Here is a 57,671-nt window from a genome sequence, read left to right on the forward strand (position 1 = left end):
CCTCTCTGTCAACCGCTTTCTGAAGAATTTTCAAACTCGATTTCTTCAGTACTTTCAAACGGTTATCTTTCGATTTCTGGCCCGCCTCAGTGGCGTTCCCCTCGAAAGAGATGCGCATTCTACAGACCTGCTCAGAGGTGTCAACGGTTCGTTTTAAGTTTTTTCAAAAGCCGTCATTTTCCCGATCAAAAGACCCCATCAGGCACGCCCTGAAACGAGCAGAAGATCTACAGTTCTACATTAACCGCAGCCGCTGCACGCCGAGCTTTTTCCCGGGCCTCCTCGATACTCTCCCCGCGTGCCAGCGCCACACCCATACGGCGACGGCCCTTCAGTTCCGGCTTCCCAAACAGTCGCAACTGGGTATCCGGTTCAGACAGGGCGCTTTCGATGCCACTGAAGGCGACGTCCGACGACTCTCCCTCCGGCAGAATGACTGCCGACGCCGAGGCGCCGTTCTGCCGAATCATTGGAATCGGCAAACCCAGGATCGCACGGGCGTGCAATGCGAATTCGGACAGGTCCTGGGAGATAAGGGTAACGAGCCCCGTATCGTGTGGGCGCGGAGACACCTCAGAGAACCAGACGTCATCTCCCTTAACAAACAGCTCCACCCCATAAAGACCAAAGCCGCCAAGATTCTCAACTACCGCCCTCGCAATCTCCATGGACCGATCGAGGGCGGCGGCCGACATCGGCTGCGGCTGCCAGGATTCCCGATAGTCCCCATCCTCTTGCCGGTGGCCAATAGGATCGCAAAAAGAAACACCATCACGGTGCTTAACAGTCAGCAAGGTGATTTCATAGTCGAAATCCACAAACCCTTCGACGATGACCCGGCCTTTGCCTGCCCGGCCACCGGACTGGGCATACTCCCAGGCAGCCTCGACATCCGAGCCGGACGTGACAGTGCTCTGCCCTTTACCGGAGGAACTCATCACTGGCTTGACGACAAGGGGCAACCCGACTTCGTCGACGGCGGCCAGATACTCCTCCCGCGTCCCGGCAAACCGGTACGGCGAGGCGGGCAATCCGAGCTCTTCAGCCGCAAGCCGGCGTATGCCCTCACGATTCATGGTCAGGTTCACGGCTCGGGCGGTCGGTATGACCCGATAGCCTTCGTTCTCCAGCTTCACCAGCTCGGGAGTGGCAATCGCCTCGATCTCGGGAACGATAAGATCCGGCCTCTCCTGCTCAATAATGCTGCGCAGGTTACCCGCATCCAGCATGTCGATCACATGGCTTCGATGGGCCACCTGCATGGCTGGAGCATTGGCATAGCGATCGACTGCAATCACTTCCACGCCGTAGCGCTGCAACTCGATAACCACTTCCTTGCCAAGCTCGCCGGAGCCACAAAACAATACCTTGAATGCGCCCTGCTTGAGGGGGGTGCCGATTCGAACCGTGCTGGTGCCTTCTGTCATGTCGATGTCTGCCTGAATGTCTATGGTTGGGCGTGTTTACTCATTTCTGCCGCTATAGCGCTACCTTTTCTTCGCGAATGGCAACCTTGCGCAGAACCTCCCTACGCTCCTCATTGGTCATCTGGGTCCAGCGAAGAATCTCATCGCCAGTGCGCTGACAACCGATGCACATATCGTTTTCATCAAGAGCGCAAACCTGAACGCAAGGCGAGCGAACTTTATCTGCAACGCTCATCGCTCGGGCTCACACACTTTCAGCTTGTCCTGGTACCGAGCACCGTTCTGCACGTAATGCTGCGCGCTCATTTCCAACATCTTCTTCTGGCTGTCGTTCAGTTCGCGCTTGATCTTGCCGGGGGAGCCCACAACCATCGACCCGTCCGGAATCTCCATCCCCTCCGGAATCAGTGTATTGGCGCCGATCAGGCAATGCTTTCCAATCTTCGCGCCATTAAGGACAACCGCGTTGATTCCGATCAGGCTGTAATCCCCAATCTCGCAACCATGAAGCATCACCTTGTGACCGACGGTCACACCTCGACCAAGGGTCAGCGGGATGCCGGGATCGGTATGAAGAACGGATCCATCCTGGACATTGCTTTCCGGGCCGATGGTGATCAGCTCATTGTCACCTCGAATGACCACGTTGAACCATACACTGGCCTTCTCCATCAGGCGCACACTGCCAATCACTGTCGCGTTTTCGGCAACAAACTGACCCTCTCCCTCCAGCACAGGCGTTCGGTTGTCCAGCTCGTAAAACATGTCAGCCTCCTCGGGGCGGTTCCAATAAATCGATACCGGCATCGTACACAGCGTTCATAAAATCGACCAGAACCACCGCCGATAACCCCCATATCTGATAACGCTCCCAACGATAACAGGGGACATAGAACGTGTGGTTCAGGAAGTTCAGCGCATCCGTACGCTCCCGACGGTCTTCGTGAAAGAACGACAGGGGTACACGAAATACGCTCTCAATTTCATCCGGATTGGGCTCCAGAGGGTGATCCACCGGAATCACTCCGACATAAGGAGTGACCAAAATGCCGTAGCGGGACATCACCTGACTGAGAGGCGCAATTACCTCGACGTGCTCTGGTGGCAAACCGATCTCTTCATGGGTCTCCCTCAGAGCGGTGGCCGCCAGAGATGGATCCCCGGGGTCTCGCTTCCCCCCGGGATAGGCAACCTGCCCCCGGTGAGTGCTCAGATTCGAGGATCTCAACGTAAACACCATTTCCGGGTTACGATGATCGTCCGTCACCGGAACAAGGATGCCGGCTTCGGGATAATCCAACGCCAGTTGTCGGGGTGCGTAGCCAGCCAAACGCTCGGCGAGTAAATCACGCAAATTGTAGCTCCGTGGAACTTCAGAATGTTGGATGAGACACAGGCAGCCACGATGGTTAAACTGACTACCAAACCAATTTCCAGTATACGGGGAATCACATGAAGTACTGCAGCACATGCGGCCATCCGGTTGAACAACGCATCCCCGAGGGGGACAACCGCCACCGCTATGTATGCATCAGCTGTGAAACCATACATTACCAGAACCCGCGTATTGTCGCCGGGACGGTTCCAGTATGGAACGGGAAAATCCTGTTGTGCCGCAGGGCCATCGAACCACGTTACGGATACTGGACTCTGCCTGCCGGGTTTATGGAGAACGCCGAGACCACCATCGAAGCGGCCGCCCGGGAAACTCTGGAGGAAGCCCTCGCTGAAGTGCATATAGAGGGCTTGTATTCGATCATTGATGTGCCACACATCAACCAGGTCCACATGTTTTACCGGGCAACCCTCAAGAATGGCCAATTCGGTGCCGGCGAAGAATCGCTCGAAACCCAATTATTTGAACTCGAAGACATTCCCTGGGATGAACTGTCGTTCCCGACGGTCCGGAAAACCCTCGAGCTGTTTATCGAGGACTTCCGCAAGGAGTCCTTCGGAGTACACGTTCAGGACATACGCCATCCAATGTCAGGTTCCACTGCCAGACGGTGATCACATCGCCTCCATCCGGTAGACCTCGTAGGCAGGCTCCTCATAGGGGTGGGCCTGCTTGAGGGCTTTGAGGGCCTCCCCCACCACACTGTCGTCGCAAACCAGCTCGACCTTGTACTCATCCACAACTTCCAGGGCGCCTTTTTTACCCAGAAACGGATCACTGCCTTCCAGCGGTCGAAATTGCCCCTGCCCGACGCACTGCCAGGCACAACAATCGTAATCGCCGATTTTTCCGGCGCCAGCCTGAAACAATGCGCGCTTGGTCTTTTCAAGGTGAGTTTCGGGTACGAAATAGCACAGTTTGTACATAACCAACCTCCACAAATGCGGATATTTTTTGTACAGATTAATGGCTTAGCAACTTACCCACAGAATCTGTGGATAACTCTGGGGAAAGTTTTGGGGAATACGCCTCTCACCCCCGTAATCACTGCACTTCCGTTAAATTGGCGACAAAATCGCCCAATTACTTTTGTATATATTTTTCAATAGCTTATATGCAAAGAACAAAAATTGAACCAATTTCTCATTCTTTGTACACAGAACACTCAGGGAAGCACCAGGAATGTGCATAAAAATACTGAGTCAAGTTCATTTTTGCCTATTTTACGAATTTTATCCCTTGAAAATCGCTCCAGAGCCGGGGGCCCAAAGACAAAAAAGCCGGCCGTGAAAAATGCCTTCAACAGACACCTTCCAGGACCGGCTTTTTAGCCAGGGGGCTTAACCGAACCAGCGCCTCGCATTCCTGAACATACGAATCCAGGGACCATCTTCCTGCCAGCCTTCTGGATGCCAGGAGTACTGAACCGCCCGGAAAACCCGCTCGGGATGAGGCATCATGATCGTGACCCGGCCATCGCGAGTGGTAACACCGGTAATGCCGCCCTCCGACCCGTTCGGGTTGAAGGGATAGCGCGACGTGGCCTGGCCTTTGTTGTCCACGTAGCGAATGGCAACCAACTCGCTCTCGGTCAGACCTGCGGCCGAACTTCCGCCCGCAAACTCTACCCGGCCCTCCCCATGGGCGACCGCGATCGGCATGCGCGATCCCGCCATACCATCAAGGAATGCCGATGGTGAAGACATCACTTCGGTCATCACCAGGCGCGCCTCGAACTGCTCGGACTGGTTGCGGACAAACCGTGGCCAGCCTTCACTGCCCGGAATCAGTTCGTGCAGGTTGGAAAGCATCTGGCAGCCATTGCACACCCCAAGCGTCAGGGTGTCCTGACGGTTGAAAAAGGCAGCAAACTGGTCGCGAACCCGGTCGCTGAACAGGATTGACTTGGCCCAGCCTTCGCCGGCTCCCAGTACATCACCGTAGGAGAAGCCGCCGCAGGCGACGAGACTGTTGAAGCGTTCCAGCGTCACGCGACCGGACAACAGGTCGCTCATGTGAACATCCACGGATTCGAAGCCGGCACGATCAAACGCCGCAGCCATTTCGACCTGACCGTTCACGCCCTGTTCACGCAGAACCGCTACCTTCGGGCGGGCTCCCTTGCTGATGTAGGGCGCGGCAACGTCGTCATTGATGTCGTAGGTCAGATCTGCACTGAGCCCGGGATCGGAGGCATCCAGCAGATTGTCGAATTCCTCCTGGGCGCAATGCGCGTTGTCCCGCAGCGACTGGACCCGGTAACTGGTCTCGGCCCACAGGCGCTGGAGGGAAACCCGTGATTCATCAACCACCGTTTCCCCTTCGAAACTCAGACGCAACTGATCGTCGTCGTTCAGGGTGCCGATTACGCTGGTGTGATCGCCCAGGCCAGCGGCGGAAAACTGCTGCAGAACAAACCTGGTGTCGTCACGACGGACCTGGATGACGGCACCCAGCTCCTCGTTGAACAACTCCCGAGCGAACTGGGACCCATCCTCGGCCAGCCCGTCCAGCTTGATATCAACCCCGGTATGGCCGGCAAAACACATTTCCGCCAGGGTCACGAACAGGCCACCGTCTGAGCGGTCATGGTAAGCCAGCAGCTTGGAGTCTGCGTTCAGGCCCTGGATGACCGCAAAGAAGGCCTTGATGTCCTCGGGATCGTCCAGATCCGGTGCAACGGCGCCCACCTGCCGATATACCTGAGCCAGCGCGGAGCCGCCGAGTCGGTTCTGGCCCGCCGCCAGGTCAATCATGATCAGATCGGTTTCACCGGCGTCGGTTACCAGTTGCGGCGTCAGCGTCCGGGCCACGTCAATGACAGGGGCAAAGCCGCTGATTACCAGGGACAACGGCGCGGTGACACTCTTCTGCTCGCCGCTGTCCTCTTCCCACATGGTTTTCATGGACATGGAGTCCTTGCCCACGGGGATCGTAATACCCAATGCCGGGCAGAGTTCCATGCCCACGGCACGCACGGTCTCGTAAAGGTTCTCGTCTTCGCCCGGGTGCCCTGCCGCAGCCATCCAGTTGGCCGACAGACGAATGTCCGAAAGCTGGCCGATGGCTGCGGCTGCAAGGTTGGTCACCACTTCACCCACGGCCATACGCCCCGAGGCCGGCGCATCAATCACCGCAACCGGCGTGCGCTCACCCATCGCCATGGCTTCACCCGCACGGACATCAAAGGAACTGGCGGTGACGGCAACGTCGCTGACCGGCACCTGCCACGGGCCAACCATCTGATCCCGGGCAACCAGGCCAGTGATGGTGCGATCCCCGATTGTAATAAGGAAGCTCTTGGAACCTACGGACGGCAAACGCAGGACCCGGCGAATGGCATCGTGTAGATCAATCTTGGTGGAATCGAAGATTGGCTTGGTGAAGGAAGCGCGGCTCACACTGCGGTGCATGCGCGGTGGCTTACCGAACAGCACTTCCATCGGCAGGTCTACCGGCTTGTCGTCGAAATAGGAATCGCCCAATTCGAGATGATGGGATTCGGTCGCTTCGCCAATAACGGCATACGGGCAACGCTCGCGACGGCACAGGGCGTCGAATTGCTCCAGATTCTCCGGAGCAACGGCCATGACATAACGCTCCTGGGACTCGTTGCACCAGATCTCCAGAGGCGACATGCCAGGTTCGTCGCTCGGGATGTCCCGAAGCTCGAACTTGCCCCCGCGCCCGCCGTCTTTAACCAGTTCCGGCATGGCATTGGACAAGCCGCCGGCACCGACGTCGTGTATGAAACAGATCGGGTTACGGTCGCCCATCTGCCAGCAACGGTCGATCACCTCCTGACAACGGCGCTCCATTTCCGGGTTATCGCGCTGGACCGAGGCAAAATCGAGGTTCTCATTGCTTGAACCCGAGTCCATGGAGGAAGCGGCACCGCCACCCAATCCGATAAGCATGGAGGGGCCACCCAGAACGATCAATTTGGCACCAACCGGGATGTTACCTTTTTCGACGTGCTCCTCACGGATGTTCCCCAAGCCACCCGCGATCATGATCGGCTTGTGGTACCCGCGCACTTCTTCTCCCGCCGGTCCTGGCACCTTCTCTTCGAAGGTCCGGAAGTAGCCGGCCAGATTGGGTCGCCCGAATTCGTTGTTGAAAGAAGCCCCCCCAATGGGACCCTCGATCATGATATCCAGTGCGGACGCTATCCGCTCAGGCTTGCCATATCCAATTTCCCAGGGCTGGGGATCGCCTGGCAGATTCAGGTTCGACACAGTGAAGCCGGTCAGGCCCGCCTTGGGCTTGGAGCCGCGACCGGTGGCGCCCTCATCCCGGATCTCACCACCGGAACCGGTGGCCGAGCCCGAAGCCGGCGCAATGGCCGTCGGGTGATTGTGGGTTTCCACCTTCATCAGGATGTGGATGTCTTCTTCGTTGTACCCGTAGACACCGGAATCCGGATCCGGGTAGAAGCGACCACCACGGCTGCCACGAATGACTGAAGCATTGTCCTTGTATGCCGAAAGCACACCTTCACTGTTCATTTCGAAGGTGTTGCGGATCATGGCAAACAGCGATTTTTCCTGGCCTTCGCCGTCGATATCCCAGGACGCATTGAAGATCTTGTGCCGGCAGTGCTCCGAATTGGCCTGCGCAAACATCATCAGTTCAACGTCAGTCGGGTCACGCTGAAGATCGGTAAACGATTTCACCAGGTAGTCGATTTCATCGTCCGCCAGGGCCAGGCCCAACCGGGCGTTAGCTTCCACCAACGCTGAGCGACCGCCGGCCAGCACCGGCACGCGGCCAAGTGGGCGGGGCTCCTCATGGCTGAACAACAACTCAGCACCACCCATTTCATGGAACACTTTCTGGGTCATGCGGTCATGCAGCAACGCGGCAATTTTTTCACGCTGCGCCAGCCCCAGTTTACGATTGGCACGGACGTAGAAGGCGGTACCGCGCTCAATGCGGTGAATCTGGCGCAGACCACAGTTCCGTGCGATATCGGTGGCCTTGCTCGACCACGGGGACAAAGTGCCCGGTCGGGGTACGACCAGGAACAGGACGCCATCGGGATCTTCCACCTGGACGCTCGGACCGTAGGTCAGAAGCCGGTCGAGAATCGCCTGATCGGATTCGGAAAGGCTGCCCTCCAGATCCACAAAGTGCATGAACTCGGCATACACATGCTCGACTTCAGGTACAACGTCCTGAATTCGGGTATGCAGTTTGCGGGAGCGGAAGGGCGAAAGCGCGGGAGCGCCGCGAAGTTCAAGCATGATATCAACCTGTATCGCGCGAAACGGGGAAGTCTGGGTGCAATTTGAAAGGCCGCCATGATACTCGAAAGCGAGGTCGGGATACAGCGCCACTCGCCTTAATTCCGTCCTGTACAATTGACATTGTTTTGCATATTAATTAACCAGCTTTATTGACCAACGTAGCAGCAGCAACGATCATATATATGTGGAAGCGGAAGCCACAGCTCGTGACACACCGGATGCGTCCATTCCCCACTTACTGACGTATCCCGACGATCCAGCGGTAACGGAGCCTAGGGACTTGTTCAGAATTCTGACTGCTTTTGCGGCTGCGCCAACTCAGGCGGCACTCATGATCAGTGCTGTCGTTGCAGTTGCCGGCTGCTCGCGCCCAAGCACACTGCAGGAGGTTCTCGCAGAGGACGTGCTGCATGTGATCACCCGCGAAGCGCCCTCCATTTACTATGAGGGACGGGACGGGCCGACTGGCTATGACTACGAGCTGGCAAAGCTGTTTGCCGATGAGCTCGGAGTTGAGCTTCGGGTGCGCGTGGCAGAAGACAACACTGAAGTCCTTTCCGTACTCTCCAGGAACTACGCCCACATTGGGCTGGCCGGATTGTCTGGCCAACCGGGTATGGCGGATCAGTACAAGGTCCTGCCTACCGGCATCGCCGCCCAGTCTGTGGTGGTGTACAACCGGGATGTACCGCGCCCCGATTCCCTCAGTGACCTTGAGGGCCAGACTCTTCATCTGGTCGCAGAAAGCAATCACGAACACTTGCTCGAGGGTGAAGAATCCGGATTCGACTGGCAGGTGCACCCCGGTCTGGATCCGGCAGGCATTCTGGCGCGCGTGGAAAGCGGTGAATTCTCCTATGCGGCGGTTTCCTCCAACGAGCTGGAACTCAACCACGTATTCTTTCCCCAGGTAAAAGATGCTTTCTACGTGGGAGAGCCAGAGGAACTGGCATGGCTGTTCCCAGCAGACCAGGATGACACCCTGGTCAATGCCGCCAACCAGTTCCTGACAAAACTGCAAAGTGACGGCACACTCGCACAGCTTGCGGAACGCTTTTATGGGCACCTTGACCAACTGAACTACGTCGGTGCCCGGACATTCATGCACCACGTCGAAAACCGCCTGCCAAAGTACGAATCACTGTTCCAGGATTATGCTGCCGAGTTCGGGATAGACTGGCGCCTGCTTGCGGCCATCGGTTACCAGGAGTCGCATTGGCGCCCGAATGCTGTTTCTCCAACGGGCGTTCGAGGCCTGATGATGCTGACACGGAACACCGCGAGCTACATTGGCATCAACAATAGGCTGGACCCTGAGGAAAGCATCCAGGGCGGCGCCAAATACTTTCGCATGGTGCACAAGAAAATCCCGGACCGGATTCCGGAACCGGACCGGACCTGGTTTGCGCTCGCTTCCTACAACGTTGGTTTCGGCCACCTGGAAGACGCGCGACGACTCGCGGAGAGCGCCGGCAAGAGCCCGGATCGCTGGATGGATGTAAAAGAATTCCTGCCGCTACTGGCTCAGAAGGAGTGGTACACCAAAACCCGCTTCGGATATGCTCGTGGTCATGAGCCGGTGTTGTACGTGCAGAATATTCGCCGCTATTACGACGTCCTCGCTCGGATAACCGAGCGTAACCAGACGGATGCGATAAAACCGGGCGAGCTGGTCAACCTCGATTCCATGCCCCGGGGTTCGGGTTCCGCACCAAAAGCAGAGGCCCACCCGGAACTGCGAGCCGGCCTGCCACGCGAGCTGGGCATGATTCCCCCGACCCTCTAGCACTGTGCCGCGGCAGACTCAGCTGTCTTGCGAGCGGGTTTCCAGGGCCCGCTCCACCTGACCCGCCGAAAATCCTCTCCGATTCAGAAACCGGGCCTGCCGCACTTTTTCATCCCAATCCTCGTCGAGGTCTGACAACCCGAAGCGCTTCGCCCTGAGCGCCACGGCGCGACGACACCAGTCTTCCTCAGTCATCTCTGTGAGGCACTCGGGGGCATGGTGCACACCGCGCTGCTGGAGCTCACCCAGTATGCGTAATGGGCCATAGCCCAGATCCATTCTTTGGCGAGCATAGACATCGGCGAACCGGTTGTCGTCCAACCAGCCCTCGCCTTCATAGTCGTCCAGCACCGCTTCGATAATGGCGGCTTCAATCTTTCGCTGGCGCAGTTTCAACGACAGCTCCAGACGACTGTGCTCCCTTCTGGCCAAAAGCCTGAGAGCGGCGGCACGAGCCTTGTATTCCTGATCGTCCTGATTTTCCGGTTTTGTCATACAGCCCCTTCCCGCGTGCGCGTACAAAACGCTAGACTAGCCCCCGAATTCATTCTTGCCGGCATGCCCGGCAACGGTACCCGGCTTGCCGACACGAGCAGCCGATGGCCGGTGGCGGATAACTTTGCCCGACACCGAGGACTGGTTTCAATCCCGAAGGATACCTTTATGGCCGCATTCATCCAGAAACTCTTCAAGTCCCGCAAGTCTCCAGAAGCGACCGGAAAGGTCCGCAAGGAAGTGCCCGCACCGGATGCCCCGCAGGAAGATACGCGTGCCAGCCTGAGGGAGGCTCAACTGGAAACGCTCAAAGGCTCGCCCGAGCAGGCCCGGCTCGCCGAATTGGCCGTCGAGGGTGTTACCGCCGATATTCGTCTTGAAGCCGCGGGCCGACTGACAGATGCCGAGAGCCTCCAACAGGTCCAGAAAAAAGCCAAGGGTCGGGACAAAAGCGTCTACCAGTCGGTCCGACAGGCACTCCAGAAACTCCGCGAAGAGCAGGCGCGGCTGGAGAGCCTTTCGCAAACCATCACCACACTGATCAACCATGCCAAAGATCAGGCCCGAAGCGATGACACCAAGCTTTATGAAGCGCGACTGGGTGCCCTCACCCGCCAGTGGGCCGAGGTAGAAGCCCACGCCAACGCGGAGCAGGCGCAAAGCTTTCTCGAGGCAGTTCACCGCTGCAAGGAACGTCTGGCGGCGGTCCAGTCAGCGCAGGCGGATGAGGAACGTCAAGAAGAGCAACGACTCCAGCGAGAGGAAACCCTGGCCCTTCTTGCAAACACCCTGGACGACCTGAAGACCCAGTCGCCAGAGACTCTGCCCTCGCTGGCCTCTCTGGATGCTCTCCAGAAAACCCAGGAGAACCGCTGGCTGGAAGCCACACGGGATACCTCCGTGGACAGGCAACAGCAAAAGGCCTACGAGACCAGCATGTTGTCCCTGCGCAATTACATCAGCGCCGTCCGCCGTACCACCCAGGAAAAAGACACCCTTGCAGAGCTGACAGCGGCTAACGCCTCCGGTGATGACGGCGCCGATGAGCGTCGCGAACAGGCCAGGCAACTGATCCGGGAGATCAACTGGCCCGAGAACTTTCCCATGCCGGCGTTGCTCGAGTCGGTCCGACAACTGGCCGGAAAGCCCAAGCAGTCAAAACCGGCCAGTACGGAAGACCTTGAAAAACAGAAGGCCATTGCCGCCGAACTGGAAGCATCTATGACCAGTCTGGAGGCGGCACTTGAAGCAAAGCAGCTGAGGGAATCCAGGCAGCTTCTGAAGACAGTCCAACAACAGTTCAAATCCCTTGATCGCCGCCATGGCAAACCGTTCCAGGCCCGTATGCAGCTGCTGAACGGCCAGCTCAGGGAACTCAGTGACTGGTTGGGATTTGCGACCGAGCCCAAGCAGATTGAGCTTTGCGAACAGATGGAGTACCTCGCGGAACAACCCATGGAACCGGAAGCCAAGGCCGAACGGATCAAGGAGCTCCAGAATGAATGGCGCAATCTGGGGGGCTCCTCGGACCGCGCACTCTGGACCCGCTTCAAGGCGGCGTCTGATAAGGCATACGAGCCCTGCAAAGACTATTTTTCGGCAAAATCAGGGCTCAAACGCGCGAACCTGGAAAAACGCAAGGCCATTTGCGAGGAGCTGGAAACGTTCCTGAATCACGCCGACTGGTCCACCATTGACTGGAAAGCCGCCGAAAAGATCCACCTGACCGCTCGCCAGGAATGGAAGGCAGCCTGGCCGGTCGAGTTTCGGGAGAACCGGCAGGTCCAGAAACATTTTGACGACCTGCTGAAAAAGCTCGAGGCGCCCCTGGATCAGGAACGGCAGAAGAACGAGGCCCTGAAGCAGGAGATCGTCGACAAGGCAAACGCGTTGATCGATCATGAGCCGCTGCAAGACGCGATGAATCAGGCGAAAAACCTGCAGGCTGACTGGCAGGCCATAGGCATCACCCGTCACCGGGAAGACCGCAAGCTCTGGCAGGCGTTCCGCAAAGCCTGTGACCAGATCTTCGCTCGCCGCGATGCCCATCGAAACGAACAGCAGCAGGCGACACGGGCAGCCGACGAAGCGGCAGCCCCGGTGATCGAGGAAAGCCGGAAACTGTCCAGCGAGGACGACGGTTCTACCCTGTCGGATGCCCTCAGCAAACTGCATGAGCTTCAGGTTTCGGCACTTTCCGCCACCTTGAAAGACAAGGTTCAAGGCGAGAAGCAAAGACTAAAGCAGGCCCTGACGGAACAGCAATTGCGAGCGGATGTCAGTTACTGGCAATCACTGGTGATGGCACGCCTGGAGGGGCCAGCCGACGCGGCGCAGGTTCCCGGCCACTGGCCGGAACTGGCCGCCGGACAAGACAGTCTCGACCACGGTGAACTGGTCATTCGCGCCGAAATTCTTGGAGGGATTACGTCACCGGATTTCGATCAACAACGCCGGATGGAGATTCAGGTCCAGCGACTGGCGGAGGGAATGGGTTCGACCGAGCCGGCCAGCAACGAGTTCCGGGAACTGGAGAAACTGGTTGCACGCTGGTGCCTCCAGCCCGCAGACGCATCACCGGACGAAGCCCTGGCCAAACGCCTCAGCAATGCACTGGCAGCCGTGGTTCCGGGCTGACTGGCACGGGATCTCAGTTCCTTTGATGCTCCCTCACAAAATCCCTGGCCGCCTGCACCTCGGCCAGGGATTTTTCTTTCATGCCCTTTAATTCCTCATCGGTCAAAAAGAACACCATATCGATCGCGTGCCGGTAGTACCGGGCCGGAAGGTGGTTCAGCGCGACACACATCACGTCAGTCAGGTAATCCGCGTTGTCCGCATCCTCCCGGGTGGCGTCGATGGCATCCAGAACCAGCCGCTCATAAAAATTGTCGATGGCATCTCTGAGGGACATATCACTCTGCCTCCCACACTTGCGCGCCTTACTTTAACCATAGAAGTCACGCCGCTTCTTGTCATGGCAACTGAGCAGTTTCGCCAATGCAAATGGCAGCCGTCGTCATTACACCGGGTCCCTTCTACCGGGTATGGTTACGCCATCGGAAGTATTTTCTGACTCAACCATCATCAGAGGACAAACAATGACCACCGAGGCGTATATCTTCGATGCAGTCCGCACCCCGAGAGGTCGCGGCAAAAAAGACGGTTCCCTTCACAGCGTCAAGCCCATCACGCTGATGACAACCGTACTCAAAGCGCTGCAGGAGAGGAATAGCCTGGATACGGCGCAGGTTGATGACATCGTCATGGGCTGTGTAACCGCTGTTGGCGACCAGGGCGCTGATATTGCCAAGACCGCAGCGCTGGCCGCCGATTGGGATGAAAAGGTGGCGGGCGTCACCCTCAACCGTTTCTGTGCCTCCGGACTGGAAGCCGTCAACCTGGCTGCCATGAAAGTCCGATCCGGGTGGGAGGACCTGGTGGTTGCCGGCGGCGTGGAGGCCATGTCCCGCGTCCCCATGGGCTCTGACGGCGGCGCCTGGGCCACGGACCCGGAAACCAATCTGCACACCGGGTTCATGCCCCAGGGCATTGGCGCCGACCTGATTGCCACCATCGAAGGCTTCAGCCGGGAAGACGTCGACGGATTCGCGGTCAAGTCCCAGCAAAAAGCCGCGAACGCCTGGCAGAACGGCCATTTTGCCAAATCCATCGTTCCGGTCACCGATCAGAATGGCGTGGTCATCCTGGATCGGGACGAGCACGTTCGGGGCAATGCCTCCATCGACTCCCTGGCCGGCCTCAAACCATCGTTCCAGATGATGGGAGAAATGGGCTTTGACGGAGTGGCCCGGGAGAAATACCACTACGTGGAGAAGATCAACCACGTTCACCACGCCGGCAACTCCTCAGGAATTGTAGACGGCGCTACCGCCCTGCTGATTGGCAGTGAAGCGAAGGGCAAGGCCATGGGCCTCAAGCCGAGAGCCCGGATCGTCGCCACCGCCGTCACCAGCACCGACCCGACCATCATGCTGACCGGTCCGGCTCCGGCGGCCCGCAAGGCCCTGGAAAAGGCCGGAATGACCGTCGACCAGATTGACCTGTTCGAAGTTAACGAGGCCTTCGCTTCCGTAGTGATGCGCTTCCAGCGCGAGTTGTCGGTTCCTGATGAGAAAGTGAATGTTAATGGCGGTGCAATCGCCATGGGCCATCCGCTGGGCGCAACGGGCGCCATGATTCTGGGCACGCTGATGGACGAGCTGGAACGCCGGGAACTGCGTTATGGCCTCGCCACCCTTTGTGTCGGCGGCGGCATGGGGATTGCCACCATCATTGAACGCGTCTGAACCCGACCCTTTTTCTGACAGGAGAACCGATTATGAGTGCTATCCGTTACGACCTGGGTTCAGACCAGATTCTGACCCTGACCATCGACATGCCCGGGCAATCCGCCAACACCATGAACGCGGCCTTCCGCGAAGCGCTGACTGATACAGTGACCAGGGTAAAAGCCGATCTGGCCAACATTCGTGGTGTCGTCATTACCTCCGCCAAGAAAACCTTCTTTGCCGGTGGTGACCTGACCGAACTGCACAGGGTCACTCGCGAGGATGCCCAAACCTTCGAAGACATGGTGAATGGCCTGAAAGGCGACATGCGCTTCCTCGAGACCAGCGGCAAGCCTGTGGTCGCTGCCATCAACGGCAGTGCGCTCGGCGGCGGGCTGGAGATCGCCCTGGCCTGCCATCACCGCGTTGTGCTGAATGAAGAAAGCATTCAGTTGGGCCTGCCCGAGGTCACCCTGGGATTGCTGCCCGGCGGTGGCGGAACCCAGCGCCTGCCGCGCATGATTGGCCTTGAGGCGGCCTTCCCCTATTTGATGGAAGGCAAGAAAGTGAATCCGAAAGCCGCCCTCAAGGCAGGCATCGTTGATGAGCTGGCCGAGTCGCCGGACGAAATGATGGCCAAGGCCCGGGCCTTTATCGATGCCAACCCCAAGTGCCAGCAACCCTGGGACCAGAAAGGCTTCAAATTTCCGGGGGGAGCGCCGCACCATCCGGCCATGGCCCAGAAACTGGCTATTGCCCCGGCCATGCTCAAGCAGAAAACCCGGGGTTGCTATCCAGCGCCTGAGCGCATTCTTTCGGCTGCAGTTGAAGGTGCGCAGGTGGACTTCGACAACGGCAGCCTGGTCGAGACCCGATATTTCGCGGAGCTGGTGATTGGTCAGGTGGCGAAGAACATGACCGGCACCTTCTGGTTCCAGTTAAATGCCATCAAGGCCGGCGGCAGCCGCCCTGACGGCGTAGACAAAGAAACGTTCCGGAAGGTTGGCGTGCTGGGCGCGGGAATGATGGGCGCTGGTATCGCCTACTCCACCGCCACCCGTGGGATTGAGGTCGTGCTGAAAGACGTTTCCGTCGAGAACGCCGAGAAAGGCAAAAGTTACTCGGAAAAACTGTTGGCAAAGAAAGTCAGCCGTGGCCGAATGACCGAGGAGAAAAAAGCCGAAATTCTCAGCCGCATCAAGGCGACCGACAGTGCCGAGGATCTCGACGGTTGCGACCTGGTCATCGAAGCGGTCTTCGAGGACAGCAGCCTGAAGGCGAAAGTGACCCAGGAAGCAGAAGCGAAACTTGCGTCAAATGGCATTTTCGCGTCCAACACCTCGACGATTCCCATCACTCAGCTGTCCGAAGCATCCGCCCGGCCCGATCACTTCATCGGCCTGCATTTCTTCTCCCCCGTGGACAAGATGCAACTGGTGGAAATTATCGTGGGTGAAAAGACCTCCGATGACACTCTTGCTCGCGCGTTCGACTATGTGCAGCAGATTGGCAAGATTCCCATCGTGGTCAACGACAGCCGGGGTTTCTTCACCTCCCGGGTATTCGGCACGTTTGTGAACGAGGGCATCTGCATGCTGGGCGAGGGCATTCACCCGGCCAGCATTGAAAATGCCGGCCTGCTTTCGGGCATGCCTGTCGGTCCGCTGGCCATTTCCGACGAAGTCAGCATGACCCTGATGCAACACATCCGCGACCAGAGCAGAAAAGATACCGAAGCTGCCGGCGGCACCTGGATTCCGCACCCTGCCGAGGCCGTGATCGACCAGATGGTCAATGAGCAGGGCCGCAAGGGCAAGGCTGCCGGCGCAGGCTTCTACGATTACCCGGAGCAAGGCAAGAAACACCTCTGGCCTGAACTGGAGCGTCTGTACGTGGATGCGAGCAAGGCGTCTTCGGTGGCACTGCATGACCTGAAAGACCGGATCCTCTTTATCCAGGCCATTGAAACCGTTCGCTGCCTGGAGGAGGGCGTGCTGCGCACCGTGGAAGACGCCAACATTGGCAGCATCTTCGGTATCGGTTTCGCTCCCTGGACCGGCGGGGCCATCCAATTCATCAACCAATACGGTGTGCGGGCATTTACCGAACGCGCCAAAGAACTGGCCGAACAGCATGGTGACCGCTTCGCGCCGCCCAGGCTGTTGCTGGAAAAAGCCGAAACCAACACCCTCTTTTGCTGACCCGACTTGCCGGAGAGGCTACGCCTCTCCGGCCCTCACAATGCCGCCCTTCCCCGTCATAATTCCACCGTCACATGACGATTTCATGGACAGATTGTCACGAACCGATACGCGCTGCCTATGGCAACGGTGGTAGCGCTTGCCTACAATAAATTTATTCGCCAACGGGAAAGCATGGTTCAACTCCACCGAACCTGCACCCAGCACCGTCAGGTATGCATTTATGACCATCGCGGAAAGAATTGTCGCCCCTTGCGCACCCTCAAAATATGCCCGGACAGGATTCTGCAAGGCTTTAACCATTGCCCTGCTGGTCTCGACGCCCCTGGCACTGAACGCGAAGGTGGACGATTCTCTGGTGTACGAACCGGTTGCGCCTACCATTGATCAGGCCAGGGCCAATATCCTGATTGCCCGCCAGCTCCAGTTCACTCACTTCCGCGATCTCGGCATCAGTGACGAGCTGTCAGGGGATGTATTCGATGCGTATCTGGAATACCTGGACGGGCAACGCATCTACCTGACCCAGGAAGACCTCAACAAATTCAACCGGGTACGAACACAACTGGGGGCGGCGCTGAAGACCGGCCAGCTCCAGCCCGGTTTCGATATCTACAATCTGGTTCAGCAACGCATCATTGAACGGCTCCAGTTTGCCCTCAACCTGATTAATGGCGGCATCGACAAACTCGACTTCGGGACGGATGAAACCATTCTCCTGGATCGGTCAGAAGCCTCCTGGGAGACCAATAGAGAGGCACTTGATGCCCTCTGGGTGAAGCGAATCAAGAATGCGGTGCTGGCGCAGCGCCTCAACGGCACTGACGACGAAACCATCGAAGACAACCTTCTCCGTCGGTATGAGGGCCAGTTAAAGCGGGCTTATCAAGCTCGTAGCGAGGACGCATTCCAGGCGTATATGAATGCATTCACCGGCATGTGGGATCCGCATACCTCCTATTTTTCCCCGCGGACGTCGGAAAATTTCAATATCAACATGAGCCTTTCGCTGGAAGGTATCGGTGCCGTTCTTCAATCCGATAATGAGTTCACCAAGGTGGTTCGCCTGGTACCTGGTGGACCGGCGTCCAAGCAGGGCCAGCTCCAGCCAGCGGACCGGATTGTCTCGGTTGCCCAGGGTGACGAGAAGCCGGTCAATGTCATTGGCTGGCGTCTGGACGAGGTGGTCGACCTCATTCGGGGCCCGCGCAATTCGGTCGTCACCCTCGAGGTTATCCCGGCCAACGCCAGTGACGAAACCATCACCAAGGCTATCGCCATCAAGCGTGACGAGGTGAAGCTTGAAGAACAGAGCGCCAGCAAGGACGTCATTGAGCTGGAGCGCAGCGGCACTGACTACACCGTCGGTGTGATCACCATCCCCACCTTCTACGCCGATTTCCAGGCCATGCAGGCGGGTGATCCCAACTACAAGAGCACAACCCGGGATGTCCGGAATCTGATTACCGAGCTCGAGGAAGACGGTGTCGACGGCCTGGTGATTGATCTTCGCAACAACGGCGGCGGCGCCCTGCATGAGGCCAACGACCTGGTCGGCCTGTTTATCGACAAAGGCCCAACCGTCCAGATCCGCAACGCCAATAACGACGTTCAGGTCCTCAACGACGAGGATCCTTCCGTCGCCTATGATGGCCCCCTCGTTGTCCTGACCAACCGCATGAGCGCCTCGGCCTCGGAGATTTTTGCCGGCGCTATCCAGGATTACGGCCGCGGTCTCGTGGTGGGTTCCCAAACCTTTGGCAAGGGCACGGTCCAGGCGGTTCGCCCGCTCAATCATGGCCAGCTGAAAATTACCCAGTCCAAGTTCTACCGGGTTTCCGGTGGTTCCACCCAGCATAAAGGGGTGATTCCGGACATCGAGATTCCGTCCCGCATCGACAAGAGCCGTATCGGTGAGGATGCCCTCGACCACGCCCTGCCCTGGGATCAGATCGAAGCCGTCCCCCACGAGCGCTATTTTGACTTCAGCGGCATCATCGATGAATTGAGAAAGCGCCACGAAGAACGGTTCTCGGCCAGCCCGGAGTTCAGTTTGCTGCAGCAGGAAATTGACTTCCTGAACGAGCAGCGGGAAATGGATTCCGTCAGTCTGAACTTCGACAACCGCAAGACCCAGCACGAGCAGATCGAGCGGACCCGGCTGACTATCGCCAATGCGCGCCGTGAGCTGCGCGGCGAAGAGCCGTTTGCATCCCTGGAAGACCTCGAGGACTGGCAGGATCAGCAGGCCGCCGATCTGGACACCACCGATGACGAGCTCGATTTTGTCATCCGCGAGGGCGGCCACATCATGGCAGATATGCTGGAACTGGATCGGCAAATGGTGTCCATCGTGTCGCCCCGGCAGTTCGCTGCTCAGGCGCCCACCCAGTAAGGGAACCGAACCCGAGCATGACGGAGCGTACCAAGGACCCGGACCCCCGACAGAAAGCGCGCATGCTGCAGGACATGCTTCTGGATGCCCTGCATGCCATGCGGTCTATGGAAGAGGTTGAAGAACTGGGGAGAGCCGACAACACGGCACCCCGGAATCCGGATAGCCTGTTCGACCGGCTGGCCAATCTGACCGGCTCCGCCCTCCGGTTCGGGGCAAAGGCCACAGACACCTCCATGCGGGTCGGGCGCGCCCTGATCAATTCCCAGGACCAGCTCCGCGCCATGCTGACGGCTGGTCAATCCCTCCAGGACATCCGTGAGGTGGCCGGCCTCACTCTGTCGGAAATGAGCGAGGCTCTGAATCTCCGAGACAAGTCGGTCCTCGAGGCCATTGAAAACGGCACCGCCACCCTCTCCTTCGAACTCATTCTGCGCCTTGCGGCCCTTATAGCCCGCAACGATCCGATCCCTTTCATCATGCGCACCACGCGCAACTACAACCCCGAAGTCTGGCAACTCCTGAACGACTGGGGCGTCGGGCGTCTGCCACTGCAGTTTGAACGGGAACGGGAATTCATCAACATCTTCCGCCGGCACGACGATGCCCGGCACCTCTCGGATGAAGGCTTCCGGCAGGTGCTGGATTTTACCCGCCAGAGTTTCGAGATGTCGCTGCACTTTGTGGAAGAACAGGAAAAGCAGGTCGCGGACATGAAGGCCCGCTACGAAGACACGGCCGGCGCGGACGATAAGCCCGCAACCGGCAGTCGGAAACCCTCAACCAAATAACTCGCGCATCCCGGTAATGTTCGGGTTATGGACCACGCCCTTTTCAGTCACGATGGCGTCGATCAGGCTTGCCGGAGTGACGTCGAAAACCGGATTGAAGACCTTGACCCCTGCTGGCGCCAGCGGTACACCGCGAATTTCGCGAATTTCTGTACCTTCACGTTCTTCGATCGGGATGTCCTGGCCGGATGCCAGTGACATATCAACAGTGCTGGAAGGTGCCACCACCATGAAACCAACCTTGTGGTGGCGAGCCAGAACGGCAAGACTGTAGGTGCCGATCTTGTTGGCGACATCGCCATTGGCAGTGATTCGGTCAGCACCCACTACCACCCAGCGTACGTGGCCATCCGCCAGAATGGCTGCAGCGGCACCATCGGCGTTGAGCGTTACCGGGATGCCCTCCTGCGCCAGCTCCCAGGCGGTCAGGCGACTGCCCTGAAGCCAGGGACGAGTTTCGTCGGCATAGACGGTTTGCAGCATATTTTCTTCGTGAAGACGGCGGATAACGCCCAAGGCGGTGCCATACCCTCCGGTTGCCAGAGCGCCGGTATTGCAGTGGGTGAGAACCGATATGGGTTTGTCGGGCCGTATGACCCCCAGGGCGTGGTCCGCCATGGCGAGGTTCGCCGCCAGATCCTCTTCGTGAATGCGAACGGCTTCTGAGGCCAGTCGCCCCACCGCCTCGTCCAGCGAGTGACACTCGTGAAAGACCTGTTCCATACGCTGCAGTGCCCAGAACAGGTTGACGGCGGTGGGCCGCGATGCCGCCAGTTCTCGAATCGCCTGTTTGATCTCGGCTTTCCAGTCTCCCCCTCCGGCATGGCGGGCGGCCAGGGCAACGCCATAAGCGGCACTGATACCAATGGCCGGTGCGCCGCGAACCACCATGTCACGGATGCACTGGGCCACACTCGAAGCGCCCTCCAGGGTTATCCAGTGCTCGTCCACCGGCAGCAGACGCTGGTCCAGCAATTCCAGGGCATGGCCATGCCAACGAATAGCTACCGTGCCAACTGCCCGGGAAGATGGATTTGTGGGGGATGTCGCCATAGATCAGCTCCGCCTCTGAAACGCTGAAAACGCCCAGTATAACGTTTATACTTCCGCCCTACATTTTCAATGCGCGAGTTTTACGCGCCCGGCCCTGAAGGCAGGTACATGACGGCAGACACCATCACCGCAGCCGATATCCGCATCAACGCCCGTTGGCTCATTCCCATCGAACCGGAAGCAGTCGTCCTGGACAACCAGGCGGTCATTATCCAGGGGAACCGCATAGCCGCGGTGGTCTCGCAGCAGGAAGCCGACCGGCGTTTCCGTACCCGGGAAACCGTGGATCTGCCCAGTCACGCGTTGATGCCCGGCCTGATCAATCTTCATGGCCACGCCGCCATGTCGCTGTTTCGTGGCATGGCCGATGACCTGCCGTTGATGTCCTGGCTGAATGACCATATCTGGCCTGCCGAAGGCGCCTTTATCAGCGAAGCCTTCATCGCCGACGGCACCCAGCTCGCCATGGCCGAAATGCTGCGCACTGGCACCACTACCTTCTCGGACATGTATTTCTTCCCCGAGATTGCGGCCCAGTGCGCCCACGACGCCGGCATGCGTGCCCAGATTGCTTTTCCGCTACTGGATTTCCCGACGCCTTGGGGAACAGGGCCAGAAGACTACCTCGGAAAGGGTGAGGCATTCATCCGAGACTGGCAGGACGACCCGTACATTACCCCCGCCATAGGCCCGCATGCCCCCTACACGGTGTCGGATGCACCTCTGAAGCGTGCGATCCAGCTGTCCGCCGACACTGGCGCCCCGATCCAGATCCACCTGCACGAAACCGAATTCGAAGTTAACGAAGCCACCGAAAAGCTCGGTCAACGCCCGGTCGCACGCATGGCTGAACTGGGGCTTTTGGGCCCGAACACCCAGTGTGTCCACATGACCCAGGTAAACGACGCCGATCTGGAGACCGTCACCACGTCGGGCGCCCACGTCATTCACTGCCCGGAATCCAACCTCAAACTGGCGAGCGGCCTTTGCCCGGTGCAGGAACTGATGGATGCCGGCGTGAACGTCGCCATCGGCACCGATGGGGCCGCCAGCAACAACGATCTGGACCTCTTCGGGGAGCTACGCACGGCCGCCATGATCGCCAAGGTGGTATCGGGCGATGCCGCCGCCCTCTCGGCACATGCGGCACTGACCATGGCAACCCTGAGTGGCGCCAGGGCGTTGGGCCGCGACCACGAACTCGGTTCACTGGTGGCAGGCAAACTGGCCGACATCATCGCCGTGGACCTGAGCGATCCTTTCCTGCAACCGGTCTACGACCCGATCTCGCACTTGGTGTACAGCAACCATGGCCGGGCAGTAAGCCATAGCTGGATTAACGGCGTACCCCAGTTACAGGACGGCCGACTCACCCGCATCGATGTCGCGGACCTGATGTTGCGCGTCGATGGCTGGAAGGAACGTATTCGCAACCAGCAGGCCCAATAACCGAATTCCGACAGATTGATCAGGTAGCACAGACCATGACAAACCAGAACGTAGACCGGAATGAAATTGCAAAGTTTGAGGCACTGGCCAGTCGCTGGTGGGACCCCACCAGTGAATTCCGCCCCCTTCATGACATCAACCCGCTTCGGTTGAACTACATTGACGAGCGGGTCCCTCTCGCAGGCAAACGGGTCCTGGACGTGGGCTGTGGCGGCGGCCTGCTGTCGGAGGGCATGGCCCAGCGCGGCGCCCATGTGACCGGCATTGATATGGGCGAAGCGCCCCTGTCCGTCGCGAAACTGCATGGTCTGGAAAGCGGTATCAAAGTGGACTATCGCCAAACCACCGTTGAGGATCTCGCCCAGGATGCTGACCACGCCGGCCAGTACGACGTTGTCACCTGCCTGGAGATGCTGGAACACGTGCCCGATCCGGCGTCGGTGATCCGAGCCTGCTCCACCATACTCAAACCCGGTGGTCACCTCTTCGTCTCCACCATCAACCGGAATCCGAAGTCGTTCCTGTTCGCCATCGTGGGCGCCGAGTATGTCCTGAACATGTTGCCCAAAGGCACGCACGAGTGGAAAAAGTTCATCCGTCCCTCGGAAATGTCCGACCACCTGCGCCACGCCGGGCTCGAGGTGCTGGAGTTGACGGGAATGACCTACAACCCCATCACCAAGATCTACAAGCTCGGTCGCGATGTCGATGTGAACTACCTGATGCATGCGCGAGATACCCGCGATGCCTGAGACCGTACCCTCGGCCGTCCTGTTCGATCTTGACGGCACGCTGATCGACACGGCACCGGATTTTATCCGCTGCCTGAACCAGCTTCGCCAGCAGCATGGCCTCGCGCCACTGCCGGCCGAACACATCCGGCGCTCGGTCTCCAATGGCGCACGTGCCATGATTCGGGTCGGGTTCGGACTGGAGCCGGACCATCCGGACTACCTATCCAAGCACACCGAGTTTCTCGATCTCTACGAGGCCGGTGTCGCCATTGAGACCGCCCTGTTTGAAGGTATGGATCCGATTCTCAGGGCGCTGGAAGCACGGAGCATTCCCTGGGGCATCGTCACCAACAAACCGGTGCGTTTTGCCGCCCCACTGGTGGAAGCGCTCGGCCTGGCACCGCGCTGTGCGGCCGTTATCTGCCCGGACCACGTCGCCCAGCGCAAACCTCACCCCGAAGCCCTGTTCCTGGCCTGCCAGGAGATCGGAGCCGATCCTGCCAGCGCTGTCTACGTGGGCGATCACGAGCGCGATATCGAAGCCGGACGTAATGCCGGCATGCGGACCATCGCCGTTCGCTACGGCTATATCGAGGAGCCGGGATCGGTTGACCTGTGGCAAGCAGACCTCGTAGCCGACACCGTCGCCGACCTGGCAAAGCTGTTACAATAAAACCAGATTTGAATCCCTACCCGGTAACCGCCTGACACGGAGAACAGGTTATGCAAGATTACCAAGCCCCCGCCGATTTGCTGCGAGACCGCATTATTATGGTGACCGGTGCCGGCAGTGGAATTGGCCGGGCCGCAGCTATTGCCTACGCTGCCCATGGCGCAACCGTGATCCTGGTGGGCCGCACCGTTTCCAAACTGGAATCGGTGTACGACGAAATCGAAGCCGCCGGACACCCCAAGCCCGCCATCGTGCCGATGAACTTTGAAGGCGCAGCGGTCAAGGAGTATGAGGAGCTGGCCATGACACTCGAGGAAAACTTCGAGCGCCTGGACGGCATCCTACACAATGCCGCCATTCTCGGTGACCGCAGTCCCATTGAGCTGTACGATCCCGAGGTCTGGAACAAGGTGTTGCACGTCAACGCGACGGCGCCCTTCCTTCTCAGCCGGGCCATGATCCCGTTGCTGCGCAAATCCACCGACGCCTCGGTGATCTTCACGTCCTCGGGCGTGGGCCGCAAGGCCAAAGCCTATTGGGGCGCCTACGCGGTGTCCAAGTTTGCGGTTGAGGGTCTGAGCCAGCTGATGGCCGACGAGCTGGATGACGAACGCCATAATGTGCGTGTGAACAGTCTGAATCCGGGTGCGACCCGTACCAACATGAGAGCCCGGGCGTATCCGGCCGAGAACCCGCAGCAGAATCCCGCGCCGGAAGACCTGATGCCGATCTACCTGTATCTCATGGGCAAGGACAGTCACGGTGTGACTGGCCAGCAACTGGACGCGCAGCCCAAGTAATGGAACTGCTGTTTTATACAACGACCCAATGCCACCTGTGCGAGTTGGCCGAAGCCCTGCTGGTGAACACGCCCATGCCGGCGCCAATACCAGTCGACGTGGTGGATATTGCCCAGTCCGAAGAGCTGGTCGAGCGTTACGGCACACGCATCCCGGTGCTGCGCCGCAACGACACCGGTGCGGAGCTGGACTGGCCATTTACCAGGGATCAGTTACTCACGTTTCTTCAATGAGGATTGCCTGACATGCTAATGGTCATTTCCCCCGCCAAGACCCTCGACTATGAGAGTCCCCTGGCCACGGAAACCTTCACCCAACCGGATTTTCTCGATGACGCCTGCGAGCTGATCGATCAGCTCAAAGAGCTGGAACCCCATCAGGTCAGCAACCTGATGGGCATCAGCGACAAGCTCGGCCAACTCAACGCCGAGCGGTTCCGGACCTGGCACACACCGTTCACGCCAGACAACGCCCGCCAGGCTATCCTGGCTTTCAAGGGAGAAGTCTACACAGGCCTCGATGCCGAGAGTTTCAGTGAGGACGAGTTCGCGTTCGCCCATAAGCATCTGCGGATGCTGTCGGGGCTGTATGGCATCCTGAAACCGCTGGATCTGATGCAACCCTACCGGCTGGAAATGGGTACCAAGTTTGAGAATCGCCGGGGCAAGGATCTCTATGCGTTCTGGGGCAACCGGATTACCGATGAGATCAACCGCCTGCTGGCCGCAGACGACGGCGTACTGGTCAACCTGGCATCGAATGAGTACTTCAGGAGCGTCCGGAAGAAGGACCTGGACGCGAGACTGGTCACGCCCCAGTTCAAGGATTGGAAAAACGGCCAGTACAAGATGATCAGTTTCTACGCCAAGAAAGCCCGTGGCCTGATGTGCCGTTTTGCAATCCAGAACCGGATCACCCAGGCCGATGACCTCAAGGGCTTTAACCTTGAGGGCTACTACTTCAGCGAAGACCAATCCGACAAGAACAACTGGGTTTTCCTGCGGGACGAACAACCGTAAATCCCCTTAAAAACCAGGATCCTGTTTAAAATGAACGAAGCAGTCTTTTCCCAGATCGCCATGCTGGTGCTTCTGACCGGACTTATTGTCTGGATGGGCATCATCGTGTGGGATCTTGCCAAGAAATCCAGGGCGGGCAAGTTTGGCACCCTCGCCCTGTTTATCGTGCTCGGTGCCGGCGTGGTGGGCTTTATCGTCAAGACGGTCATGGTAGAAATCATGAACCTCTGACGCCTGTGTAGCCACTTTACGGCCACCAACCGGTGGCCGTATCATCCCCGCCTCTCTACGTTTCCTGAACCGTCTATAACAGCAAGGATCAAACCTGATGTGGTTTCGTAATGCCCGTGTCTTCCGTTTCACCAAACCGTTTGATATCTCAGCCGAAGAGCTCGAAGAAAAACTGCAGGCCGACGCCTTCAAGCCCTGCGGCCCCCAGGAAACCAGTCGCCAGGGCTGGGTCCCGCCACTGGGCAAGCACGGAGAGCAACTGGTTCACAGCGCCGGCGGCTACCACCTGATTGCCCTGCGCAAGGAAGAAAAGATTCTGCCCGGCGCCGTGGTGAAGGAGGCAGTGGAAGAAAAGGCGGAGGCCATCGAAATTGATCAGGGTCGCAAGGTCCGCCGCAAGGAAAAAGACGAGATCAAGGAACAGGTCATGCTGGAAATGCTGCCCCAGGCCTTTTCCAAAAATCGGCGCGGTTTTGCTTACCTTGCCCCGAAGGATGGCGTTATCGTGGTGGACGCAGGCTCCGCCAAGCAGGCTGAGGATCTTGCCTCCACCCTGCGCAAAAGCCTGGGGTCTCTGCCCGTACGCCCACCGGCTGTAGAGCAGGCTCCGGCTTTTACCTTCACCGGCTGGTTGAACGAGACCATTGACCTGCCCAGCCAGGTGGTTCTTGGCAACGAGTGCGAACTGAAGGATCCGTCCGAGGACGGCGGTGTGGTGCGCTGCAAGGGATTGGACCTGAAGGCGGGCGAGATCCGGAACCATCTGGACGCCGGCATGCAGGTCACCAAACTGTCCCTGACCTGGGACGATAACGTGTCCTTCGTGCTCGACGAGGAACTGGGGATTCGCCGCCTGAAATTCGGGGAAACCCTGCAGGACCAGTTGGATGACGTGGACGTGGACGACGCCGTGGCCAAGTTCGACGCCGCATTCACCCTGATGACCCTTGAGCTTTCGCGGCTGATTCCGGGCCTGTTGGAGGCCATGGGCGGCGAGGACCGCTCAGCCATCGTCGAGGAATAACCTTCGGGATCGGGAGCGTCCCTAGTGGACGCTCTTGCCCAGTCGTTCCCGCTGCCAGTCTTTCTCCGGCTCGTTGAGCACCAGGCGCAGGTCCATCACCTCTTCTTCCGGGTTGTACTTGATCTCGAATCCGAGATGCTCGGCCAACTGCAGCATGGGCCGATTGTCAGGCAGCACATCACCAACCATCTCGACAGTTCCGCGGCTGCGGCAGTAGTCGATCATCTTCTGCATCAGTGCCACTCCCAGGCCCTCGCCTTTCATCCGGTCATGCACCATCACTGCAAACTCGCATTGCAGATTGTCGGCGTCGGTCCAGGTCCGCACCGTGCCCAGGGTTTCTTCCCCTTCGCCGTCTTCTCTCGGCGCATTCGCAATGAATACCATCTCCCGGTCGTAATCGATTTGCACCATCTGGGCGACGTCTTCGCGGGAAAAATGCTTGCGATACTGGAAGAAACGGTAGCGAATGGACTCCGGGGACTGAAGTTCGTGGAACGCCCGGTGGGCAGGTTCGTCTTCGGCCAGCACAGGGCGAATGATGACCCGGCGCCCCGACTTCGGCAGTACGATCCACTCCTCCAGTTCCCTCGGGTATGGCTGAATGATCGGTTTACCCGGTTTTTCGGCCAGGTTGATGGCGATATTGACGGCCACAGCCCCCTGCTCGTTGAACAACAGAGGCGAGATTTCCAGCCCCTGAATCTCGGGAATATCGATCACAATCTGGGACAGGGTCACCAGGGTTTCGGACACCGCACGAATATCCTCTTCCGGCTTCAGGCTGTGCTCTTTCAGCAGCTTGTACATGTAGGTCCGGCGCAGCAGTTCCCTCGCCAGCACCATGTTCAGGGGCGGTAACGCAATCTGGCGGTCCGTCATCACATTGATCTGCGCGCCGGCCGCACCGCACACCACCAGCGGGCCAAACACCGGATCCCGGGTGATGCCGACGCTGAACTCAATGCCGCCGACGTGCTGGTAGGAACGCTGCACAGCGAAGCCCAGAAATCCGCTTTCCGGGAAATGCGACTGGTACTCTTCCATCAGATAGCGACAGCCATCCATGATGGCGGCCTCGCTGTTCAGTTTTTGGATTGTGCCCTTGTATCGGCGCTGGGTCGGACTGAGGTCAAGGAAGGGGTGACAACCCTGCTCGTGGATGATGGTGATATCAACCGGTCGCCGTTCCACCGCAAAGACCTCCAGTACCTCTTCCATGTCGTCGCAGTACATGGTTTCGATGGTGCTGATGCCGTAATCCTCGATCAGGTCCCGGGCCTCCCGATTGGACAGATGCTTGCGACCGTTGCGCAAGGCCTTCATCACCACGCGGCGGGTGTGGCTGCGATCGGCGAAATGATCGGTGAAGGACTCGGGAGTCTCCGTCAGCAGGCGCTGGACTCGTTGATGCTTCACGTGCTGCATGAACGCCATGACCGCCTTCTCCGGATTGAAGAAGGACGGTAACCCGGCCCGGTAAAACTCTTCCCGGGAGTCCATGACCGTGCTTTGGCCAAGCCAACAGGTAAACACATTCAGTCGCGTGCCCTTGGAGGCCTGCACCACGGCATCGGCAATCTGCAGGCTGTCTTCCGTCAGACTGGGCGCGTACATCACCAGAACGTTGGCCACTTCCGGATCCTTGGCAAGAATCCTGATCGCCTTACCGTAGAGTTCCGGTGAGGCGTCATAGTTGAGATCGATGGGGTTGCGCCGGGTCCAGTAGGGCGGCAACAACTCCGCCAGTGCGTCGATGCTTTGCTCCGACAACTCCGCCAGCTCCCCGCCCAGGTCCGCCAGGCGGTCAACCGCAAGCACGCCCGGCCCTACCCCATTGGCCATGATCGCCAGCGTCTCCCGGCGCAAAGGCCGCATCCGCGTGAGGGTTTCAAGGGCATCGAACATCTGGCCCAGACCATCCACCCTCAACACACCGGCGCGCTGAAGCATGGCGTCGTAGATCGGATCGCTGCGGGTCAGACCGTCCGGAAGTTCATGGGGAAACCATTCGGATTCCGGTACCCGACCGGATTTCACTGCGATCACCGGCTTGGTCCGGGAGGCCACCCTCACCGCAGACATGAAGCGACGCGGGTTGGGGATGTTTTCGATGTGCAGCAGGATGGCCCGGGTCTGGGTGTCCTGGGCCAGATAATCGATCAGGTCGTCGTGATCGATGTCCATGCCGTCACCGAGGGTCAGGAAATAGGAGAACCCCACGCCCCGGGCAAAGGCCCAGTCAATAACGGAGCTGGCAATGGTGCCGGATTGGCCAACGAACGCAACCCGGCCCGGGATCGCCCCCATGTGGGCGTAGGTGGCATTCAGGCTCCGGGCGGGCACCATAAGCCCGATCGTGTTCGGGCCCAGTACCCGAATGCCGGTCTCCCGGGCCGCTTCACGTACCGAGTACATGAGCGGTTGCCCGGTTTTACTGTGGGTCCGGGACATACCGCCGGTCATCACGATTGCGGTACGGACACCCGCCTCTCCCAGCCGCTTGATGGTCTTGGCAACGGTGTCCGGGGGCGTACAGACAATGGCGAGATCCGGCGAGAAATCCATCTTGGAGACTTTTCTGACGCAGGGGACCCCGTGCACATTGTCATAATCGTTCTGGTTTACCACCAACAGCTTACCCGGGTAGCCACCGCCCATCAGATTCCGCAACACCATACCGCCGAGACTGTCCGCCCGCTCAGACGCACCGACAACCACAATGGAGTCGGGATTAAACAGACTTTCCAGATATCGGGTGCTCAAGCTGGCTCTCCTTGGACGCCGCCCCCGAGGCCGCGCAGGTGATAATGTAACTAAATCAGGTCACTTATGAGTGTACATCTTATCTTAGGTGGAGATTAATTGATGTAAAACGACTATCGCTGCCATTACGACCAAAGAAACACGGCAGCCGGGATTGTTCCCTGATAACATTGATGAAAACAAAAGCAGATTCAGGGCGTTCAGAGGCGTATGACCACGGCATTTTTTTCTCATGATGACTTTATGAAACACAACATGGGCCCGGAACACCCGGAATGCCCTGAGCGCATCACAGCCATCCTCAGTCACATCGCAGAAACCAATCTTGAGCAGGACCTCGACTGGGTCCGCCCCGAAGAAATCACCCGTGACCAGCTGCTGACCGTTCATCCCGAAAAGTACCTGCACCAGCTCGACTTGATGCAACCGACCCGGGGCCGGGTATTCACCGATCCCGATACCGCCATGATGCCGGACACCCTGCGGGCCGCCCGCCTCGCCGCCGGCGCGAACATCCAGGCCGTGGACATGGTCATGAGCAGCCAGGTTACCAACGCCTTTGTCTGCGCTCGTCCCCCGGGTCATCACGCCGAACGCAGCAAATCCATGGGTTTCTGCTTCTACAACAACGTGGCCCTGGCCGCGATGCGCGCCCTTACCTTCCATCAGCTGGATCGGGTGGCCATCATTGATTTTGACGTGCACCAGGGCAATGGCACGGTGGATATCGTCGGAGGGGATGAGCGCATTCTCATGTGCTCCAGCTTTCAGCACCCGTTCTATCCACACTCGCACGTGCACCGGCAAGCGCCAAACATTATCAACGCACCGATTGAAGCGGGCTGCGCCGCGATTGAATACCGCAAGGCTGTCGAGTCGGCCTGGGTCAAGAAACTGCAGGACTTCAAACCTCAGGTTATCCTGATCTCGGCCGGGTTCGATGGCCACCGGCTGGACCCGATGGCCGAACTGAATCTCGAAGTGGATGACTATCGCTGGTTAACGGAAATGATTGTCAGCGTAGCCAGTGACCACGCCAATGACCGGATCATTTCAACGCTGGAGGGGGGCTACAGCCTGAAGGCCCTGGGCGAGAGTGTGACGGCTCATCTTGAAGTACTGAACTCCGTCTACTGAACCGGACTCATCCGGCGGAGTCGCCACCGTAGCCATTGGCCTGCTGGAATTCCGGGCGCTCACCCTCACGCTGCAACCGTATGTTGGTGCGACGGTTATCGGAGGGCCGGCGTGAAACCGGGTATTGGTCGCCATGAGCCCGCACGGTAATCATATCCTCGGAAACTCCTTGCGCCTTGAGATAGTCAGCCACCACGTTTGCCCGTTCCTCGGACAGCGCCCGGTTGTCGATGCGACTGCCCAGACGATCGCTGTGTCCGTCCACGAAAATCCGCTCAACGGTTGAATCGGCCAGCACGTAGGTCACCAGGTTATTGAGCAGTTGGCGATCGGCCTCAGACAGGCTGGTACTGCCACTGGCAAAGGGAATGCGGGAGCGTCGAACCTGGTCGTAGTTGACCGGCAACAGGTTGGCCGTGCAGGCCCGGTAGCTCTGGAACTGTCCGGCGAAATTCACGTTCGACACCTGAACCCGCACCGGCCGACTATCAAACCATGATTCCCGGGTGACCGTCGGGCGCAGGCCCTCAAGCAGACCCTGAACCAGCACCATGGCCTGGCGGGTTTCCAGCAGCACCGGCCGGTTTCCGTCCGAGACCGTGACCTTGCCCAGGGGTCTGGGGGCCACACCCGGGCGCCACGCCGGGGCCTCAACCACCAGATCACCACGGCCCGGCCGCATCAGCGGCGATTCCGACTCAAGAAAGAATGTGAGCCTTTCACCGGCCCGGTGCCGGAACACGGCTTTGCCGTACCCCGGAACTTCATGCACCAGCGAACATTCGAACACCGATTCTGCCAGATACCACTGGCTGTTCTCGATGCCCGCACCGTAGCTGGAAGCACCTGACGGTCCGGCCAGACCCAGCGCGAGGGCGCCCATCAGGCCAAGAGAGAATGTTCGTAAGCTGGATGCCATAGCGGATTACCAACGTGCTCAACTGATTCAGTGGTTTCCCCGGTTAACGGCCCGGCCCCCATCTTCTTTAGGGTCGGATACAAAAACAAACACTCTCCCCTTCTGGTATAATTCGCAAAATTTTTCAGGGCCATGGCCCACCTATGGAACTGCGGAAACCTCCCATGACCGATCAGATCACTCTCACCCGTCCGGACGACTGGCACCTGCACGTGCGTGACGGCGATGTCCTAAAGGATGTCGTTCCGGCCACCGCCGCGTGTTTCGGGCGCGCGATCATCATGCCCAACCTGGTTCCGCCGGTAACCACTACCGCAGACGCCCTGGCCTACCGGGACCGCATTCTGGATGCCGCCAAGGGCACGGAATTCCAGCCCCTGATGACGCTTTACCTCACCGAGAGCACCACCGCAGAGACCGTTCGCGACGCGAAGGCAGCCGGAGTGGTTGCCGCCAAACTCTACCCGGCCGGCGCCACCACCAACTCCGCATCGGGTGTAAAAGACATTCGCAATATCTACCCGGTGCTGGAAGCCATGGCCGAATGCGGCATGCTGCTGCTGGTTCACGGTGAGGTGACCGATGCTGACATTGATATTTTCGATCGCGAGAAAGTGTTCCTCGAACGGGTACTCGCTCCGACCATGGACGACTTTCCGAACCTCAAGGTGGTTCTGGAACATATCACCACGGCGGATTCGGCGAAATTTGTTCAGCAGTACGCCGGCAACAATCTGGCCGCCACACTGACGCCACAGCACCTGATGTATAACCGCAATCACATGCTGGTTGGCGGCATTCGCCCGCATCTCTACTGCCTGCCTATACTTAAGCGCAACCGTCACCAGCAGGCCCTGCGCGATGCCGTTGCAAGTGGTAATCCACGTTTCTTCCTGGGCACCGATTCTGCGCCCCACGCCAAGGACCGCAAGGAAGCCGCGTGCGGCTGCGCTGGCTGCTACTCTGCTTATGGCGCCATCGGCCTGTATGCAGAGATCTTCGAGGAACTGGGCATTCTGGACAAACTGGAGGCGTTCGCCAGCGTTAACGGCGCGGACTTCTACGGTCTGCCGAGAAACACGGACACCATTACCCTGGTGCGGGACCCCTGGACCATGCCGGAGCAACTGCCTCTGGCAGACGGCAACATCGTGCCACTGAAAGCGGGTGAAACCGTGAACTGGCGCCTGGCGTAAACATCCTGACTTTTCATCACACGGCCATGACCGGAGTTTGAGTGACTGACGAAAACAAAGAACCGCATCCCATGTCCCGCCGCTTTCGCGGTTTTCTGCCCGTCGTCGTTGACGTGGAAACCGCCGGTTTCAATCCGGAGCGGGACGCCTTGCTGGAAGTGGCCGCGGTGCTGCTGACCATGGACGAGAACGGCTACCTTCTGCGCGGGGAGACCCACGTGCAACAGATTGATCCGTTCGAGGGCGCAAACCTCGAACAATCGGCGCTGGACTTCACCGGCATTGACCCCTGGAATCCGGAGCGGGAAGCGGTCCCCGAACGGGAAGGCCTGAGCGAAATCTTTACCCCGATTCGTAAAGCGGTGAAAGCCTTCGACTGCAAGCGCGCGGTGCTGGTTGGCCACAACGCCACGTTCGATCACAACTTCGTGTTTGCCGCTGCGATGAGAGCCGACATCAAGCGCAATCCGTTCCACCCGTTTTCCACGTTTGACACCGCCACACTGGCGGGACTCGCCTACGGCCACACGGTTCTGGCCCAGGCCTGCAAACTGGCCGGTATTCCGTTCAACAACAAGGAAGCGCACTCTGCCGCCTATGATGCGGAGAAAACGGCGGACCTGTTCTGCGGGATAGTAAATCGCTGGAAGGATCTGGGCGGTTTCCCCCCGCCGTTGATTGAAGAGGCCGAATGACCGACACAAAAAACCCCGCCGAGGCGGGGTTTTTTGATCTCACGGAGCGACCACTTACCAGTAGATGCCCCGCATGATGGCCGCGAACGCCACCTGCTCGCTGGACACCTTGGGCCTCTGGCCGGACCGGCTGCCCGCTGCTGCCGGCGAATCCGGGAACATGCGGTAGCCGGTGTTCATCACGATCTCGCCCATCTTCGGTGCCAGGGCATGCAACACCTGCGCAAAGATGCCCAGTCGGGTCGCGATGCGCTTCGGACGATAGACGATGGCTTCGGCAACCATGTCGGCGGCTTCCTCCGGCGTCAGCGTTGGCACCGAATCGTAGATTTTGGTCGGCGCAATCATGGGCGTCTTCACCAGCGGCATGTTGATGGTGGTGAAGGTCACATTGCGATCCGACCACTCGGCCGCCGCACAGCGACTGAACGCGTCCAGTGCCGACTTGGATGCCACGTAGGCAGAGAATCGCGGCGCGTTGGTCAGCACACCGATGGAGGAAATGTTGATCACGTGGCCACGACGGTTCTCCAGCATTTTCGGTGCAAAACCCATGATCAGGCGCACTGAGCCGAAGTAGTTCAGCTGCATGGTGCGTTCAAAATCGTGGAAACGGTCAAACGACAGATCCAGGGAACGTCGGATTGAGCGACCGGCATTGTTCACCAGCACATCCACCTGACCGTGGTTGTCCAGAACCGTCTCCACGAAGCGGTCAGCGTCTTCCATGTCGGAGAAATCGCACTGGTAGGCATGCACGCTGGCCCCCCGGGATTCCAGCTCCGCTGCCACTTCCTTCAGGCGCTCCGGCTTACGGGCACCAATGACCAGAATGGCTCCGGCATCCGCCAGCTTCTGCGCAGTCGCCAGACCGATGCCCGAGGTTGCGCCGGTCACGACGCACACGCGGCCTTCGACAGTTCCGCGCAGGGTTCGGTCCTTGAACAGGTCCGGGTCCAGGTTGCGCTCCCAGTAGTCCCAGATTACCGCGGAATAATCGGTGAGCCGTGGCACTTCGATGCCGGTGTCCTTGAGAACGCGCTCGGTTTCACGGGCGTCAAACCGGGTCGGGTAATTCACGAACGACATAACCGACGGCGGAATGCCCATGTCGTCAAGCACAGCGCTGGTCAATCGTTTCACCGGAGGCAGGTTCTTCAGGCTCTGGCGAATGAACGGCGGGATGAAACCGAACATGCGGGAGTCAATACGCATGCCCATCTTGGGCGCATGACCGGCCTCGGAGAAGATGTTGAGGATTTCACCGACCTTGTACGGATCGGAATCCACGAGATGGAAGCAGTTGCCGTCCTCGCCATCGAGATGGGCAATGTGATCCATTGCGTTCACGACGAAATCCACCGGCACGATGTTCAGGCGACCACCCTCGATGCCGATGGTCGGCACCCACTGGGGCAGAGCGCGGCGGATCTTCTGGATCATCTTGAAGAAGTAATAGGGTCCGTCGACCTTGTCCATTTCGCCGGTCTTGGAGTGGCCAATGACCATGCCCGGACGGTAGATGCGGAACGGTACCTTGCACTCCTCGCGTACAACCTTTTCAGACTCGTGCTTGGTCAGCAGGTACGGGTGATCCAGCTTTTCCGCTTCCTCGAACATGTCCTCGCGGAACGTGCCTTTGAACAGGCCCGCCGCAGCAATGGAGGACACGTGATGGAAATGCTTGGCACCCATGGCTTCCGCCGCATTCACGGCGGCGCGCGTGCCTTCGATGTTGGTTGCCTGCTGGGCTTCCTCGTCGGCGCCCATGTCGTAGACGGCCGCCAGGTGGAAGAAATGATCAATATTGCCCTCAAGGGCCTTCATGGTCTTGGCGTCGATACCAAGATTCTTACTGGTCAGGTCGCCAATCACTGCCTTGACCTGGGACTCGTCTGCACCCCAGCGCTCCCTCAGCAATTCCAGTTTACCCTGGGACTGCTCACGCACCAGCACGTATACCGTGCCGCCACGCGCCAGCAGTTTTTCCACGAGAAAACGGCCAATAAATCCGGTGCCACCCGTCAGGAAATAGTTCATCAATTATCCACCCTGCTTGTTGCTCATTTGTTGTCTGTCCATGCCGGCACCCATTTAGACTAAAGTCGTAGAGTCTTCCGGAAACGACGGCATTGTACTTAATTGCAACCCTCATGTATCGAACTTTTTTAGAGCTTTTACTCTGTAACCTCTTGTTTTTAATAGAGCTAATACTCTAACTCGGGGCGCAACCCGCACCCGGACGCCTGTCCCGTATGTCGACACAATGATTTTGAGACTAGCACAGGAATTGGCCTGTGCCTGCCCTCTCATTCGATTACTGGAAAGCAATGAAACGCCACGCAAGCAATGACATAATCAGGAACTTATTGCGCCTTCCGGCGTCATCATTGTTCACAGAAATTCTGGATTTGCGGAAGCCACACCATGCCGAAAGACAACCCGAACACCGAACGCTATATCACCATTGCCCGCGCCTGCCTCAAGGCCATCAACGACACTGCCGAAGCATCCGGCAGCCGTGAGGAAAAAATCCAGGCCGTCTACGAGGCAATCGATTCGGCGTTCCAGGCAGAATTTGCCGATTACCGGCAATCGGTCGCCATCATGGCAACGGTATTGGAGCGCATTGCCTCCGGGCAGATGGAGGCCGATAAAGCGGTGGACCTGGCCCGCAAGACGCTGGAGCAGCAACCTGAAAGTACCCGCAACTCGCTGATGCACTGATAACCCCCAAACTGTCAATGGATGAACGAGGCCCTATGAGCACTGGTACCCCCCGGAACGCCCCTGTACGCCTGACTATCGCCAGCACATTGGCAATGCTCGTGCTGCTGTTGAGCAGCACTCTGGCCCTTGCAGCACAGCCGCCGGTCAAGAGCCCCGCTGATGACAATGACTACCGCTTCATCGAGCTGGACAACGGGCTCCGGGCAATCCTGGTATCCGACAGCGACGCCGACAAGGCAGCGGCCTCGATGAACGTTGCAGTGGGTAGCGGCGATGATCCTGCCGGCCGGGAGGGCCTCGCGCATTTCCTCGAGCACATGTTGTTCCTGGGAACCGAAAAATACCCTGAGCCCGGCGAGTACCAGCAATTCATCAAGAGCCACGGCGGCAGCCACAACGCCTACACGGCGTTTCAGGACACCAACTATTTCTTCGATGTCGAAGCGCCCTACCTTGAGCCGGCGCTGGACCGGTTCGCCGAACAGTTTGCCGCCCCGCTGTTTACCGCCGAGCTGGTCGACCGGGAACGTAACGCGGTGCACTCGGAGTTCAGCTCCAAGCAGAAGGAAGACGGCCGTCGCTTCTATTCGGTGAAGAAAGCGGCCAGCAATCCGGAGCATGCGTTCAACCAGTTTGCGGTGGGCAATCTCAGCACCCTAGAGAACACTGACGAAAACCCGCTCCGGCCCGATCTCATCCAGTTCTGGAAAGATCGTTATTCGGCCAACCTGATGACGCTCGCGGTTTACGGCCCCCAGCCCCTGGACGCCCTCGAGCAGATGGTTCAAAGCCGCTTTGGCGCCATTGAGAACCGCCAGCTGGAAGCCAAAACGCATCCGGCTGCTTTTTACCAGGACGACAAACTGCCGGGAAAGGTCACCGCGGATGCCATCAAGGACGTGCGCAGACTGACCCTCTCCTTCCCGATTCCCTCCCAGGAGGACAACTACCACACCAAGCCGGCGAGTTACATTGCCAATCTGCTGGGCCACGAGGGCCCCGGCAGTTTGTTTGACGTCCTCAAACGGGCTGGCCTTGTGGAGAGCCTCTCAGCCGGCGTGGGCATGGACACGGGTGAAGGCGCCATGCTGGACATCAGCATGTCCCTGACGCCGGAGGGTCTGCGCCGCCAGGATGACATCCTGCCGCTGGTGTTCGCCTACATCGACAAAATCCGGAGCAATGGCATCACGGAACAGCGCTTCAGGGAAATGCAGCAATTGGCCCGCATTGATTTTCGTTTCCGTGAGCAGGGCGAACCGGTGCATGAAGCCATGGCTCTTGCCAGTCAGCTCCAACACTACCCGGCCGAGGACATTCTCAGTGCGCCCTGGCTGCTGGAGCGCTACGCGCCGGAGCAATACCAGACCATCCTGGACCACCTCACCCCGGACAACCTGATGGCATTCGTTCTGGCGCCGGAGCCGGCGCTCAAGAATCCGGAACAAACCCGGTGGTACGGAGCGGAATGGCAATGGGAAGCACTTGATCCGGAAAACCTGACGCGCAGCTCGTTGCCGGAACTGGCGGCGCAGCTCAAGCTGCCCCAACCCAACCCCTTTGTTCCGGAAGAACTTGCGATGGTCGCGGGTTCAACCATGGAGCAGCCCACCCTGCTGGGTAGCCAGGACGGCCTGGAAATCTGGTTTGCCCGGGATACCCGGTTCGACACTCCCAAAGCGAACGTGTTCATCAGCCTTCGCACACCCGCCGCACGGGTCTCTGCCCGCAGCAGCGTCCTGACCCAGTTGCTGGTGGATGCGGTAAATACCAATCTGAATGCCTGGGCCTACTCGGCACGCCTTGCCGGTCTGGATTACAGCATTTATCCACACCTCCGGGGCATAACCGTTCGGGTGGGCGGTTACAGCGACAAGCTGCACACCTTGATTAACCGAATCCTGATGCAGGTCGCGGAACCGGACCTGACGCAACAGCGGTTCGACATCGCCCGCCAGAACCTGGTCGACAGCCTCAAGAACAAGGCCAAGAACCCGCCGGTGGAACAGACGTCCGAGTTCATCCAGACCGCCCTGATCGAGGGCGCCTGGAGTACGGACGACAAGCTTTCGGCGTCGCAACAGGTCACCCTGGATGAACTGAAATCGTTCTCCAAGGCGCTGCTTTCAGAAGTGGATCCGGTCATGCTGGCCCACGGCAATCTCAGCCGCGCCTACGCCCTCAACCTGGCCCAGCAGATCCGGGCCATTGTGCTTGATGACAGCAGCTTTGCCGACGTCGACCGCAGCCGGGTACGCCAGTTGCCGCCGGACGAAACCCAGGTGTCCCTGGACGTCAATCATCCGGATACCGGCTACACCCTGTACATGCAGGGCGACAATACTGGCTTTGACGAGCGGGCCCGCTTCCGGCTACTGGCGCAAATCATCAGCAGCCCCTTCTACGAAAACATCCGCACAACCCGGCAGCTGGGTTACATCGTCTACGCGACGCCGTTTGAGATACTGGAAACCCCGGCTCTCGGTTTCGTGATTCAATCCCCGGGCGCCAGCCCGGAGCAGATTGACCAGGCCGTTCGTCAGTTCTCAGCGGATTTTGAGGCGCAACTGGCCAGCCTCGATGAGGCCGGCCTGAATCGTGAAAAGCAGGCGGTAATCAGCAAACTACTTGAGCGGGACCGGCAGCTCGGCGATATTTCGAGTCGATACTGGCGGGAGATTGATCGCAACGCGACCGACTTCGATTCCCGGGAACAACTGGCCAATGCGGTCAAGGGCGTGAGCCGACAGGCACTGCTGGAAACGTTCAGAAAGGCGGTCCTGGACCGTGAACAGGCACTTCGCGTGGTGACTGGCGAGGATGGCTTGAACGCCGATAGCGCGCTGACCCATTTAATGGCGAGGCCGCCAGTCCCGGCGACCTGACCTAGGCCTCAGGCAGGCGCTGAAAACGCGCCCAGTCTTCCGGCTCGTCCACGTCCCACCGGGGTTCCAGCAGACTGACGCGGAGCCCCGATTTCTCCATACGGGCCAGGGTCTGAATCAGGACGTTTTCGGTCCCCCACTCAATGTCATCCAGCATGCCGGGCACCACCCGGCTCGCCCCGATCAGGACATAGCCCCCGTCGTCAGAGGGCCCGAGAACCACGTCAAACTCGGCAAGCCGATCAATGGCATGGCGAACGTACTGGGGATCCACCGAGGGGCAGTCACTGCCGATCACCACGGCACGCGAATAGTGCTGCAGCGACTCGCGCAAGGCCGCCTGCATCCTGTCGCCAAGGGTTTCTCCCTGCTGAACCTTCTGCTCCAGGCCGGCGCATTCAAGATTCCGCACAATGATGTCCGCTTCGTCAGGCGCCCGCTCCAGCTCTCGATCCCACCAGAACTGCACCGGGTACCCGGTGGCACAGAGGTTATCGAGAACTGCCAACGTGAGAGTGACGTGGGCCCGGAGTGCTCCGGCCGCCCCAAGGGCCGGCATCAGTCGGGTCTTGACCCGACCTTGCTCAGGCCATTTGGCAAATTGCATCAGTACGGCGCTTGCCGGGGTACTGTCAGGCATTGCGAACATCCGAGCGGTAGGCCTGGGCCAGGGATTCCGGCGATTCACCGCGCCAATAGCGCCAGCGCAACCGCCACATGAGGAAAATCGTACGCCAGGGGCCAAGCTTTTCCCAGCGTCGGCTGTCGGTAATCACCGGTGAGTGAATGCAGTAAGGGCGGGAAACAAGACACAGACGCCTCGAGAATTCGACATCTTCCATCAGCGGCTGCGCCCGAAACCCTCCAAGCGCCTCAAACGCGTCCCTCCGCACAAACATGGCCTGATCCCCGGTACAAACGCCGGTAAGGCGCGACCGTTGGTTCATGAACCAGGCAATCACCCGGAACAGCGCTCGCCGCCCGCTCAGCCGCACATCAAAACGTCCCCAGGCAGAACGGCTCGTCATGAAGGTTTCCAATTGCGTGACGGCATCGGCAGGCAGGCGGGTGTCGGCGTGCAGGAACAGCAAGAGATTGCCCCCGGCAGCCGCTGCGCCCGCGTTCATCTGCGCGCCCCGCCCTCTCTCGGAGACCAGGACCCGATCACACAGGGGTCCAGCCAGCACCGCCGTACCGTCGTCGCTACCCGCGTCCACAACAATGACTTGGTGACCGGCCTCGCGAATGGAGGCCAGGGCTTTCAGAGAACTCTCAATGCCGGGGGCTTCTCTCCACACCGGCACGATCACACTCAGGGAAAAGGGGTCGGGCAAAGCTCACTCCGGAAAAACCGTGGAAACGGGACAACACCTTGAGCCATCAGCTCCAGATCGCTATCATACCGCCCTTCCTGAGAAATTGCCCCCGTAGCTCATCTGGATAGAGCGTCCCCCTCCTAAGGGGAAGGTAGCAGGTTCGAGTCCTGCCGGGGGTACCAACTACCCTTCCGCATCGATCCCCAACCACCATTACCCGATTGATTTTAAAACCTTTTACCGGAAACCGGCGTAACAGCCTCAACAATTACAAGCGTCTCTGCTAGCTTATGGAGGCCCTCTTTAGATGCCACAGCCGACTGATGGTCGTTCGGGTAGACCTGGGTTATGGCGAGTTTGACAGCCCCTACGTTAACTATGAGACGGCCCGTTACCACAGGGAACAACTTTGCCTCGCCTCTAACACCGACTCCATGTTCAATCATCTGTTGGGCGACGCCTGGAAACTGGAATGGCAACCCAAGAAGGGCTTCCATTACCACTTCATCTTCTTCTTTGGCGGTCATCAGTGCCAGGAGGACATAACCCAAGCGCGGCGAAATTGACGGCAAATTCTTGTTCAAGATACTTTGCCGTTTGTGGCTGGCCTTCCAGCGGCAGCCTAAAACTAGCTGTGACATAAACAATCTTCGATCCGCGCTTGGGCCTACTTCCTTTGGAAGTTTCTCCTGTGAATAACATATTAAAGTTCATGTTTTTCGTTCACGCTTAGCGTATTGTAAAGTCAGGAATATTGCTTTAAAACTGACCGATAATATCAACAAGAAAATCATGACGTCTGATTTCCTGGATGGTCACAAGTTATAGCGTCCGGTATTTAATGCAGTCGCCAGACAGCTAGGGTTCTCGCTAACCATCGTGCTCTGGAAAGGATTCAAATGACTTACCCACCCGACCAACTGCAAAACAAGCTTCTTGCCGCGCTGTCTGATGATGCCCGCAAGCGTATTTTCCCGAAACTGAACCTGGCCGAACTGTCCCTCGGGGACGTGATTTACGAATCCGGCCAATCCATTGAATACGTCTATTTCCCCGTAGACTGCATTATTTCACTGCTCTACGTGATGGTGAACGGTTCTTCCGCCGAAATCTCGGTGGTCGGCAACGAAGGCATGGCCGGTGTCGCCGTTATCATGGGGGGGGAAAGCACGCCCAACCGGTTTATTGTGCAGAGCCACGGCCACGCCTACCGGTTGCCCGCCGCTGACCTGAAAAAAGAGTTCAACAACCACTCCGAGATCCGCATTATCACCCTGCGCTTTACACAGGCCTTGATCACCCAGATGTCGCAGACTGCAGTCTGCAACCGCCATCACTCCATCGACCAGCAGTTGTGTCGCTGGTTGTTGTTGTCACTGGACCGGCTCGGCAACAATCAACTCAATATGACCCAGGAGCTGATTGCCAATATGCTGGGTGTACGCCGTGAGGGCGTCACCGAAGCGGCAGGCAAGCTGCAGAAACTGGGGGTGATTGAATATAAGCGCGGCCGGATCACCGTGATCGACCGCCCGAAACTGGAATCCCTCAGTTGCGAATGCTACGCCGTTGTCAGACGGGAGAATGAACGCCTTGAATCCAGAGGTTTAGGGATTTAAGGCTTAAGATCCCGCAACCCTCGCTTTGCTTCCGTCTTGACCCGATACATGGCCGCATCCGCGTGGGGCAATAAAGCCTCCAGAGTTTCGCCGTCGTTTGGAAACAGGCTGATACCCACGCTAACCGTAAGCGTCGCCCAGTGACCTTGCTGTCGCAGTAGTTCAGCGGCGGTTTCCCGTACTTTATCGACCACCGCAAACGCCTGTTCATGTTCTGCAAGGTCGCTTAGTAGTACCACAAATTCGTCACCGCCGTGACGGCATACGTGATCCGTCGCGCGCACACAGCCCAACAGCCTCGGGCCCAGCGCCTGTAAAATTTCGTCGCCAACGGCATGGCCCAGTGTATCGTTCACTTCCTTGAAGTTATTGAGATCAATGAACAACATCACCATTTTCTTTTCATGTCGTTGGGCCAATGCAGCGGCCTGCTTGAAACGCTCTTCAAACGCATAACGGTTGAGCAGGCCCGTCAGTGAATCGTGCTGCGCCAAATAAGCCATTCTGGCGGTTGTTTCCGCCGAAAAGCGGGCATCGTGGAATTTGACCAGAGCGCCGGTGATTTCACCTTTTGCATTGCGCAATGGTGATGCGGCATCTTCAATGGCCAGCTCACGACCGTCCCTCGCTTTCAAAAGGGCACTGTTATGTAGCTCAACGGGTGTGCCGATTTCCAGGACATGTTGCGCCAGGTTGGCCCTCGTCACGCGAGTGGTTACGTCAATCACCCGGAAGACCTCTTCCAGTGGTCGGCCCAGCGCTTCCTGTCGGCTGAAGCCAGTCAGAGTCTCCGCCGCCGTGTTCATGTAGGTAATATTCGCGCAGGTATCCGTTGCCATCACCCCATCGCCAACAAAGTCCAGCATGGCGTAAGCCAGCGCAGTCTCATCCCTGACATCCGTCTTATTCCTTGTGGATTTAGGCTTCAAGCGCTTCCGTTGGCCATTCCTCGTCGGCTTGGGTGAGAGATGAACAGGTCTGAAGGAGTTCAACATAATCAAGACCCCCTAGTTTTCAAAAGTAACTTTTCGCTTCAATGGATGCTTGCGAGAGCAGATCAGACCTGACAATCCAAGCCCAAAGAGCGCCAGTGTGCCTGGTTCAGGAACCGGGATACTGAAGGCTCTCATCATAACGAGCATGTCGTCATGGTCATCATCGACTCGATTATTGTCGTCCAGGCCCAGAATCATATGGTCGAGTCGGCCTTGGAAAATGGTGTAGTTATAAAACGGAGCCTGGTTGGCTTCGCTAAGGTTCGACACCGAACCGGCAGGGGCTCCAACGGGTTTCACAGACGAAAAGCCAAAGTCGAGTTTGCCAAGGCCCGCCGAATAAAAAGCTCTAAACGCCTCACCAGGTGCGGAAGAGGCGGTGTTGTATGCCTCTGAATGGTTTGATGAAAACGCGCCTCTGTCGCGAACAGCGTACCTATTGTCGCCAGAAACGGGCACTAACGCTCCACCCGGGTTGGCTACAATGTCGATAAAGGTCGCGTGGGCAAGGCCAGAGGCACCAACTGCCGCCGCGATGATTACGATTCGGCTCAGTGTGTTCATAAAAAATCCTTCCCGTGGATTGCCGAAGCCAACAAAACAGCTTTTAAAGAATTCAACCAAATCCGGTTTCCTAGTTTTCAATAATCACCTCAACGCGCCGGTTCTGCTGGCGACCCATGGCGGATTCGTTGCCAGCCACAGGCCGTTCAAGACCCAGACCGGACACCGAAAGCCTACGGCTCTGTACGCCATGATCCGTCAAGTAACGGCGGACCGAATCAGCTCTCTTCAGCGACAGGGTCTGGTTGAATTGTGCGCTGCCGACGTTGTCGGTGTGGCCTTCAATCAAAACGTCCCGGTCCGGATAGGTGTTGAGAAAGTCCACCAGCTTTTCCAGGTTGCGATTAGACCCGCCCTGCAGGTCTGCGCTGCCGGTGGCAAACAATACGTCGCCCAGCGTCAGCACCAGGCCACGTTCTGTTGCTTCTGCCTCAAGCTCGTCGATCTGCCTTTGCATCTCTTCGGCGGCTTTTGCGGACACGGCTGCAGCTGCCATCTCAGAGCTGCGGGCAGTATCTGCGTCAGCACGCGCTGTATCTGCCTCGAGGGTGCGGGCTGCCAGCCTGGCGGCAGCACGTTCTTCACCCATGCGTTTCCGATCGGCTTCCATTTGGCGGGCAGTACCCGTGGCTCTGGCGATTTCCACCATACGGTCGGCCATATAGACCCGGTGGTCGACCAACGTGGCTTCATCGCTGTCGAGAGGCTGTTCGGCAAGCTCGACGGCAGCTTCCGCATCACGCAATTCAATGCGGGCGTTACTGGCCATCGCCGGGTTGCGCTGCAGCTCTGTCAGCTTCTGTCGCACATCCAGCGCCGCAGGGGCGGTTTCAGGCGCCATGGCGCAGGCGTTCAGCAACAGCGAGGAAAGCACAACAATGGCACCGGTTTTGCCGACAAACGGTTTTTTCAACAGCGATACAGTCTTCATTTTTGCTCTCCCTGACGACCCATTTCCACATCCAGAGCATCGGCGCCGCGCCCCATTTCACGATTGATTTCCGCCGCTTTGGCGGCCTCTGTTCTTGCCATCGCCAGCCTGGCAGCCACACTGGCCTGTTTGGCCAACTGGTCCGCCTCAGTCATGGACTCCTCAGTCACGGCCTTCTCTGCCATAACCAACTGTGCACGGGCTTCTTCCAGCTCGGCACCAGCGTATTGCCGGGCGTCGGTCTGTTCCGCTTTGGCAATGGTATCCCTGGCCACGTTCATCGACTCAGTCGGGGGTATGGGTGCCGAAGCGCACGCAGTCAGTAATGCCGTCAGAGCAAGAGTGAAAAACAGAGGAATTCGGTGGTTTACAACGCCCGCGATAAAAAACTTCATAACCTGACTCCCTTCTAATCCGGAGCTGCCAGAACCCATCAAGATTCAGGCACTCACAAACCAAACCGGTTCGCGGACTCTCCTTATTTGATCCAATTTAACAATTGCCGGTCCGGGGGGTCGGTTCGCTAACACACACAGGTCAACATATTGAACACACGTGATATGGCGGCTGTTGAAGGCGGGCTCCCCGGAGTAGTATGGGAGTGGCAACAGCAGATATCTGCGACAGAAGGAAGCGATAATGACAAACAATGAAGGACGTTCATGGGCGGAAAACCGAGCCCAACTCCGCCTACACGCTGAAGATCTGATTCGTGGCGGCACCGACAAGGTGACTAAAATCGGGGGTGGCGCCCTGGGGGTTGAAGCACTGGCGCTTTTATACCGCCGGGCCAGTGACCCCGACTTTGCTGCCGATGCACTAAAGCTGCTGCATGAGCTGCAAACCCACCAGGTGGAACTTGATCTGCTGCTTGAACAACTTCAGACCAGTGAAATCGAGCTTGCTGAGGAGCTGGCCCATTATCAGGCGCTGTATAGATTCGCGCCAGCGGCGTGCCTGGTGGTATCCCGCGACGGGCGCGTGATTGAAAGCAACGCTGCCGCGGTCGCTCTGCTGGGGTGCACGCCAGAGCATTCGGAGGAACAGACGCTGACCCAATACCTGGCACCGCCGGGCCGCGGCGATGTGGCCGATCTGTTAGAGAGGCTTAAGACGCCCGGGGCCGTGGCAACTTGCAAGGCCTGGCTTGCCGGCAACGATAGCTTTGAGCTGTCGATCAACGCGAGCCTCATTTCGAGCGGAGACCTGATTATGATAGTGATGTCCCACTACCCGGCTCCTCACACTCCTCCCGCCCGTTCCTGATGCGCATTGTCGGAATCGGAGCCTCTGCTGGTGGTCTGGCGGCACTCGAAGAATTTCTGCGCCATACGCCAACCGATACCGGCCTGGCCTTTATCGTGGTCCAGCATCTGGACCCGACCCAGAAGGCCCTGCTGCCGGAGTTGTTGCAGCGGGTGACTGCCATGCCCGTGCAAGAAGCCCTGCAAGGCAGAGAAATTCTACCCAATTGTGTCTATGTCATCCCCTCCAACGCGGAACTGACCGTTGAGAATGATCGGCTGAAGCTTGATCAGCCCCGGGAACCCCGGGGCATGCGCCTGCCTATCAACGTGTTGTTTTCATCTCTGGCCAGCGCTCGCAATGAACGGGCAATTGCCGTGGTGCTTTCCGGCATGGGCTCGGATGGCACGCTGGGCCTGCAAGCCATTCGCGCCGTGGGCGGCCTGACGGTTGTGCAAGAGCCCAGCTCGGCCGAATTCGATGCCATGCCTCGAAACGCCATTGCCACCGGTTGTGCGGATATTATTGCCCCGGCCAGCGAGTTGCCCAGCCGCATACTGGCCTACAACACACGTGTCACCGAGCCTGACCAGGCTGGGCCACCGGCAAAATTGGTGGAGCCGATCAAAGCCATCATCGCCATATTGCAGCAACACACCAGGCACGACTTTTCCCTGTACAAACCCAGCACTGTCCTGCGCAGAATAGAGCGTCGTATGGCGATTCATGGCGTTGCCAATTTGCCAGACTATGCACGATACCTGGAGAACAACGATCAGGAAGTGCAGTTGCTTTTCAGGGAAATGCTGATTGGTGTGACCTCTTTTTTCCGTGATGCCGATGCCTGGGATTACCTGTGCGATTACGCACTTGAACCACTGATCGGGCAACTTGAACCCGGCGAGAACCTGAGGGCGTGGGTGGTGGGCTGTTCAACCGGTGAGGAGGCCTATTCCCTGGCCATGACCTTCACCGAGACTCTGGAACGACTCCACCCTGAAAAACCGGTCAACTTTCAGATTTTTGCCTCGGACCTGAGCCTGGAAGCCATCACCGTGGCCCGGGCGGGTCGGTATCCCTCGATGATTGACGGCCAGGTATCCGAGCAGCGTCTGGCCCGATTCTTCACAAAAGACAACCATCATTACCAGATAAACCAGACCATTCGCGACAAGATCTTGTTCGCCCAACACGATGTCATTCTGGACCCACCGTTCACGAAGCTCGACCTGCTGGCCTGCCGCAATCTGCTGATCTATTTTGACCCTATGCTGCAGCGTCGTTTGCTGCCTTTATTCCATTACAGCCTGCGTAACCATGGCCTATTGATGTTAGGCAGTTCAGAAACCGTGGGCAGACTGAACCATCTGTTCAAGCCACTTGAACAACGGCTAAGGCTCTATGAAAGACTGCCCCACGACTCCATCAACGGCTCCAGTTTTCTGCTGAAATCCTTCCCCCCCCTTTCCAATCTGTCCAAGGAGCAACCCGTGTCCGCGCCTATCTATCCCATCGGGGACAGCGACAATCTTCAGAATGCCGCAGATCACCTTCTTTTGCAGCGATATTCACCGGCGGCCGTAGTGCTTAACCAGAATGCGGATATCGTCTACATAAGCGGGCGCACGGGAAAATACCTGGAACCGGCCGCTGGCAAAACCAATTGGAATATCCATGCCATGGCCAGGGAAGGTTTGCGCACGCCGCTGTACACGGCATTGAAACAGGCCGCCACTCAGCGAGACCCGGTTGAGTTAAACAACCTGGCCGTGGAAACTGGCGCCGGTGTACAGCATGTGGACGTAACCGTGCAGTCACTCAATGAACCACTGGCTCTAAAGGGTATGACCATGGTGGTGTTCCGGGACCACCCTGTATCTACCCGGCGCAAACGCTCGAAGCGCGCTGGCGCGACGACCACCGATCAGTCCGATGAAATCTTGCGTTACCAGCAGTCCATTGAACAGTTAAGCGAAGAGGCCCGGCTTTCCAGCGAAGAACTCCAGGCCTCGAATGAAGAGCTGCAATCCACCAACGAAGAACTTCAGTCTGCAAACGAGGAACTTACATCGTCCAAGGAAGAAATGCAGTCAATGAACGAAGAGCTGCAAACCATCAACACGGAATTGCAAACCAAACTGGACGACCTGGCGCTGGCACAAAGCGACATGCAGAACGTGCTTAACAGTATCGAAATTGCCATCCTGTTTATGGACCAGAATCTTAACGTTCGCCGGTATACGGCCCGCGCAGCCAACATCATCAGCCTGCGGGAGAGCGATGTGGGGCGGCCGATCAGCGAGTTGACCACCATATTGCATTACCCGGAACTGGAAGACGATGCCCGGAACACGCTCGACACGCTCGTTGTCAGTGAAAAGCAAATCGAAACCAATGAGGGCCGCTGGTTTTCTATCCGCATCATGCCCTACCGTCGTTTGGACAATGTGATCGACGGCGTGGTTATGACCATGGTCGATATCACGGACACCAAGGCACTGGAATCAAGCTTGCGAAAAGCCTCTTCGCTACCGCAGACATAGGCTCACCTTCCCAAAGCCCCCTTTGGTGGTCTAGCGAACAGACCGGGCGCCCTGCCCGATGTAGATTGGAACCTCATCCTGAATTCGATGTAAGGCAGTAATTCAGACCGCGCTCGGCAATGGCGCTGACGCGGACTATGCCCAGATGAGGAATACGGAGAAATCAATGAAAAATATGCGTTCATACGCGTTTTATGCACTGGTCACGCCAGCCATCGCCTTGGGATCCAGCGCAGTTCTCGCACAGGAGTCCACCAGCCAGCAGGTTGAGCAGTCACAGCCTGATGTGCAAAAAAGCCAGGGTGATATGAAATCCGCATCCAAGGCACCTCAAACAGATCCGTCCTACACAAAGAGCCGTGGCTACATGGCTAACGCCCCTGCCAACGGCCTACAGGCGAGTAATCTGATGGGTGTCACAGTGATTACCTCCGGCGACGAAGAAGTCGGCGAAGTGAAAGACCTCATCATTAACAAGGATGGACAGGTTGTCGGCGTCGTCATCGGCGTTGGCGGGTTCCTTGGAATGGGTGACAAGGATGTTGCGATCGGATGGGACGAAGTGCAGAAAGTCGGCAAGGCCACGGAGCTGGAGCTGAAGATTGACCAGTCCCGTGAAACCCTGATGTCGGCTCCGGAATTTGAAACTCAAAAGTAAACCCGACCAGGTCGACATTAATGCAATCTGATTAATGCTCACAATCTGAGAGCGTACTTTGGCAAGGCTGAATAGGCCTTGCCCTTTTTTATGGGTGCCCTACAAGTCAACAAGCCGATTCTTTTTTTGATAACGGTTAGCCGCATCCGCTACAGCTTGGATCCTCCGGGATGACTTTGCAGGCATTCACCCGACTACCCGCCAGCACCTCAACCACCGCATGAGCACTATCAGCCAGGGCCTGGGCGTTGTAGCCACCCTCAAGCAAAAGCACCAGACGGCCGTCGCATAGCTCATCTGCCAGGTCGCTCATGCGCTGGGTAAGCATCGCAAAGCCCGTTTCATCCATGGTGCAGGTCATGTCGAGGTAATGGCAATCAAAGCCTGAAGACACCAGCAGAAGATCAGGCTGAAATTCCCTCGCCGCAGGCTCTACCACCTCATCGAACACTTTTAGCAGTGCCGCATTGCCGATACCCAGCGGCAGCGGAACGTTGAGTTGATAGCCGATGCCGGCCCCGGCCCCTTTCTCACTCTGCAAACCGCTGCCCGGATAGAAGGGCGCCGCACAGTGGCTATCAATCACCAGCACGGAAGGATCGGAATAGAAGATTTCCTGTGTACCGTTACCGTGGTGCATATCCCAGTCCCAGATCATCACTCGCTGATAGCCAAGGCTTTCACGCGCATGGGCAGCGGTAACGGCGAGGTTGTTATATAGACAAAAGCCCGAGGCATGGTCGGAATGGGCATGATGGCCTGGCGGCCGCAGCACACAAAACGCCCGGCGGGCCTCACCCGTCGAGATGGCCTCGACTGCGCTGATTCCCGCACCAGCGGCGAGACAAGCCGCCTCCACGCTTCCTGGCGACACTGCCGTGGTGTCTTTGGACAGCCAGCAGGAGTCCCCTTTCAATGACTCAATATGAGCGACATAGGTCTTGTCATGAACGCGCTCCAGTTGAGCCATGGTCGCCGCCGTCGGCAGCATCCAGCGCACCCCTTCAATTGGTTCCAGCATCAGCCGGTCAACGATCGCTGTCAGTCGTTCCGCGCGCTCCGGGTGAGTGTAGGTTTCCAGGTTGCTGCCGGGATATTGCAGGTTAATCATTGCCTTGACCGCCTCTGTCCAGGCGGGATGGCTGGGGTCCCAACCATGTGGATTGTGACCGAGCATCCGCATGTCATAGTAGACCAATACTGTTGCTGTCATAGCTTTCATTTCTCTGGAGCCGCCCATATAGGCGCTTTCCTTTACAAACCGGAATGTTCGCAAACGCTTTGTCTGATCGAGCTTATTAAACAAGAGCCAGGTCTTCGGTACGTCAACGCACATAGCAATTGAATCATTCCAACCTTCCGATGCAGGAATTCTCACGCTGAACAATCAGCCCTCATCAACATCCGCCTACCAAATTACCATCGACATCTTCCGCCGTTACCCTTAATCTTTTCCCATGAACCGTCCTTCGATACCGAGCGACCGCTTCTTACGGCTCAGTCATATCCTGACAGTTTCCGCCTGTGTGCTCCTGTCATTGCCCTTGTTTGCCTCAGAACAACAGGATGGCTACCGGCTGCTTAAGCTTGAAGGCTATCTGGTGAAATGGGGCGAGCAGCAATTGGGCACGGGTGCAAAGATCAGCTACGCCTTCGCGGATGAAACGCTGGACTTTGAAAACGCCCGCAATTGTGGCGTTCTGGCGCCGATGAGAGCACTGTCCAGCCGGGATCTGAGCTTTGAGATGCTAGTAAAGGAAACCGCCGCCGCGTTCCGGGTCTGGGAGCGTGCAGCTGACCTTTCGTTCTACCGGATTGCCAATGTCCGAGAGGCAGACATAATCCTTGGCACCCAGGGCCAGCCGCGTCGGCGAGCATTCGCCAACGTCACCTTCGCACCCAGGGAGAAAGACGGTGTGCGCGCCATTAACCAGTCGTTGGTCTGCCTGAACCCAGAACAGAAATGGAAAGTCGGCTTTGATGGCGACACGGAGACCTACGATATTCGCTATACGCTGATTCATGAAATCGGCCACGCCATCGGGCTGGACCACCCCGGCCCATCCGGGCAGGTGATGGGTTTTCGCTACACCGAGAATTTCCCCGAGCTGCAGCCAGGTGATCTGCGCGGTGTACAGCGCCTGTACGGACATCGGGCCAGCGACCGTCAACTGGTCACCGGCACCGACCCGGGTCTTACCGAATCAGCACTGTAACCGTGTTCAGAAGTTATAACCCAGACCCACGGTATAGGCCCAGATGCCGTCATCCTGAAAAGCATCACTGGCATCACTGGAGTCGCTGAACAGAAACTGGTACTCGGCGCGGGCCAGGAAATAGGTCTTGGTCTGCACGTAATACTTTAATCCTCCCTCCAGGCCGGCAAAGGCACTGTCCTTGACACCATCCCCATAAAGGCCGCCCAGACTCGCACCAACAAAGGGTCGCGCACGATCGTCAAGGAATTGATAGTCGAGGTACCCCCGGGTTGAGCCGTTCCAGAAATCATCGGTGAGGGCCTCGCCTTCGATATCGGCATAATTAAGACTCTGGCGAATACCGGCTACTACGTTGTCCCGCAAATACCAACCCAGATCACCGGTCACGCCGAAGCTGCCGCTATTGAAATCCCGGTCGTTACTGCCGGTTCCGGAGAGGGAGAATTCACGGTCGCCCTCTCGCGGGCCAAACTCTGCGGATTGTGCGGACACAGCGAGAGGCAAGGCACCTAGAAGACATAAAGTGATCACAGCAGTCTTGATTCTGATCATGAGAAGCTCCTTGCTTACATTACTCAGATTGCATTTCCATAATGCGCCAATGAAGATCGGACGCGGGTCGGGGCGCAGCGAATGGTGTAGCGTCGATTCGGTGCAAGCCCACTTCTCCAGAATCAGGCTTAGACCACTGTGCCGTCTGTTCGTAAGCACACACAGGGAGACGAAAGAGTTTCAGGGGCCCCACCACCGCGTCATCATCGGTTTGACGGTCAGCCCGTGAATGATGATCGAAAGCACCACGACCACCAGCGTGAGATGGATCAGCTCCAGGGCCAATTCTTCCGGCAGGCCGAAGACAACGGCGAACATCAGGTAGTAGACAGAACCGATTCCCCGAACCCCGAACCAGCCCACCAGCATCTGCAGCCGCCAAGGTGCCCCGGAGCCGATTAAACCAAGAAATACACTGACCGGCCGAACAATCACAAACAGGAATAACCCGAGACCAACGGCCCGGAAACTCCAGGAGTCGTAGAACAACGTGCCACCCAGCAACACCACCAATACCAGTTCGGACAAGCGTTCAAGAGATTCCTTGAACATCAACGAGCCTTTCGATACCCCGGTAGGAAGATGTCGGATGGTTTCATGCGGCTGATCGAAAGAGTCCGCCGCTGTCTCCGTGTCTTGGCCAGGCTTTTCGGACTGGGCCAGCGTCATTTCGGATTGCCGCAGCGAAATGGCAGCGACAAACACGCCCAAAAACCCCCAGGCATCGATCAGCAGGCAGACCCCGTAGGTCAGGCCAATCAATCCAAGGCCAAGGAAGTCATCCAACAACGGGGCCTGTTTCTCGAGACATCGCTGCCCCCGCACACACTGAGCCAGCAGCCTTCCCGCCAAAAGCCCAACCACAATCGCCGAGGCCGTTGACCACAAAACCTCATTAAGCCCCCACGTTATAAGCAATTCGTTGCTGACCGGCGCACCGAGCAACAAAAGCCCTAATATGACGAACGGAAACGCGCTGCCATCGTTCATGCCAGCTTCACTCGTCAGAGTAAACCGAAGGGGGTCGGTATCGCCCATGTGCCGGACCTGAACTTCCGTTGCCAGTACCGGATCGGTGGGTGCCAGTATGCCGCCCAGCGCAATCGCCGCCCCCGCGGGAAGTCCTAGCACGTAGTAACCAAAGGCTGCCGTCAACGCGACACTGAGGGTCATGGAGATGAATGCCAGGCGCAAAGGTACGCGCCATGCGTTCCATATGAAGGGCACCGGCATCTTGGTGCCAGCAATAAACAACGATAACAACACCGCGAGCTCGGCAAACAGTTCCAGCAGATGTGCCTGTTTCAGCGGGTTAAAATGAAAGACACCAAAAATCAACGGGCCCAGAAGCACGCCCACACTCAAATAGACCATGGACGGTGTCAGATTCAGACGCTGAAGCACCGGCGGGCGCGTCCCCATAAGAATCAGCAGGGCTCCGATCGCGACAAACCAGACAGCGTTACTCAAAATGACTACCTCGGGCTCAGACAGGTTCCAAAAGCTTGTTCCTGGGAACTAATTTGCCTGAAAAGCAGATCGGCCTCTGTACGCTATCCCACTTGAACACGTCTGTGTTTGCGAACGCACAGACCGTGACCCGGTTTCAACGCACGATGAAACGACGGTGGCACATGGTTCTGTCTGGAAATGGGCCGCCGTTCGATGAACCTATTATCTGGCCAGAGGGCCAAAGGAGCTGAAATGAACAAGGACACCATCGAAGGCAACTGGAAAGAACTGAAGGGCAAGGTGAAAGAGCAATGGGGTAAGCTAACGGATGAGCGCCTCGATGAGATTGCTGGCCGGCGTGAACAGCTGGCGGGCGAGATTCAGCAGGCTTATGGCGTCACCAGAGACGAAGCGGACAAGCAAATCAAGGACTTCGAACAAATCCGCAAGCATTGATATACCCCCCACCTAACTCTGATTTGGCTGCCTGCAGGCTTGTTTTGCAGGCGGCATTTCAACTACCAGACCAAACCCACCAGCATTTTTTCCTGCGCTATGTGGGCCAGCGTACAGACCCGGCAACGCTGATACCTCAATCTAAACCCCGATGTGGCGATGGATCTGCCTATACAAGGAGTTGCATCATCCGTCGCAGGGAACGCGGCGCAACCAAATTTACAGTTTCTAGGAAAGGTCATCACTTATGAACAATATCGTTTATATGGTTGGTGCAGTCGTAATCGTTCTAGCAATTCTCTCCTTCTTCGGTTTTCGCTAAGCCGAGGCGGATTCAGGGGGTCAGAAGTCACCAGTTACACCCAGGACTTGCTTGGCCCCTGATACCAGATCAGTACAGAGCATCTCGAAGGTACACTGTGCGCTATCAGGGAGAGGAATCTTGGTAACCGCGCTAATTGTTGGTTTTTTCTCTTTTAAGGCTGTTAATTCTAGAAAAACCCTGATCAAGGCGGCGCTGTATCATTATTTCCTGAATCACAGAGAGACCGAAAGCGAAACGCACCCAAAGAATGCTTCATTGCCTTCGACAGCATAGGGTATGGCAATCGGAAAATTTCAGAAGATGAACGACGGTCGAGACGATTACAACTTCTGCTTTGAAATTCTCAACCATCAAGTTGGGATTTTTCGTCATCATCATATTCGAATAGCGCATTGCCGAATCCCTTCGCTGCAGCCGCATCCAGCGCAGCCGGGTCAACGCCCTCTTCCTTAACCTACTGGGCCTTTTCCCTTGCTTCAGCCACTGCGTCCTGCCGGGCGGACCAATCGCGTCGCTCAGCGATCAGTGCGCTCACTGTCGCCGGCGGAAACCATCCCTGAGTAAAAGATGCCGACAAGCAGGAGGAAGCCCCGCTGGATTTTCGAAGCCTTCGATGAAAATCTCATTGGTCGTTCCTCCGGGGGCCACGCTGTCAAGTCACAGCTCATCCAGATCACGGCCGCGTCTTACGCGGACAATGTCGGCCATGATTGCCAGTGCAATTTCCGCAGGGGTCTTGCTGCCCAGTCGAAGGCCGATTGGCATACGGATTCGGTTGATCTCGTCCTGGCTGAGCCCTCCAGTGCGACTCAGGCGCTCGGCCCGAGCCCGGGAGGTTTTCATCGAGCCCATGACACCAATGTAGGTCGCGGGGGTTTTCACCGCCGCCATCATCGCAAGATCATCAATTTTCGGATCATGGGTTGTCGCAACCACGGCTGTGGAGGACGTACAGGCGCCCTCGGCACTGATATACATGGAGGGTAAAACTGGCTCGAAGGCAATCCCTTCGGGTAGTTGAGCGTTGGCAGTCACCTCCTCCCGCGGATCGCAAAGAACCACCTGATAGCCGAGACTCATTGCGAGACTGGCGCACGCCTCTGCGACGGTTGAATAGCCGGCCAGGATGAGTCTGGAAATCGCGCCTACACGAATGCACACCGTTTCTTCACGCTCATCAACGACCACCCGTGGGCCTGTGGGCCGAGCATTTTCAAGCGACCTCACGCCATCCGTGAGCCTCACCTGACGGACAAGCGCCTTTTCACCGGACCTCATCGCTTCAAGAATCTGCCCGCAGTGGTCTCTGTTCCCGTCATTGGCGACCATCCGCTCAACCAGCACGTGGAGAATGCCACCGCATGGCAGCCGAATCCGGGGGTTTGCAGGTGCATCTTCGGGATCGCCATAGCGCACCATAACTGCCGGCAACTCATAGTCACCGGCGGCCAGGCGGGCAAGAAAATCCTCCTCAACACACCCACCGGACAAGGATCCGACATGCTCCCCCTCAGCAGTGGCGACCATGAGCGACCCCGGTTCGCGGGGCGAGGAGCCAAAGGTCGACAGGACGGTACACAACCACACCGTCCTGCCATCCTCCAGCCATTCCAGGGCCTGCTTTACGACCCGATAATCCAGGCTTTGCATGGTCATCCGCTCAGCTGGTCGCCGACCGGAAGGCGGCGGATACGTTTTCCAGTGGCGGCATAGATTGCGTTGCAAAGGGCCGGCGCCACCGGCGGCAGTCCGGGTTCGCCAACACCGCCCATGGCATCGTCCGGGTTGTCGATCAGGTGAACCCGAACCACTTTCGGGACGTCCGGCATACGCGGGATCAGGTACTTGTCAAAGTTGCCCTGCTGGGCCACGCCATCCTGGAACGTCACCTCGCTCTTCAGAGCAACACCGATACCCATAACGCATGCGCCCTCCATCTGCGCGCGGATGCGCTCCGGGTTGGCCTGGGGCCCACAATCGAAGGCAATGTCCGCCCGATGAATGGTGAGTTCGCCGGCGTCGTCCACCTCCACGTCAAAAACGATGGCGGTGTAGGACACAAAGCTGTGATGAAAGGCCAGGCCCAGGCCCCGTCCCTTTGGAGTGTCGCGGCCCCAGCCCGCTTCCTCGGTAGCGCGTTCAATGACGCGCCGCATGCGAGCCGTGTCGATCGGGTACAGATCCGGATCCTCCCCGTAATTCCAGCCATCCCCGACGGTCAGGTTGTGCACTTCCCGATCCGGCCCAAGCAGATCCAGCGCATAATCCCGGTGATCCTTACCTGCTGCTTCCGCCATTTCATGGGCAAAGCTCTGAATGGCCCAGGCATGAGGCAGGTTGTAGACCGAACGGAACCAACCGATCCGGACATGGGCCGGTGCCGGCGGGTTTTCCAGACGAATCGACGGGATACTGAACGGCATGGTGTTGAAGCCCATGCCCAACTCGAACTCGCCCTTATGTTTCGGGTCCGGTGCAAACAGCGATGCGATACTGGGGGAGAGTGTTCGATGAAGCCAGCCAGTTGCATTGCCCTCGCTATCCAGGCCTGCTTTCAGGTGATCGACCGACACGGCGTGGAAATAGGCATGCTGGACATCATCTTCCCGGGTCCATTGCAGTTTGATGGGAGTTCCTTCGAACTCTTTCGCAATCCGGGCGGCTTCGCTGACAAAATCAGGTTTGGACTTACGCCCAAAACCGCCACCGAGCAGGGTTTGATGGACCGTCACATTCTCCGCGTCCATCTCAAGTATCCCGGCAATCCCGTCGCGAGTTGCCTTGGGATTCTGCACCGGCGCCCACGCTTCCACCGCGCCATCCTTGACCCGAACGACCGCCACTGGCGGCTCCATCGGGGCTTGTGCCATGTGCGGCATGTAATAGGTAGCTGAGACCGTTTTTGCGGCATCGTTCAGGGCTGAGTCGACATCCCCGGTTTGCCGGATGACCTTACCGGGGGATTGCGCAGCTTCTTCCAGCGACGCCTTGTAGTCCGCTGAAGTGTATTTGGCATTATCTCCCGCCGCCGCCAGGTCCCATTCAATCTTCAGCGCCCTGCGACCTTCCATCGCCGCCCAGGTGTTCGACGCCACCACCGCAACACCGCCCAGGGGATTGAAGGCTGCAGGCTGGTTCGCCGTTTCAATCCGGATAACCTTCTGAACACCGGGAACCTTGAGCGCATCGCTGTCTTCAACGCTCGTTATCTCCGCACCATAGACCGGTGGCCGCGCGATCACAGCATAGAGAACGCCCTCAAGATCTACATCAGCACCAAACACCGCTTTGCCCGAAACAATGTCCTCACCATCGAGGGCTTTGGGGTGTGCGGACATCAGCTTGCCATTGACCAGGCCTGACTCCTTGCCGACGAAACGCAGCTCATTTTCTGACTTCAGAATCAGTCCATTCCTGCTTGGAACGTCCAGCTCTCGCGCGGCTTCTGCAAGT

At 58.1% G+C, this 57,671-nt stretch carries 50 protein-coding genes and 1 tRNA gene (1 of these 51 running past the window's edge); 27 read left to right on the forward strand and 24 right to left on the reverse strand.

The genetic code is table 11. The features are described from left to right. Positions 1-227 precede the first annotated feature (227 nt). The 4 genes from purT to QQF73_RS14920 are packed head-to-tail and all read right to left on the reverse strand — an operon-like array spanning position 228 to position 2,781. Positions 228-1,427: a formate-dependent phosphoribosylglycinamide formyltransferase gene (gene purT, locus QQF73_RS14905; RefSeq protein WP_219868151.1), complete on the reverse strand. Its 1,200-nt coding sequence runs from the start codon at positions 1,425-1,427 to the stop codon at positions 228-230. 52 nt (positions 1,428-1,479) lie between these two features. After that, a complete protein-coding gene (locus QQF73_RS14910) occupies positions 1,480-1,662 on the reverse strand; it encodes a DUF1289 domain-containing protein (protein ID WP_219868152.1) in 183 nt (60 codons plus the stop codon). Beyond that, the gene (locus tag QQF73_RS14915; RefSeq protein WP_219868153.1) at positions 1,659-2,192 is read right to left on the reverse strand and encodes a gamma carbonic anhydrase family protein; all 534 of its coding nucleotides are present in this window, start codon (positions 2,190-2,192) and stop codon (positions 1,659-1,661) included. The genes QQF73_RS14910 and QQF73_RS14915 overlap by 4 nt, the downstream gene beginning before the upstream one ends. Position 2,193: 1 nt before the next feature. Then, positions 2,194-2,781: an NUDIX hydrolase gene (locus QQF73_RS14920; RefSeq protein WP_219868154.1), complete on the reverse strand. Its 588-nt coding sequence runs from the start codon at positions 2,779-2,781 to the stop codon at positions 2,194-2,196. 98 nt (positions 2,782-2,879) lie between these two features. On the opposite strand from QQF73_RS14920, the gene QQF73_RS14925 reads away from it, so the two are divergent. Further along, complete coding sequence (locus QQF73_RS14925; protein WP_285368685.1) at positions 2,880-3,437, forward strand: NUDIX hydrolase; 558 nt, start codon at positions 2,880-2,882, stop codon at positions 3,435-3,437. On the opposite strand, the gene QQF73_RS14930 is transcribed toward QQF73_RS14925, so the two are convergent. Together QQF73_RS14930 and purL are read right to left on the reverse strand one after the other, a co-directional pair. Then, positions 3,438-3,749, reverse strand: coding sequence for a YqfO family protein (locus tag QQF73_RS14930; protein WP_219868156.1), 312 nt, complete (start codon positions 3,747-3,749; stop codon positions 3,438-3,440). It lies immediately after the preceding gene. A gap of 414 nt (positions 3,750-4,163) precedes the next feature. Further along, complete coding sequence (purL, locus tag QQF73_RS14935; protein WP_219868157.1) at positions 4,164-8,069, reverse strand: phosphoribosylformylglycinamidine synthase; 3,906 nt, start codon at positions 8,067-8,069, stop codon at positions 4,164-4,166. Between the two features lie 334 nt (positions 8,070-8,403). On the opposite strand from purL, the gene mltF reads away from it, so the two are divergent. Next, complete coding sequence (gene mltF, locus QQF73_RS14940; RefSeq protein ID WP_219868158.1) at positions 8,404-9,858, forward strand: membrane-bound lytic murein transglycosylase MltF; 1,455 nt, start codon at positions 8,404-8,406, stop codon at positions 9,856-9,858. An 18-nt stretch (positions 9,859-9,876) separates the two neighbouring features. Here the strand turns inward: mltF and QQF73_RS14945 are convergent, their stop codons facing one another. Beyond that, entirely contained in the window at positions 9,877-10,353 is a 477-nt protein-coding gene (locus tag QQF73_RS14945; protein WP_219868159.1) for a regulatory protein RecX, read from the reverse strand. A 168-nt stretch (positions 10,354-10,521) separates the two neighbouring features. Between QQF73_RS14945 and QQF73_RS14950 the strand changes: the two genes are divergently transcribed. Beyond that, positions 10,522-12,990, forward strand: coding sequence for a DUF349 domain-containing protein (locus tag QQF73_RS14950; protein WP_219868160.1), 2,469 nt, complete (start codon positions 10,522-10,524; stop codon positions 12,988-12,990). A 13-nt stretch (positions 12,991-13,003) separates the two neighbouring features. Here QQF73_RS14950 and QQF73_RS14955 read toward each other — a convergent pair whose 3' ends face one another. Next, entirely contained in the window at positions 13,004-13,267 is a 264-nt protein-coding gene (locus tag QQF73_RS14955) for a late competence development ComFB family protein (protein WP_219868161.1), read from the reverse strand. A gap of 187 nt (positions 13,268-13,454) precedes the next feature. Here QQF73_RS14955 and QQF73_RS14960 point away from each other — a divergent pair, with 187 nt between their 5' ends. The 4 genes from QQF73_RS14960 (at position 13,455) to QQF73_RS14975 (ending at position 20,032) form a co-directional block, all read left to right on the forward strand. Continuing rightward, on the forward strand, positions 13,455-14,663 hold the full coding sequence (locus QQF73_RS14960) for an acetyl-CoA C-acetyltransferase (RefSeq protein ID WP_219868162.1): 1,209 nt from the start codon (positions 13,455-13,457) through the stop codon (positions 14,661-14,663). 32 nt (positions 14,664-14,695) lie between these two features. Next, complete coding sequence (locus QQF73_RS14965; RefSeq protein ID WP_219868163.1) at positions 14,696-16,846, forward strand: 3-hydroxyacyl-CoA dehydrogenase NAD-binding domain-containing protein; 2,151 nt, start codon at positions 14,696-14,698, stop codon at positions 16,844-16,846. Positions 16,847-17,069: 223 nt separating this feature from the next. Next, positions 17,070-19,241: a carboxy terminal-processing peptidase gene (locus QQF73_RS14970; RefSeq protein ID WP_219868164.1), complete on the forward strand. Its 2,172-nt coding sequence runs from the start codon at positions 17,070-17,072 to the stop codon at positions 19,239-19,241. A 17-nt stretch (positions 19,242-19,258) separates the two neighbouring features. After that, a complete protein-coding gene (locus QQF73_RS14975; RefSeq protein ID WP_219868165.1) occupies positions 19,259-20,032 on the forward strand; it encodes a helix-turn-helix domain-containing protein in 774 nt (257 codons plus the stop codon). On the opposite strand, the gene mtnA is transcribed toward QQF73_RS14975, so the two are convergent. Beyond that, the gene (gene mtnA, locus QQF73_RS14980; protein ID WP_219868166.1) at positions 20,021-21,085 is read right to left on the reverse strand and encodes an S-methyl-5-thioribose-1-phosphate isomerase; all 1,065 of its coding nucleotides are present in this window, start codon (positions 21,083-21,085) and stop codon (positions 20,021-20,023) included. The genes QQF73_RS14975 and mtnA overlap by 12 nt on opposite strands. A gap of 108 nt (positions 21,086-21,193) precedes the next feature. Here mtnA and QQF73_RS14985 point away from each other — a divergent pair, with 108 nt between their 5' ends. From QQF73_RS14985 to rdgC, 8 genes are all read left to right on the forward strand, one after another. Continuing rightward, complete coding sequence (locus QQF73_RS14985) at positions 21,194-22,534, forward strand: TRZ/ATZ family hydrolase (RefSeq protein ID WP_285368688.1); 1,341 nt, start codon at positions 21,194-21,196, stop codon at positions 22,532-22,534. Between the two features lie 35 nt (positions 22,535-22,569). Further along, on the forward strand, positions 22,570-23,286 hold the full coding sequence (gene ubiG, locus QQF73_RS14990; protein WP_219868168.1) for a bifunctional 2-polyprenyl-6-hydroxyphenol methylase/3-demethylubiquinol 3-O-methyltransferase UbiG: 717 nt from the start codon (positions 22,570-22,572) through the stop codon (positions 23,284-23,286). Next, on the forward strand, positions 23,279-23,941 hold the full coding sequence (gene gph, locus QQF73_RS14995; protein WP_219868169.1) for a phosphoglycolate phosphatase: 663 nt from the start codon (positions 23,279-23,281) through the stop codon (positions 23,939-23,941). Before ubiG ends, gph begins: the two co-directional genes overlap by 8 nt. A gap of 50 nt (positions 23,942-23,991) precedes the next feature. Continuing rightward, complete coding sequence (locus QQF73_RS15000) at positions 23,992-24,741, forward strand: YciK family oxidoreductase (RefSeq protein ID WP_219868170.1); 750 nt, start codon at positions 23,992-23,994, stop codon at positions 24,739-24,741. After that, complete coding sequence (locus QQF73_RS15005) at positions 24,741-24,974, forward strand: glutaredoxin family protein (RefSeq protein WP_041342924.1); 234 nt, start codon at positions 24,741-24,743, stop codon at positions 24,972-24,974. Before QQF73_RS15000 ends, QQF73_RS15005 begins: the two co-directional genes overlap by 1 nt. Before the next feature lie 12 nt (positions 24,975-24,986). Then, positions 24,987-25,760, forward strand: coding sequence for a peroxide stress protein YaaA (yaaA, locus tag QQF73_RS15010; protein ID WP_285368693.1), 774 nt, complete (start codon positions 24,987-24,989; stop codon positions 25,758-25,760). Positions 25,761-25,790: 30 nt separating this feature from the next. Further along, positions 25,791-25,991: a DUF2788 domain-containing protein gene (locus tag QQF73_RS15015; RefSeq protein WP_218637204.1), complete on the forward strand. Its 201-nt coding sequence runs from the start codon at positions 25,791-25,793 to the stop codon at positions 25,989-25,991. A 97-nt stretch (positions 25,992-26,088) separates the two neighbouring features. Continuing rightward, positions 26,089-27,015, forward strand: a complete 927-nt coding sequence (gene rdgC, locus QQF73_RS15020; protein ID WP_219868172.1) for a recombination-associated protein RdgC — start codon at positions 26,089-26,091, stop codon at positions 27,013-27,015. A 21-nt stretch (positions 27,016-27,036) separates the two neighbouring features. Here the strand turns inward: rdgC and QQF73_RS15025 are convergent, their stop codons facing one another. After that, complete coding sequence (locus tag QQF73_RS15025; protein ID WP_219868173.1) at positions 27,037-29,781, reverse strand: bifunctional acetate--CoA ligase family protein/GNAT family N-acetyltransferase; 2,745 nt, start codon at positions 29,779-29,781, stop codon at positions 27,037-27,039. A 210-nt stretch (positions 29,782-29,991) separates the two neighbouring features. On the opposite strand from QQF73_RS15025, the gene QQF73_RS15030 reads away from it, so the two are divergent. Further along, the gene (locus QQF73_RS15030) at positions 29,992-30,918 is read left to right on the forward strand and encodes a histone deacetylase family protein (RefSeq protein WP_219868174.1); all 927 of its coding nucleotides are present in this window, start codon (positions 29,992-29,994) and stop codon (positions 30,916-30,918) included. A gap of 7 nt (positions 30,919-30,925) precedes the next feature. On the opposite strand, the gene QQF73_RS15035 is transcribed toward QQF73_RS15030, so the two are convergent. Then, positions 30,926-31,801 (reverse strand): flagellar protein MotY, encoded by an 876-nt coding sequence (locus tag QQF73_RS15035; RefSeq protein ID WP_228743585.1) that lies wholly within the window; start codon positions 31,799-31,801, stop codon positions 30,926-30,928. A gap of 200 nt (positions 31,802-32,001) precedes the next feature. On the opposite strand from QQF73_RS15035, the gene pyrC reads away from it, so the two are divergent. Continuing rightward, positions 32,002-33,033, forward strand: coding sequence for a dihydroorotase (gene pyrC / locus QQF73_RS15040; protein WP_219868176.1), 1,032 nt, complete (start codon positions 32,002-32,004; stop codon positions 33,031-33,033). Between the two features lie 41 nt (positions 33,034-33,074). After that, positions 33,075-33,728: a ribonuclease T gene (gene rnt, locus QQF73_RS15045; protein ID WP_219868177.1), complete on the forward strand. Its 654-nt coding sequence runs from the start codon at positions 33,075-33,077 to the stop codon at positions 33,726-33,728. 54 nt (positions 33,729-33,782) lie between these two features. On the opposite strand, the gene QQF73_RS15050 is transcribed toward rnt, so the two are convergent. After that, positions 33,783-35,768: an SDR family oxidoreductase gene (locus tag QQF73_RS15050; RefSeq protein WP_219868178.1), complete on the reverse strand. Its 1,986-nt coding sequence runs from the start codon at positions 35,766-35,768 to the stop codon at positions 33,783-33,785. Between the two features lie 387 nt (positions 35,769-36,155). Between QQF73_RS15050 and QQF73_RS15055 the strand changes: the two genes are divergently transcribed. Together QQF73_RS15055 and QQF73_RS15060 are read left to right on the forward strand one after the other, a co-directional pair. Continuing rightward, on the forward strand, positions 36,156-36,455 hold the full coding sequence (locus tag QQF73_RS15055; protein WP_219868179.1) for a hypothetical protein: 300 nt from the start codon (positions 36,156-36,158) through the stop codon (positions 36,453-36,455). 35 nt (positions 36,456-36,490) lie between these two features. Further along, complete coding sequence (locus QQF73_RS15060) at positions 36,491-39,343, forward strand: insulinase family protein (protein WP_219868180.1); 2,853 nt, start codon at positions 36,491-36,493, stop codon at positions 39,341-39,343. 1 nt (position 39,344) lies between these two features. On the opposite strand, the gene QQF73_RS15065 is transcribed toward QQF73_RS15060, so the two are convergent. Both QQF73_RS15065 and QQF73_RS15070 read right to left on the reverse strand, forming a co-directional pair. Further along, positions 39,345-39,983, reverse strand: a complete 639-nt coding sequence (locus QQF73_RS15065) for a TIGR04282 family arsenosugar biosynthesis glycosyltransferase (RefSeq protein WP_285368696.1) — start codon at positions 39,981-39,983, stop codon at positions 39,345-39,347. Next, positions 39,976-40,677 carry a TIGR04283 family arsenosugar biosynthesis glycosyltransferase gene (locus QQF73_RS15070; protein WP_285368698.1) on the reverse strand — a complete coding sequence of 234 codons (702 nt, stop codon included), beginning with the start codon at positions 40,675-40,677 and terminating at the stop codon, positions 39,976-39,978. The genes QQF73_RS15065 and QQF73_RS15070 overlap by 8 nt, the downstream gene beginning before the upstream one ends. Before the next feature lie 87 nt (positions 40,678-40,764). On the opposite strand from QQF73_RS15070, the gene QQF73_RS15075 reads away from it, so the two are divergent. After that, a tRNA-Arg gene (locus QQF73_RS15075) sits at positions 40,765-40,841 on the forward strand. 45 nt (positions 40,842-40,886) lie between these two features. Here QQF73_RS15075 and QQF73_RS15080 read toward each other — a convergent pair. Continuing rightward, positions 40,887-41,300, reverse strand: coding sequence for a hypothetical protein (locus QQF73_RS15080; protein ID WP_228743558.1), 414 nt, complete (start codon positions 41,298-41,300; stop codon positions 40,887-40,889). 258 nt (positions 41,301-41,558) lie between these two features. Here QQF73_RS15080 and QQF73_RS15085 point away from each other — a divergent pair, with 258 nt between their 5' ends. Continuing rightward, the gene (locus QQF73_RS15085) at positions 41,559-42,278 is read left to right on the forward strand and encodes a Crp/Fnr family transcriptional regulator (protein ID WP_285368699.1); all 720 of its coding nucleotides are present in this window, start codon (positions 41,559-41,561) and stop codon (positions 42,276-42,278) included. Here the strand turns inward: QQF73_RS15085 and QQF73_RS15090 are convergent. From QQF73_RS15090 to QQF73_RS15105, 4 genes are all read right to left on the reverse strand, one after another. Beyond that, on the reverse strand, positions 42,275-43,207 hold the full coding sequence (locus tag QQF73_RS15090) for a diguanylate cyclase domain-containing protein (RefSeq protein ID WP_219868185.1): 933 nt from the start codon (positions 43,205-43,207) through the stop codon (positions 42,275-42,277). The two genes, QQF73_RS15085 and QQF73_RS15090, sit on opposite strands and share 4 nt — an antisense overlap. Positions 43,208-43,285: 78 nt before the next feature. After that, positions 43,286-43,897 carry a PEP-CTERM sorting domain-containing protein gene (locus QQF73_RS15095; RefSeq protein WP_228743559.1) on the reverse strand — a complete coding sequence of 204 codons (612 nt, stop codon included), beginning with the start codon at positions 43,895-43,897 and terminating at the stop codon, positions 43,286-43,288. 10 nt (positions 43,898-43,907) lie between these two features. Next, positions 43,908-44,768 carry an OmpA family protein gene (locus QQF73_RS15100; protein ID WP_285368702.1) on the reverse strand — a complete coding sequence of 287 codons (861 nt, stop codon included), beginning with the start codon at positions 44,766-44,768 and terminating at the stop codon, positions 43,908-43,910. After that, positions 44,765-45,163 (reverse strand): DUF4398 domain-containing protein, encoded by a 399-nt coding sequence (locus tag QQF73_RS15105; protein ID WP_219868187.1) that lies wholly within the window; start codon positions 45,161-45,163, stop codon positions 44,765-44,767. The genes QQF73_RS15100 and QQF73_RS15105 overlap by 4 nt, the downstream gene beginning before the upstream one ends. Before the next feature lie 244 nt (positions 45,164-45,407). Here QQF73_RS15105 and QQF73_RS15110 point away from each other — a divergent pair, with 244 nt between their 5' ends. The 3 genes from QQF73_RS15110 (at position 45,408) to QQF73_RS15120 (ending at position 49,214) form a co-directional block, all read left to right on the forward strand. After that, entirely contained in the window at positions 45,408-46,034 is a 627-nt protein-coding gene (locus QQF73_RS15110) for a PAS domain-containing protein (protein ID WP_219868188.1), read from the forward strand. After that, complete coding sequence (locus QQF73_RS15115; RefSeq protein ID WP_285368704.1) at positions 46,034-48,556, forward strand: chemotaxis protein CheB; 2,523 nt, start codon at positions 46,034-46,036, stop codon at positions 48,554-48,556. Before QQF73_RS15110 ends, QQF73_RS15115 begins: the two co-directional genes overlap by 1 nt. Before the next feature lie 166 nt (positions 48,557-48,722). Then, a complete protein-coding gene (locus QQF73_RS15120; protein ID WP_219868190.1) occupies positions 48,723-49,214 on the forward strand; it encodes a PRC-barrel domain-containing protein in 492 nt (163 codons plus the stop codon). 136 nt (positions 49,215-49,350) lie between these two features. On the opposite strand, the gene QQF73_RS15125 is transcribed toward QQF73_RS15120, so the two are convergent. Continuing rightward, positions 49,351-50,427 (reverse strand): histone deacetylase family protein, encoded by a 1,077-nt coding sequence (locus QQF73_RS15125; protein WP_219868191.1) that lies wholly within the window; start codon positions 50,425-50,427, stop codon positions 49,351-49,353. 331 nt (positions 50,428-50,758) lie between these two features. On the opposite strand from QQF73_RS15125, the gene QQF73_RS15130 reads away from it, so the two are divergent. Continuing rightward, positions 50,759-51,430, forward strand: a complete 672-nt coding sequence (locus tag QQF73_RS15130) for a matrixin family metalloprotease (RefSeq protein WP_219868192.1) — start codon at positions 50,759-50,761, stop codon at positions 51,428-51,430. A 6-nt stretch (positions 51,431-51,436) separates the two neighbouring features. Here QQF73_RS15130 and QQF73_RS15135 read toward each other — a convergent pair whose 3' ends face one another. Next, positions 51,437-51,985 (reverse strand): outer membrane beta-barrel protein, encoded by a 549-nt coding sequence (locus QQF73_RS15135; RefSeq protein WP_486641993.1) that lies wholly within the window; start codon positions 51,983-51,985, stop codon positions 51,437-51,439. Between the two features lie 180 nt (positions 51,986-52,165). After that, entirely contained in the window at positions 52,166-53,455 is a 1,290-nt protein-coding gene (locus QQF73_RS15140) for a cation:proton antiporter (protein WP_219868194.1), read from the reverse strand. Positions 53,456-53,689: 234 nt separating this feature from the next. Between QQF73_RS15140 and QQF73_RS15145 the strand changes: the two genes are divergently transcribed. Further along, the gene (locus tag QQF73_RS15145) at positions 53,690-53,893 is read left to right on the forward strand and encodes a CsbD family protein (protein WP_219868195.1); all 204 of its coding nucleotides are present in this window, start codon (positions 53,690-53,692) and stop codon (positions 53,891-53,893) included. A 982-nt stretch (positions 53,894-54,875) separates the two neighbouring features. Here QQF73_RS15145 and QQF73_RS15150 read toward each other — a convergent pair. Together QQF73_RS15150 and QQF73_RS15155 are read right to left on the reverse strand one after the other, a co-directional pair. After that, a complete protein-coding gene (locus QQF73_RS15150) occupies positions 54,876-55,868 on the reverse strand; it encodes an XdhC family protein (protein ID WP_219868664.1) in 993 nt (330 codons plus the stop codon). A gap of 2 nt (positions 55,869-55,870) precedes the next feature. After that, positions 55,871-57,671 carry the 3' portion of a xanthine dehydrogenase family protein molybdopterin-binding subunit gene (locus tag QQF73_RS15155; RefSeq protein ID WP_219868196.1) on the reverse strand. The gene runs 530 nt beyond the window's last position, so the window shows 1,801 of its 2,331 coding nt (coding positions 531-2,331); its start codon lies off the right edge, out of view; it ends in the stop codon at positions 55,871-55,873.

The organism is Marinobacter albus (genome assembly GCF_030238305.1).
Taxonomy (GTDB): domain Bacteria; phylum Pseudomonadota; class Gammaproteobacteria; order Pseudomonadales; family Oleiphilaceae; genus Marinobacter; species Marinobacter albus.

Coding starts and splice junctions, on each gene's coding strand:
- purT (WP_219868151.1), bottom strand. CDS start 1,427: ATGACAGAAGGCACCAGCACGGTTCGAATCGGCACCCCCCTCAAGCAG.
- QQF73_RS14910 (WP_219868152.1), bottom strand. CDS start 1,662: ATGAGCGTTGCAGATAAAGTTCGCTCGCCTTGCGTTCAGGTTTGCGCT.
- QQF73_RS14915 (WP_219868153.1), bottom strand. CDS start 2,192: ATGTTTTACGAGCTGGACAACCGAACGCCTGTGCTGGAGGGAGAGGGT.
- QQF73_RS14925 (WP_285368685.1), top strand. CDS start 2,880: ATGAAGTACTGCAGCACATGCGGCCATCCGGTTGAACAACGCATCCCC.
- QQF73_RS14930 (WP_219868156.1), bottom strand. CDS start 3,749: ATGTACAAACTGTGCTATTTCGTACCCGAAACTCACCTTGAAAAGACC.
- purL (WP_219868157.1), bottom strand. CDS start 8,069: ATGCTTGAACTTCGCGGCGCTCCCGCGCTTTCGCCCTTCCGCTCCCGC.
- mltF (WP_219868158.1), top strand. CDS start 8,404: ATGATCAGTGCTGTCGTTGCAGTTGCCGGCTGCTCGCGCCCAAGCACA.
- QQF73_RS14945 (WP_219868159.1), bottom strand. CDS start 10,353: ATGACAAAACCGGAAAATCAGGACGATCAGGAATACAAGGCTCGTGCC.
- QQF73_RS14950 (WP_219868160.1), top strand. CDS start 10,522: ATGGCCGCATTCATCCAGAAACTCTTCAAGTCCCGCAAGTCTCCAGAA.
- QQF73_RS14955 (WP_219868161.1), bottom strand. CDS start 13,267: ATGTCCCTCAGAGATGCCATCGACAATTTTTATGAGCGGCTGGTTCTG.
- QQF73_RS14960 (WP_219868162.1), top strand. CDS start 13,455: ATGACCACCGAGGCGTATATCTTCGATGCAGTCCGCACCCCGAGAGGT.
- QQF73_RS14965 (WP_219868163.1), top strand. CDS start 14,696: ATGAGTGCTATCCGTTACGACCTGGGTTCAGACCAGATTCTGACCCTG.
- QQF73_RS14970 (WP_219868164.1), top strand. CDS start 17,070: ATGACCATCGCGGAAAGAATTGTCGCCCCTTGCGCACCCTCAAAATAT.
- QQF73_RS14975 (WP_219868165.1), top strand. CDS start 19,259: ATGACGGAGCGTACCAAGGACCCGGACCCCCGACAGAAAGCGCGCATG.
- mtnA (WP_219868166.1), bottom strand. CDS start 21,085: ATGGCGACATCCCCCACAAATCCATCTTCCCGGGCAGTTGGCACGGTA.
- QQF73_RS14985 (WP_285368688.1), top strand. CDS start 21,194: ATGACGGCAGACACCATCACCGCAGCCGATATCCGCATCAACGCCCGT.
- ubiG (WP_219868168.1), top strand. CDS start 22,570: ATGACAAACCAGAACGTAGACCGGAATGAAATTGCAAAGTTTGAGGCA.
- gph (WP_219868169.1), top strand. CDS start 23,279: ATGCCTGAGACCGTACCCTCGGCCGTCCTGTTCGATCTTGACGGCACG.
- QQF73_RS15000 (WP_219868170.1), top strand. CDS start 23,992: ATGCAAGATTACCAAGCCCCCGCCGATTTGCTGCGAGACCGCATTATT.
- QQF73_RS15005 (WP_041342924.1), top strand. CDS start 24,741: ATGGAACTGCTGTTTTATACAACGACCCAATGCCACCTGTGCGAGTTG.
- yaaA (WP_285368693.1), top strand. CDS start 24,987: ATGCTAATGGTCATTTCCCCCGCCAAGACCCTCGACTATGAGAGTCCC.
- QQF73_RS15015 (WP_218637204.1), top strand. CDS start 25,791: ATGAACGAAGCAGTCTTTTCCCAGATCGCCATGCTGGTGCTTCTGACC.
- rdgC (WP_219868172.1), top strand. CDS start 26,089: ATGTGGTTTCGTAATGCCCGTGTCTTCCGTTTCACCAAACCGTTTGAT.
- QQF73_RS15030 (WP_219868174.1), top strand. CDS start 29,992: ATGACCACGGCATTTTTTTCTCATGATGACTTTATGAAACACAACATG.
- QQF73_RS15035 (WP_228743585.1), bottom strand. CDS start 31,801: ATGGGCGCCCTCGCGCTGGGTCTGGCCGGACCGTCAGGTGCTTCCAGC.
- pyrC (WP_219868176.1), top strand. CDS start 32,002: ATGACCGATCAGATCACTCTCACCCGTCCGGACGACTGGCACCTGCAC.
- QQF73_RS15050 (WP_219868178.1), bottom strand. CDS start 35,768: ATGAACTATTTCCTGACGGGTGGCACCGGATTTATTGGCCGTTTTCTC.
- QQF73_RS15055 (WP_219868179.1), top strand. CDS start 36,156: ATGCCGAAAGACAACCCGAACACCGAACGCTATATCACCATTGCCCGC.
- QQF73_RS15060 (WP_219868180.1), top strand. CDS start 36,491: ATGAGCACTGGTACCCCCCGGAACGCCCCTGTACGCCTGACTATCGCC.
- QQF73_RS15065 (WP_285368696.1), bottom strand. CDS start 39,983: ATGCCTGACAGTACCCCGGCAAGCGCCGTACTGATGCAATTTGCCAAA.
- QQF73_RS15080 (WP_228743558.1), bottom strand. CDS start 41,300: ATGTCACAGCTAGTTTTAGGCTGCCGCTGGAAGGCCAGCCACAAACGG.
- QQF73_RS15085 (WP_285368699.1), top strand. CDS start 41,559: ATGACTTACCCACCCGACCAACTGCAAAACAAGCTTCTTGCCGCGCTG.
- QQF73_RS15100 (WP_285368702.1), bottom strand. CDS start 44,768: ATGAAGACTGTATCGCTGTTGAAAAAACCGTTTGTCGGCAAAACCGGT.
- QQF73_RS15105 (WP_219868187.1), bottom strand. CDS start 45,163: ATGAAGTTTTTTATCGCGGGCGTTGTAAACCACCGAATTCCTCTGTTT.
- QQF73_RS15110 (WP_219868188.1), top strand. CDS start 45,408: ATGACAAACAATGAAGGACGTTCATGGGCGGAAAACCGAGCCCAACTC.
- QQF73_RS15115 (WP_285368704.1), top strand. CDS start 46,034: ATGCGCATTGTCGGAATCGGAGCCTCTGCTGGTGGTCTGGCGGCACTC.
- QQF73_RS15120 (WP_219868190.1), top strand. CDS start 48,723: ATGAAAAATATGCGTTCATACGCGTTTTATGCACTGGTCACGCCAGCC.
- QQF73_RS15125 (WP_219868191.1), bottom strand. CDS start 50,427: ATGACAGCAACAGTATTGGTCTACTATGACATGCGGATGCTCGGTCAC.
- QQF73_RS15135 (WP_486641993.1), bottom strand. CDS start 51,985: ATGATCAGAATCAAGACTGCTGTGATCACTTTATGTCTTCTAGGTGCC.
- QQF73_RS15145 (WP_219868195.1), top strand. CDS start 53,690: ATGAACAAGGACACCATCGAAGGCAACTGGAAAGAACTGAAGGGCAAG.
- QQF73_RS15150 (WP_219868664.1), bottom strand. CDS start 55,868: ATGCAAAGCCTGGATTATCGGGTCGTAAAGCAGGCCCTGGAATGGCTG.